The sequence below is a fragment of the Streptomyces sp. NPDC001020 genome (genome assembly GCF_053599115.1).
Window position 1 is genome coordinate 57,672 of sequence record NZ_JBSFLQ010000029.1, and the last position, 47,047, is coordinate 104,718.

Annotated in this window: 40 protein-coding genes and 1 other RNA gene; 35 read left to right on the forward strand and 6 right to left on the reverse strand. The window is 70.7% G+C overall.

What is annotated here, in order from left to right:
- Positions 1-341: 341 nt before the first annotated feature.
- The 4 genes from ACWDEX_RS25420 (at position 342) to ACWDEX_RS25435 (ending at position 5,746) form a co-directional block, all read left to right on the forward strand.
- A complete protein-coding gene (locus ACWDEX_RS25420) occupies positions 342-2,030 on the forward strand; it encodes a protein kinase domain-containing protein (RefSeq protein ID WP_450466266.1) in 1,689 nt (562 codons plus the stop codon).
- Between the two features lie 214 nt (positions 2,031-2,244).
- Positions 2,245-3,477 (forward strand): serine/threonine-protein kinase, encoded by a 1,233-nt coding sequence (locus ACWDEX_RS25425; protein WP_450466267.1) that lies wholly within the window; start codon positions 2,245-2,247, stop codon positions 3,475-3,477.
- A gap of 117 nt (positions 3,478-3,594) precedes the next feature.
- Entirely contained in the window at positions 3,595-4,701 is a 1,107-nt protein-coding gene (gene prfB, locus ACWDEX_RS25430; protein WP_450466268.1) for a peptide chain release factor 2, read from the forward strand.
- 328 nt (positions 4,702-5,029) lie between these two features.
- Positions 5,030-5,746 (forward strand): hypothetical protein, encoded by a 717-nt coding sequence (locus ACWDEX_RS25435; protein WP_450466269.1) that lies wholly within the window; start codon positions 5,030-5,032, stop codon positions 5,744-5,746.
- A gap of 95 nt (positions 5,747-5,841) precedes the next feature.
- Here the strand turns inward: ACWDEX_RS25435 and ACWDEX_RS25440 are convergent, their stop codons facing one another.
- On the reverse strand, positions 5,842-6,033 hold the full coding sequence (locus tag ACWDEX_RS25440; RefSeq protein WP_450466271.1) for a hypothetical protein: 192 nt from the start codon (positions 6,031-6,033) through the stop codon (positions 5,842-5,844).
- 310 nt (positions 6,034-6,343) lie between these two features.
- On the opposite strand from ACWDEX_RS25440, the gene ftsE reads away from it, so the two are divergent.
- The 14 genes from ftsE (at position 6,344) to ACWDEX_RS25510 (ending at position 22,663) form a co-directional block, all read left to right on the forward strand.
- The gene (gene ftsE, locus ACWDEX_RS25445) at positions 6,344-7,033 is read left to right on the forward strand and encodes a cell division ATP-binding protein FtsE (RefSeq protein ID WP_450466272.1); all 690 of its coding nucleotides are present in this window, start codon (positions 6,344-6,346) and stop codon (positions 7,031-7,033) included.
- Between the two features lie 28 nt (positions 7,034-7,061).
- A complete protein-coding gene (gene ftsX / locus ACWDEX_RS25450; RefSeq protein ID WP_450466274.1) occupies positions 7,062-7,979 on the forward strand; it encodes a permease-like cell division protein FtsX in 918 nt (305 codons plus the stop codon).
- Between the two features lie 67 nt (positions 7,980-8,046).
- Positions 8,047-9,210, forward strand: coding sequence for a S41 family peptidase (locus ACWDEX_RS25455; protein ID WP_450466276.1), 1,164 nt, complete (start codon positions 8,047-8,049; stop codon positions 9,208-9,210).
- Between the two features lie 77 nt (positions 9,211-9,287).
- A complete protein-coding gene (gene smpB / locus ACWDEX_RS25460; protein ID WP_450466277.1) occupies positions 9,288-9,767 on the forward strand; it encodes an SsrA-binding protein SmpB in 480 nt (159 codons plus the stop codon).
- A gap of 104 nt (positions 9,768-9,871) precedes the next feature.
- Positions 9,872-10,270, forward strand: a transfer-messenger RNA (tmRNA) gene (gene ssrA / locus ACWDEX_RS25465).
- An 858-nt stretch (positions 10,271-11,128) separates the two neighbouring features.
- Positions 11,129-11,956, forward strand: coding sequence for a hypothetical protein (locus tag ACWDEX_RS25470; RefSeq protein ID WP_450466279.1), 828 nt, complete (start codon positions 11,129-11,131; stop codon positions 11,954-11,956).
- A 71-nt stretch (positions 11,957-12,027) separates the two neighbouring features.
- Positions 12,028-14,154, forward strand: coding sequence for a glycosyltransferase (locus tag ACWDEX_RS25475; protein ID WP_450466324.1), 2,127 nt, complete (start codon positions 12,028-12,030; stop codon positions 14,152-14,154).
- Positions 14,151-15,416, forward strand: a complete 1,266-nt coding sequence (locus tag ACWDEX_RS25480) for an acyltransferase family protein (protein ID WP_450466281.1) — start codon at positions 14,151-14,153, stop codon at positions 15,414-15,416. The genes ACWDEX_RS25475 and ACWDEX_RS25480 overlap by 4 nt, the downstream gene beginning before the upstream one ends.
- 127 nt (positions 15,417-15,543) lie before the next feature.
- A complete protein-coding gene (locus tag ACWDEX_RS25485) occupies positions 15,544-16,131 on the forward strand; it encodes a CGNR zinc finger domain-containing protein (protein WP_450466283.1) in 588 nt (195 codons plus the stop codon).
- A gap of 176 nt (positions 16,132-16,307) precedes the next feature.
- Complete coding sequence (locus ACWDEX_RS25490) at positions 16,308-16,844, forward strand: sigma-70 family RNA polymerase sigma factor (protein ID WP_450466284.1); 537 nt, start codon at positions 16,308-16,310, stop codon at positions 16,842-16,844.
- On the forward strand, positions 16,841-17,650 hold the full coding sequence (locus tag ACWDEX_RS25495; RefSeq protein WP_450466285.1) for a zf-HC2 domain-containing protein: 810 nt from the start codon (positions 16,841-16,843) through the stop codon (positions 17,648-17,650). Before ACWDEX_RS25490 ends, ACWDEX_RS25495 begins: the two co-directional genes overlap by 4 nt.
- A 151-nt stretch (positions 17,651-17,801) precedes the next feature.
- Entirely contained in the window at positions 17,802-20,111 is a 2,310-nt protein-coding gene (locus tag ACWDEX_RS25500; RefSeq protein WP_450466287.1) for a HelD family protein, read from the forward strand.
- Positions 20,112-20,509: 398 nt separating this feature from the next.
- The gene (locus tag ACWDEX_RS25505) at positions 20,510-21,931 is read left to right on the forward strand and encodes a malic enzyme-like NAD(P)-binding protein (RefSeq protein WP_450466288.1); all 1,422 of its coding nucleotides are present in this window, start codon (positions 20,510-20,512) and stop codon (positions 21,929-21,931) included.
- Positions 21,932-22,381: 450 nt separating this feature from the next.
- A complete protein-coding gene (locus tag ACWDEX_RS25510) occupies positions 22,382-22,663 on the forward strand; it encodes an HU family DNA-binding protein (protein ID WP_007382399.1) in 282 nt (93 codons plus the stop codon).
- A gap of 166 nt (positions 22,664-22,829) precedes the next feature.
- Here ACWDEX_RS25510 and murA read toward each other — a convergent pair whose 3' ends face one another.
- A complete protein-coding gene (murA, locus tag ACWDEX_RS25515) occupies positions 22,830-24,170 on the reverse strand; it encodes a UDP-N-acetylglucosamine 1-carboxyvinyltransferase (RefSeq protein ID WP_450466289.1) in 1,341 nt (446 codons plus the stop codon).
- A gap of 260 nt (positions 24,171-24,430) precedes the next feature.
- On the opposite strand from murA, the gene ACWDEX_RS25520 reads away from it, so the two are divergent.
- The 13 genes from ACWDEX_RS25520 to ACWDEX_RS25580 all read left to right on the forward strand — a co-directional run bounded on the left by ACWDEX_RS25520 (position 24,431) and on the right by ACWDEX_RS25580 (position 39,507).
- Positions 24,431-25,003, forward strand: a complete 573-nt coding sequence (locus ACWDEX_RS25520; protein WP_450466325.1) for a YqgE/AlgH family protein — start codon at positions 24,431-24,433, stop codon at positions 25,001-25,003.
- 30 nt (positions 25,004-25,033) lie between these two features.
- A complete protein-coding gene (locus ACWDEX_RS25525; RefSeq protein WP_450466290.1) occupies positions 25,034-25,318 on the forward strand; it encodes a DUF3039 domain-containing protein in 285 nt (94 codons plus the stop codon).
- A gap of 562 nt (positions 25,319-25,880) precedes the next feature.
- Positions 25,881-27,506 (forward strand): beta-N-acetylhexosaminidase, encoded by a 1,626-nt coding sequence (locus tag ACWDEX_RS25530; protein WP_450466291.1) that lies wholly within the window; start codon positions 25,881-25,883, stop codon positions 27,504-27,506.
- A 283-nt stretch (positions 27,507-27,789) separates the two neighbouring features.
- Positions 27,790-28,680 carry an FAD binding domain-containing protein gene (locus ACWDEX_RS25535; RefSeq protein WP_450466292.1) on the forward strand — a complete coding sequence of 297 codons (891 nt, stop codon included), beginning with the start codon at positions 27,790-27,792 and terminating at the stop codon, positions 28,678-28,680.
- Positions 28,677-30,182, forward strand: coding sequence for a 2Fe-2S iron-sulfur cluster-binding protein (locus tag ACWDEX_RS25540; protein ID WP_450466293.1), 1,506 nt, complete (start codon positions 28,677-28,679; stop codon positions 30,180-30,182). Before ACWDEX_RS25535 ends, ACWDEX_RS25540 begins: the two co-directional genes overlap by 4 nt.
- The gene (locus ACWDEX_RS25545; protein WP_450466294.1) at positions 30,179-32,485 is read left to right on the forward strand and encodes a molybdopterin cofactor-binding domain-containing protein; all 2,307 of its coding nucleotides are present in this window, start codon (positions 30,179-30,181) and stop codon (positions 32,483-32,485) included. Before ACWDEX_RS25540 ends, ACWDEX_RS25545 begins: the two co-directional genes overlap by 4 nt.
- Positions 32,486-32,642: 157 nt before the next feature.
- Entirely contained in the window at positions 32,643-34,121 is a 1,479-nt protein-coding gene (locus tag ACWDEX_RS25550) for an MFS transporter (protein ID WP_450466296.1), read from the forward strand.
- Between the two features lie 41 nt (positions 34,122-34,162).
- Positions 34,163-34,363, forward strand: a complete 201-nt coding sequence (locus ACWDEX_RS25555; RefSeq protein WP_450466297.1) for a ribbon-helix-helix protein, CopG family — start codon at positions 34,163-34,165, stop codon at positions 34,361-34,363.
- The gene (locus ACWDEX_RS25560) at positions 34,360-34,749 is read left to right on the forward strand and encodes a type II toxin-antitoxin system death-on-curing family toxin (RefSeq protein WP_450466298.1); all 390 of its coding nucleotides are present in this window, start codon (positions 34,360-34,362) and stop codon (positions 34,747-34,749) included. The genes ACWDEX_RS25555 and ACWDEX_RS25560 overlap by 4 nt, the downstream gene beginning before the upstream one ends.
- Positions 34,750-34,864: 115 nt before the next feature.
- Positions 34,865-36,655, forward strand: a complete 1,791-nt coding sequence (locus ACWDEX_RS25565; RefSeq protein WP_450466299.1) for a DEAD/DEAH box helicase — start codon at positions 34,865-34,867, stop codon at positions 36,653-36,655.
- Between the two features lie 402 nt (positions 36,656-37,057).
- Positions 37,058-37,699 carry an IclR family transcriptional regulator gene (locus ACWDEX_RS25570; protein ID WP_450466300.1) on the forward strand — a complete coding sequence of 214 codons (642 nt, stop codon included), beginning with the start codon at positions 37,058-37,060 and terminating at the stop codon, positions 37,697-37,699.
- Between the two features lie 78 nt (positions 37,700-37,777).
- Positions 37,778-38,656, forward strand: coding sequence for a chorismate synthase (locus ACWDEX_RS25575; RefSeq protein WP_450466302.1), 879 nt, complete (start codon positions 37,778-37,780; stop codon positions 38,654-38,656).
- 59 nt (positions 38,657-38,715) lie between these two features.
- Entirely contained in the window at positions 38,716-39,507 is a 792-nt protein-coding gene (locus ACWDEX_RS25580; protein ID WP_450466303.1) for a S16 family serine protease, read from the forward strand.
- A 24-nt stretch (positions 39,508-39,531) separates the two neighbouring features.
- Here the strand turns inward: ACWDEX_RS25580 and ACWDEX_RS25585 are convergent, their stop codons facing one another.
- From ACWDEX_RS25585 to ACWDEX_RS25595, 3 genes are all read right to left on the reverse strand, one after another.
- Positions 39,532-39,714, reverse strand: coding sequence for a hypothetical protein (locus ACWDEX_RS25585; RefSeq protein ID WP_450466304.1), 183 nt, complete (start codon positions 39,712-39,714; stop codon positions 39,532-39,534).
- A 12-nt stretch (positions 39,715-39,726) separates the two neighbouring features.
- Positions 39,727-40,311 carry an ArsR/SmtB family transcription factor gene (locus ACWDEX_RS25590; protein WP_450466305.1) on the reverse strand — a complete coding sequence of 195 codons (585 nt, stop codon included), beginning with the start codon at positions 40,309-40,311 and terminating at the stop codon, positions 39,727-39,729.
- 95 nt (positions 40,312-40,406) lie between these two features.
- Positions 40,407-40,886 (reverse strand): Lrp/AsnC family transcriptional regulator, encoded by a 480-nt coding sequence (locus tag ACWDEX_RS25595; protein ID WP_450466306.1) that lies wholly within the window; start codon positions 40,884-40,886, stop codon positions 40,407-40,409.
- Between the two features lie 122 nt (positions 40,887-41,008).
- On the opposite strand from ACWDEX_RS25595, the gene hppD reads away from it, so the two are divergent.
- From hppD to ACWDEX_RS25615, 4 genes are all read left to right on the forward strand, one after another.
- Positions 41,009-42,154 carry a 4-hydroxyphenylpyruvate dioxygenase gene (gene hppD / locus ACWDEX_RS25600; protein WP_450466307.1) on the forward strand — a complete coding sequence of 382 codons (1,146 nt, stop codon included), beginning with the start codon at positions 41,009-41,011 and terminating at the stop codon, positions 42,152-42,154.
- Positions 42,155-42,254: 100 nt separating this feature from the next.
- A complete protein-coding gene (locus ACWDEX_RS25605) occupies positions 42,255-43,661 on the forward strand; it encodes an FAD-binding oxidoreductase (RefSeq protein WP_450466308.1) in 1,407 nt (468 codons plus the stop codon).
- A gap of 157 nt (positions 43,662-43,818) precedes the next feature.
- A complete protein-coding gene (locus ACWDEX_RS25610; RefSeq protein ID WP_450466310.1) occupies positions 43,819-45,306 on the forward strand; it encodes an RDD family protein in 1,488 nt (495 codons plus the stop codon).
- A gap of 324 nt (positions 45,307-45,630) precedes the next feature.
- Positions 45,631-46,278 (forward strand): RDD family protein, encoded by a 648-nt coding sequence (locus ACWDEX_RS25615; protein ID WP_450466326.1) that lies wholly within the window; start codon positions 45,631-45,633, stop codon positions 46,276-46,278.
- A 54-nt stretch (positions 46,279-46,332) separates the two neighbouring features.
- Here the strand turns inward: ACWDEX_RS25615 and ACWDEX_RS25620 are convergent, their stop codons facing one another.
- A complete protein-coding gene (locus ACWDEX_RS25620) occupies positions 46,333-46,623 on the reverse strand; it encodes a hypothetical protein (protein ID WP_450466312.1) in 291 nt (96 codons plus the stop codon).
- Positions 46,624-47,047 lie beyond the last annotated feature (424 nt).

Here is a 47,047-nt window from a genome sequence, read left to right on the forward strand (position 1 = left end):
CATCGGCCAGTACGGGATGCATCCTCGCACCTGCCACCGACAACCCGCCCGTCGCCCACCGGCAAATGATCTTGATTGGTCGGCTCTGCCCGCAAAAATGCCCGGCCGGTGCCCGGGGGGTGCCCTCTTGGGATCGCTCACGGCGAGATCATTCGCGCGCCGACCGGGCAACCAAGTGCGCCGAAGAAGACGTCTTTCCGTCGAACGCGTACGCGGGAATGACGTGCGTGGACCACAGGCCGTCGGCAGCCCGGTGCCAGGTGCCGCGGCACTACAGTGGGTCGGAACACCCGTTGCCGGGTGGACGGGATCAGACACGCAAGCAGCAGGGAGCGCATGACGTGCGGCCGGTAGGCAGCAAGTACCTGCTCGAGGAGCCGCTCGGACGCGGCGCCACGGGCACCGTCTGGCGAGCCCGCCAGAGGGAGGCCGCGGGCGCCGAGGCGGCCGTCGCCGGCGAGCCCGGCGAGACCGTGGCGATCAAGGTCCTCAAAGAGGAGCTGGCGAACGACGCGGACATCGTGATGCGGTTCATGCGGGAGCGGTCCGTCCTGCTCCGCCTGACCCATCCGAACATCGTGCGGGTGCGGGACCTGGTGGTCGAGGGCGATCTGCTGGCGCTGGTCATGGACCTTGTCGACGGCCCCGACCTGCACCGCTACCTCCGTGAGAACGGCCCCTTCACGCCCGTCGCGGCCGCCCTGCTCACCGCGCAGATCGCCGACGCGCTGGCCGCGAGTCACACCGACGGCGTCGTACACCGCGACCTGAAGCCCGCCAACGTCCTGCTCATGCAGAACGACGGCGAGATGCACCCGATGCTGACCGACTTCGGCATCGCCCGACTGGCCGACTCACCGGGCCTCACCCGCCAGCACGAGTTCGTGGGCACGCCCGCCTATGTCGCCCCGGAGTCCGCCGAGGGCCGTCCGCAGACCTCCGCCGTCGACGTCTACGGCGCGGGCATCCTGCTGTACGAGCTGGTCACCGGGCGTCCGCCGTTCGCCGGCGAGTCGGCCCTCGAGGTGCTCCACCAGCACCTGAGCGCCGAGCCGCGCCGTCCGTCCACGGTCCCCGAGCCGCTGTGGACGGTTATAGAGGGGTGCCTGCGCAAGAACCCCGCCGAGCGGCCCAGCGCCGAGAACCTGGCGCGTGCGCTGCGGGTGGTCGCCGAGGGCGTCGGCGTGCATGCGAACCCCGCGCAGATCGCCGCCGCGGAGGGCGTGGCCGCGCTGCTCGCGCCGGATCCGGACCCGGCCACGGTCCCCGGTTCCCCCGACGCCGAGCCCACGCAGGTGCTGCCGCAGGGGGCGGCCTCGTACGACCCGAACGGGGCGACCAGCGTCCTGCCGCACACCTCGGCGGGTCCCACGGGCGCGGCGGACCCCACCACCGTCCTGCCGAGCACCGGCGCGGCCGACCCCACCACCGTCCTGCCGAGCACCGGCGCGGCCGACCCGACGGCCGTCATGCCGCCGATGCCACAGGGGCAGCCGGACGGGCAGCCCCAGCAGGAGGGACCGCACCCCTGGCAGAACCAGTTGCGCGCGGCCCGGGACCGCAACGAACAGACGCAGGTCCAGTCGTACCTCGACCCCGGCGAGGACCCGCTGCGGCGCCGCCCGCAGCGGCAGGTCGCCCGCCCGCAGCAGCAGCGTCCGCAGCCCCGGCAGCAACAGCCTCAGCAGTACGCGCCCCAGCCTCAGCAGTACGCGCCCCAGCCTCAGCAGTACGCGCCTCAGCGCCAGCAGTACGCTCCCGCCCCGCAGCGGCCCCAGCAGCCGGCCCCGCGTCCGGCGCGCGAGCCCAGGCCGCCGCGGCAGCGCAGCGCCAATCCGATGAAGATCCCGGGACTCGGCTGCCTGAAGGGGTGCCTGTTCACGATCGTCATCCTGTTCGTCGCCGGGTGGCTGGTCTGGGAGTTCAGCCCGCTTCAGGGCTGGATCGGCACGTCGAAGTCCTACTGGCACCAGCTCAGCGACTGGTTCTCCACCGTGACCGGGTGGCTCCGGGACCTGGGCGGCTCCTGAGCCGCGGAGCGTGCTCGCCGTGACCCAAGAACGCTCTGAGCTTGGGGATTTGTCGACATCCGCAGGGTGATTTCCGCCTCCGCGGTGAAGGTTGGGGCTCCGGACGCGTAGTTTTGTCGACCGGGGGCCGGAGTTCACGGCGTCAGCCGCCGAGGGTACGGCCCCTGTTGCAACGGCGCAGCGTCGGCACCACGCGTCCCCAGTAGGAGCAGTCTTGGCACGGAAGATCGGCAGCCGGTACACAGCGAACCAGATCCTGGGGCGGGGGAGCGCCGGCACGGTGTGGCTGGGCGAGGGGCCGGAGGGGCCCGTCGCCATCAAGCTGCTGCGTGAGGACCTCGCATCCGACCAGGAGCTCGTGGGCCGCTTCGTCCAGGAGCGCACGGCGCTGCTGGGGCTCGACCACCCGAACGTGGTGTCGGTACGGGACCTGGTGGTCGACGGGAACGACCTGGCCCTGGTCATGGACCTGGTCCGGGGCACGGATCTACGCACCCGGCTGGAGCGCGAGCGGCGACTGGCGCCCGAGGCGGCGGTGGCGATCGTGGCGGACGTGGCGGACGGGCTGGCGGCGGCGCACGCGGCCGGGGTCGTGCATCGCGATGTGAAGCCGGAGAACGTGCTCCTCGACATGCAGGGGCCGCTGGGTCCGGGCGGCGCGCACCCGGCGCTGCTGACGGACTTCGGTGTGGCGAAGCTCATCGACTCGCCCCGGCGGACCAAGACGACGAAGATCATCGGCACCCCGGACTACCTGGCCCCGGAGATCGTGGAGGGCCTGCCGCCGAGGGCGGCGGTGGACATCTACGCGCTGGCGACGGTCCTGTACGAGCTGCTGGCGGGCTTCACACCGTTCGGCGGCGGGCACCCGGGCGCGGTACTGCGCCGCCATGTCACGGAGACCGTGGTCCCGCTCCCCGGCATCCCGGAGGAGCTGTGGCAGCTGCTCGTGCAGTGCCTGGCGAAGGCGCCGGCGTCGCGGCTGCGGGCGTCGGAGCTGGCGTCGCGGCTGCGGGAGCAGCTGCCGATACTGGCGGGGATGCCGCCGCTGGATGTGGACGAGCCGGACGCGGCGCCGGAGGAGGAGCCCTACGAGTCGGCCGTACCGGGGGAGCCGGAGGCGGAGCGGGTGCGCCGGGGGGCGGTGCCGCTGGTGCCCGGGGCGAAAACGGACTCCAACCGGGACACGCACACGTCGATGCGAGTGCCCGGGCCGGACGAGCTGGCCGGCGGCGCCCGCGGCACGGCCCGTGCGCCCCGGGCCGCGGGCGCCCCGCGCCCCGGCTCGGCTCGCCACCGGCTACAGGCCCGCCGCCGCCGGATCGCGTTGGGCGCGGCGGCGGTGGCACTGCTGGCGGCGCTCGGCGTGGGCGGCTGGCTGGCGGCGTCCGGCGACGACGGTGAGCAGCCGCCCGCCACCCGGAACTCGGCCCCCGCGTCCCCCTGAGTCCGGCCCGGCGCCCCTCTGCCAGGGCCGGGCCCGGCGACATCCCACCGCCGGGCACCCTCTGTAACCGACGGTTACCCGGCATGGGCTCTCCGGTGGAGCCGTTACGCTGGATGCGTGGCAGTCGTCGATGTATCCGAAGAGCTCAAGTCCCTCTCCTCGACCATGGAGTCGATCGAGGCCGTTCTGGACCTCGACAAGATGAGGGCAGACATCGCCGTGCTCGAGGAGCAGGCGGCCGCGCCGTCCCTCTGGGACAACCCGGACGAGGCGCAGAAGATCACCAGCAAGCTCTCCCACCTCCAGGCCGAGGTGCGGAAGGCCGAGGCCCTGCGCGGCCGGATCGACGACCTCGGTGTGCTCTTCGAGCTCGCCGAGGCCGAGGACGACCCGGACACCCGCACCGAGGCCGAGGCGGAGCTGGTCGAGGTGAGGAAGCTGCTGGACGAGATGGAGGTCCGCACGCTCCTGTCCGGCGAGTACGACGCCCGTGAGGCGCTCGTCAACATCCGTGCCGAGGCCGGCGGCGTCGACGCCGCGGACTTCGCCGAGAAGCTCCAGCGCATGTATCTGCGCTGGGCCGAGCAGCACGGCTACAAGACCGAGGTCTACGAGACGTCGTACGCCGAAGAGGCGGGCATCAAGTCCACGACCTTCGCGGTCCAGGCGCCCTACGCCTACGGCACCCTCTCCGTCGAGCAGGGCACCCACCGGCTCGTCCGTATCTCCCCGTACGACAACCAGGGGCGGCGCCAGACCTCCTTCGCCGGGGTCGAGGTCCTTCCCGTCGTAGAGCAGTCCGACCACGTCGACATCGACGAGTCCGACATCCGGGTCGACGTGTTCCGCTCCTCCGGCCCCGGCGGCCAGGGCGTCAACACGACCGACTCCGCGGTGCGGATCACCCACTTCCCCACCGGCATCGTCGTCACCTGCCAGAACGAGCGGTCCCAGATCCAGAACAGGGCCAGCGCGATGAACGTCCTCCAGGCCAAGCTCCTGGAGCGGCGTCGGCAGGAGGAGCAGGCCAAGATGAACGCCCTGAAGGGTGACGGCGGCAACTCCTGGGGCAACCAGATGCGTTCGTATGTCCTGCACCCCTACCAGTTGGTCAAGGACCTGCGGACCGAGTACGAAGTCGGCAACCCCGAGGCCGTGTTCAACGGTGAGATCGACGGCTTCGTCGAGGCCGGAATTCGCTGGCGCAAGCAGCAGGAGAAGTAACACCGGTGGGCCGGCCGCGGCGTCGCCGCCGGAACACGGTGCTTTGTCGACAAGGCAACTACCCCTCGCTCGGGGGTAGTTGCCTTGCTTGTCGTTGGGTGTCTGGGTTTTACATCACACTCACGCACCAGCTCCTGCCTCAAATGATCATTTACGGGACATCGCGCCCGCAACGTCCTTGACGCTGCTGTGAAAAGTCGGAAGGGTAAAGCGCGGCATGCGCATCTCTGGGGTGCATGTGAACCGGGGGGTCCGAGCACAGCCGCCCCCGACGCCGCGGCCCCGGGCGCTGCTCCATTGACGATCAGCTACTGGGGGTAGCAGGCAGATGACCAAGAAGACGCGGATCCGTATCGCGCGGATCGCCGCCGGTGCGGTGATCGCCGCCGGTGCTTCGCTGACTGCCGCGGGTGCCGCCTCGGCGCTCGACATCACTGTCGGCGCGCACGCCGACAAGGACGGCGTGGGTATCGGCGCGGGCGAAGGCGAGGGCGAGGGAACGCCAGACCCTGAGCCCACCGAGAGCGAGACCGGCATCCCGACGACCGAGCCGACCGAGCCGACGACGGAGCCGACTCAGCCGACGACGGAGCCGACTCAGCCGACGACGGAGCCGACCGAGCCGACGACGGAGCCGACTCAGCCGACGGCGGAGCCGACCGACGATGGCGGCAACGGCAACGGCAACGGGAACGGGAACGGCAACGGGAACGGGAACGGCAACGGGAACGGGAACGGCAACGGCAACGGAAACGGGAACGGCAACGGAAACGGCCAGGGCAACGGCAACGGCGACAACACCAACCCGGACGGCGGCAACAGCCCGGTCCAGCAGGGCAAGGGCTCCTCGGGCCTGACCGACACCGGTGCGGGCAACGGCAACTCCGACCCCTCCGCCCAGGGCGAGGGCGGCAAGGAACTGGCCGAGACCGGTGCCGGACAGACCGCGTTCCTGCTGATCGGTGCCGCCACGATGATCGCCGGCGGTATCGGCTTCCGGGTGCTGCCGCGCCTGGCGAACGGCCGCGGCGGGGCCGCTGCCTGAACCACAGGCATGACAAGCACGTGAGAAGGGCCCGGGGCGGATGCCCCGGGCCCTTCCCGTACGTCTTCTGCGTCCTCCGCGGCGGCCCCGGCGTCCTACGCTGTCTGGTGCGCCAGCAGCGCCACCGCCGCGATCAGCACGGCCACAAGCACGATCAGTGCCGTCGGGTTCAGCCCTGACCAGGGGCTTTCCTGCTGGAGTCGCTCCCGGCTGGCGCGACAGACGGGGCAGCGGCCCTCATTTACGGGCGCCGCGCAGTTCGCGCACACCAATCGGTCGTACGTCATGCGCCTCGCCCTCCTCATACCACTTCCACCCACACAACGTTTCCGGGAACGCAACCGTTCCCCACCCCACTGTGCCAGGTTCCGCGAGTCGCTGCGCGGGCTCGGCGGGCCAAAGGCTCCGGGAGGGGCGGTCCGGTGCGCTCGCAAGGCAAATCGGTGCAACGCGACGGCCCGCGCTTCTTTCCGAGACGCACCCCCCGCTGGGTACAAAAACGCACAACTCCTGCGCAACCCCGACTGGCGACTGCGCTCCCGCACCCGCTTCGCGTATGGTCACGCACACCTACCCCCAACGGCCCGTGGTGCATCCGTGATCCGATTCGACAATGTCTCCAAGGTCTACCCCAAACAGAGCCGCCCTGCCCTCAGGGAGGTCTCCCTCGAAGTGGAGAAGGGCGAGTTCGTCTTCCTCGTGGGGTCCTCCGGCTCCGGAAAGTCCACCTTCCTGCGGCTGATACTCCGCGAGGAGCGCGCCAGTCATGGCCAGGTGCACGTTCTGGGTAAGGACCTCGCCCGTATCTCCAACTGGAAGGTGCCGCACATGCGCCGCCAGCTGGGGACCGTGTTCCAGGACTTCCGTCTCCTGCCGAACAAGACGGTCGCCGAGAACGTGGCCTTCGCACAGGAGGTCATCGGCAAGTCCCGCGGTGAGATCCGCAAGTCCGTGCCCCAGGTGCTCGACCTCGTCGGGCTCGGCGGCAAGGAGGACCGCAGACCCGGCGAGCTGTCCGGTGGTGAACAGCAGCGCGTCGCCATCGCGCGGGCCTTCGTCAACCGGCCCAAGCTGCTGATCGCCGACGAGCCCACCGGTAACCTCGACCCGCAGACCTCGGTCGGCATCATGAAGCTGCTCGACCGGATCAACCGGACGGGCACGACCGTGGTGATGGCGACCCACGACCAGAACATCGTGGACCAGATGCGCAAGCGCGTCATCGAGCTGGAGAAGGGCCGCCTCGTCCGTGACCAGGCGCGCGGCGTCTACGGCTACCAGCACTGAATTCCACGGAAAGGCTTGAACAGACGCCATGCGCGCGCAGTTCGTTCTGTCGGAGATCGGTGTCGGTCTCCGCCGCAATCTGACGATGACCTTCGCCGTCATCGTCTCGGTGGCCCTCTCCCTCGCCCTGTTCGGTGGTTCGCTCCTGATGAGCGACCAGGTGAACCAGATGAAGGGCTACTGGTACGACAAGGTCAACGTCTCGATCTTCCTCTGCAACAAGAGCGACGCCGAGTCCGACCCCAACTGCGCCAAGGGCGCGGTCACTGAGGAGCAGAAGAAGCAGATCCAGGACGACCTGGGCAAGATGTCGGTCGTCGACAAGGTGACCTACGAGTCCCAGGACGACGCCTACAAGCACTACAAGCAGCAGTTCGGCGACTCCCCGCTGGCCAGTTCGCTCACCCCGGACCAGATGCAGGAGTCGTACCGCATCAAACTGAAGGACCCGGAGAAGTACCAGGTCGTCGCGACAGCCTTCAACGGCCGTGGCGGCGTGCAGTCCGTGCAGGACCAGAAGGGCATCCTCGACAACCTCTTCGGACTGCTCAACGGCATGAACTGGGCCGCCCGCGCGGTCATGGCGATGATGCTGGTCGTGGCACTGATGCTGATCGTCAACACGGTGCGCGTCTCGGCGTTCAGCCGTCGTCGTGAGACTGGCATCATGCGCCTCGTCGGTGCGTCCGGCTTCTACATCCAGGCGCCGTTCATCATGGAGGCCGCGGTCGCCGGCCTCATCGGCGGCATGGTGGCCTGCGGATTCCTGCTGATCACGCGGTACTTCATCATCGACCACGGCCTGGACCTGTCCCATAAGCTGAACTTGATCAACTTCATCGGCTGGGACGCCGTCCTGACGAAGCTGCCGCTCATACTCGCCACGAGCCTGCTGATGCCGGCACTGGCCGCGTTCTTCGCATTGCGCAAGTACCTGAAGGTGTGACGCATGCCAACAGGGCCGGACGGGCAACAGCCCGTCCGGCCCTGTGCGTTGTCCTAGACTCACCGGCATGTCCGGCCACGACCTGTTCTGTCAGCCCCGCCGCGCCCGTCACAGGGCGGCGCTGGCGCTGGTCTTCGCGAGCGTCCTCGTCACCGGCGCCGCGGCCGGCTCGTTCGACGCGTCCGCGCGGAAGAACATCTCCGCGGAGCCGACGATCCCGGCCGGTCACGAAGAGGGCGTCACCGAGGCGGCCGCGCGGGCGATGGCCGACGGCAAGTCCCCCATGGAGGCCGCGGAACGCGCTGTCAGCCGCAGCGGCGACCGTTGGGCGGCCGTCTACTCCCGGGGCGAGTACGAGGAGTTCGAGGAAGCCCTCGACGGCCAGTACACCGGGGTGGGACTGTCGGCCCGGCAGCAGCGTGACGGCCGGATCGAGGTGACCGAGGTGCAGTCCGGCTCGCCCGCGTCCGACGCCGGGATCCAGGCGGGCGACCATCTGCGCAGCGTCGACGGCGAGGACGTCGTAGGCATGCCCGTCCCCGAGGTCGTCTCCTTGCTGCGCGGCGACGCCGAAGGCGCGGACACCGGCACCCGGGTCCGGATCGGCCTGCAGCGCGGCACCCGCACCTGGAGCGAGGTACTGCGCCGGGCCCGGCTGTCCACGGACCCGGTGACCGTGCACCGGCTCGCCGGCGGCGCCGCCGTGATCAGGGTCGCCGCCTTCACCAAGGGCTCCGGTGACCGGGTGCGCGAGGTGGTCGCCGCCGTGCCGAGGGGTGACGGGATCATCCTGGACCTGCGCGGCAACTCCGGCGGTCTGGTCGCCGAAGCCGTCACCGCCGCGTCGGCCTTCCTCGACGGGGGGCTCGTGGCGACGTACGACGTCGACGGCGAGCAGCGGTCCCTGCACGCCGCTCCCGGCGGGGACACCGGCAGAGCCGTGGTCGTGCTCGTCGACAGTGGCACGATGAGCGCGGCCGAACTGCTCACCGGTGCCCTCCAGGACCGCGGCAGGGCCGTCGTCCTGGGCACCCGAACCTTCGGCAAGGGCTCGGTCCAGATGCCGAGCAGCCTCCCGGACGGCGCCGTCGCCGAACTGACCGTCGGGCACTACCGCACCCCCTCGGGCCACAGCGTCGACGGTCACGGCATCACCCCGGACCTTCAGGTCGACGACGACGTCCTGGCGCGGGCCGAGACGGTGCTCAGCGGCCTGGGCGGCGCCTCCTAGGAGACCGCCGACCGCCTCGCGGTCTCCGATAATCGGCTTCCCGTACACCCCCTCTCCAGTGCGAAAATGGCGGCACTATGGCTAAGGAAAAAGGGCGCAAGCTGATCGCGCAGAACAAGAAGGCGCGGCACGACTACCTCATCATCGACACCTACGAGGCAGGGCTGGTCCTCATGGGGACCGAGGTGAAGTCGCTGCGTCAGGGGCGAGCCTCGCTGGTCGACGGCTTCGTGCAACTGGACGGTCACGAAGCGTGGCTGCACAACGTGCACGTACCCGAGTACAGCCAGGGCACCTGGACCAACCACAGCGCCCGCCGCAAGCGGAAGCTGCTGTTGCACCGCGAGGAGATCGACAAGCTGGAGTCCAAGTCGCAGGAGACGGGCCACACGATCGTGCCCCTCGCCCTGTACTTCAAGGACGGCCGCGCCAAGATCGAGATCGCGCTGGCGAAGGGCAAGAAGGAGTACGACAAGCGGCAGACACTCCGCGAGAAGCAGGACCGTCGCGAGGCGGACCGGGCGATCTCGGCGGCCCGCCGCAGGCAGCGCGCCTGACGGAGGGAATACGCTGGCACCCGCGTACGTTGGTCACGTACGATGGCATCGCACCTCACAGAGGGTGCGGTCCCTCCCCGGAGGGCTGTTTGAAAAATCAACATGGGGATGATCGGTTTCGACAGCGGTTGTCGAAGCAGGGGAAGCGTGTCGAGGAAGCGGCCATGATCTCGTAAACCACAGGCCGAAACAAATAATCGCCAACACCAAGCGCGATTCCTCCCAGCAGGCCTTCGCCCTCGCTGCCTGATAGGCAGCGCGAGCGAGCCTCCTACTAAAGGGAGTGTCAGCCCGGGGCTGTTCCCGACCCGGATCCTGGCATCAGCTAGGGGACTAAACCTTGATCCCGGTCACGGGGTGAAGAGGGAAATCAAACAGTGACTGAGCCCGTCGGAGACTTGTCCGCGTGATCTCCGGGGCTGAGAAAATCGAAGCGGACTGCACACGGAGAAGCCCTGGTTCCGCACCGTTGGACGCGGGTTCGATTCCCGCCATCTCCACGATCGGGGAGGTTTCCGGACCTCTCAACCCATGTCGACAAAGGCCCCGCTGCTTTCGAGCAGCGGGGCCTTTGTCGTTCCCGCGCGGGCCGGCACCAGGCGCCTGATGTCACGGCTACGGGTGGCGTACGGCGGCCTTGCGTACGCTTCCGTGCCCGGAGAGTGCGAAGTCATTGCCGGTTCGGTGAGTTTCGAACATTAATGCGAAGTGTGAAGTAGCTGGCATATAGCGGTAGTTGCGGAGATACGATCAATGTCCGCGCTGAACGCGCCCTCCTTCCGCAGAACGCTCCGGGCCCCATGCCTTCGGGGTCCGGTCCGAGCCTGAAAACGGTAGTCGCCGGGAACTCGGCAGCCTCAGCGGTGCGCCGCTGGGTCAGGGTCATCGTGGCGACCAACGTGAGGTCGGTCGCTGTGCCCGCGAGAGCAGGGCGGCGCATCCCGGAATCGATGTGCTTCGACGGGCGTCGGCCAAAGCCACGGCTGTGGAGCATGCCCGACGGGGATGGATTCCGGCCATCGACGCGGACCTCATGAAGCCCGGACGCAAATGCCACGAAGATCCATAAACAAGACATGTGAACACGAGTCACCCACATGCGCTACATTCCTAACACGAGCAAGGTCGGGTAGGGGGCGCTCGGACCAGGTGGGGGCCTGGCCCGGCCGACAGGTGCTCGAAGTCGTCAGCAGCGCACCCGGTACTGTCCCGTGGGGGGATGTGCGCACGTGAAAAAATGGCGGGAAGACGCCCAACCCGAACGGCCCGGAGCTGTACCCGCGACCCGAGAGGTCGCGGTCGGAGGGCGAGACACACAGGTCTTGCCGGAAGCCGGAGGAGCCGAGGTCCTGCGCTCAGGTGTGGACTTACCGGATGCGGCCGAGATCGAGGTTCTGCCGAGATCGGTCGACACCCCCGCTCCCCGGGACCCCTGGGGTGCCTCCGCCGACCTCGGGAACACCCATGACCCGCACGAGGTGACCGTCCAACTCGAAGCCGTCGTAGGGCAGTCGGGGATCGGTCTCGGTCAGGCCCGCAACGGTGGTGCAGGCACAGGGGACGGCGCCGACGGGCCCGTCTTCGTCGACGCGTCGGGCCGCCGCAGCCGCCGGTTCCGCCGGATCGGCATGGCCGTCGCCGTCGCCTGCGCGGTGTACGCCGCCGTCATCGTGGCCACACTCATGTCGGGCAACTCCAACGCGCCCTGGCTGCCGGTCCCGGGCCAGCGCGACGACGCGCCGGCCAGCCGGGTCGACGCCTCGCCGCTGCCGCCGGACCCGCCGGACCCCGCGCAGCCGTCCGCACCGGGCAGGGCCGCTCCGCGGACGGGTGCCTCGGCGAGCGACGGTACGGCGCCGTCACCGCGCGCCGGCGCCGATGTGCCCAGCGCGTCCACGAGCCCCGATCGGCCGGGCACGTCCGCCGACCCCAAGCCGTCCGCGACCCAGACAACCAAGAAGCCGGGGTCTGGAGGGACCGTGCCGAGCCGGCGCCCGTCGGCATCCGCCTCTCCCACACCCGACCCCAGCCCCACGGGCGGCGTCGAGCCGACGGGTGACCCGTCGCCGACCCCACCAGGTGGCAGCCCCGACCCGACCACCGGCACGGTGGCCGACGGCCCGAACACCCCGATGCCCGTCACCGGGGGACCGTCCTCGCCATCCTCGCCCCCGGCGCGCGTGCTGTGACGGCGTCCCGCACCCGCCGTCCCCGGGCCACCGCGACCGGAGCCCCCGGCGGCTCCCGGCGTCGCCGCTCCATGCGCCTGCTGCTGCCCATGCTCGTCCTGGTCGCCCTCATGGTCATGCTGATGCTGCGCGGCTTCGTGCACAGCGAGATCATGGCCGACCACCGCGTCCAGCCCGAGGCCTCCGCCGACCAGGTGCCGGAGAAGATCCTGAAAGGCGGCCCGGTCATCGACACCCGCGGCGGACGCGCCACCAGTCTGCGCGTGCCCGACCGCCGCCTGGTCCTCACCTTCGACGACGGCCCCGATCCGACCTGGACCCCGAAGGTCCTGGACGTGCTCAAGAAACACCACGCCCACGCGGTCTTCTTCGTCACCGGCACCATGGCCTCGCGCTACCCGGACCTCGTCGACCGCATGGTGCGGGAGGGACACGAAGTCGGCCTGCACACCTTCAACCACCCCGACCTCTCCTACCAGTCCGACCGGCGCATCGACTGGCAACTGTCCACGAACCAGCTCGCGATCAGCGGCGCGGCCGGTATCCGCACGTCCCTCTTCCGGCCGCCGTACTCCTCCTTCGCCGACGCCATGGACGACAAGTCCTGGCCGGTGACCGAGTACATCGGTACCCACGGCTACATCACCGTCGTCAACGACACCGACAGCGAGGACTGGAAGAAGCCCGGCGTCGACGAGATCATCCGCCGCGCCACACCGCGCCACGGCAAGGGCGCGATCGTCCTGATGCACGACTCGGGCGGCGACCGCCACCAGACCGTGCAGGCGCTGGACCGGTTCCTGCCCGGACTCCAGGGCCAGGGCTACGAGTTCCAGAACCTCACCGAGGCGCTCGGCGCGCCCAGCGCACTCACCCCGGTCACCGGCCCCGACCTGTGGAAGGGCAAGGCCTGGATCTTCCTGGTCCGGGCCTCGGACGGCATCACCGGCGCCCTGGTCGTCTGCCTCGCCGTGATCGGGACCCTGGTCATCGGCCGCTTCGTCCTGATGCTGCTCCTGTCCGGCGCCCACGCGCGCAGAGTGCGGCGCCGCGGCTTCAGCTGGGGACCACCGGTCACCGAACCGGTCTCGGTACTGGTGCCGGCGTTCAACGAGGCCAAGTGCATCGAGAACACGGTCCGTTCACTGATGGCGAGCGAACACCCCATCGAGGTGATCGTCATCGACGACGGCTCGACGGACGGCACGGCCCGCATCGTGGAGGCCATGGACCTGCCGGGTGTCCGGGTGATACGCCAGCACAACGCGGGCAAGCCCGCCGCGCTCAACCGGGGCCTGGCGAACGCCCGTTACGACCTGATCGTGATGATGGACGGCGACACGGTCTTCGAACCGGCGACCGTCCGTGAACTCGTCCAGCCCTTCGGTGACCCGCGGGTCGGCGCCGTCGCCGGCAACGCCAAGGTCGGCAACCGGGACGCCATGATCGGTGCCTGGCAGCACATCGAGTACGTGATGGGCTTCAACCTCGACCGCCGTATGTACGACATCCTGCGCTGCATGCCGACGATCCCCGGCGCGGTCGGGGCCTTCCGGCGCTCGGCCCTGGAGCGGGTCGGCGGCATGAGCGAGGACACGCTCGCCGAGGACACCGACATCACCATGGCGATGCACCGCGACGGCTGGCGGGTGGTGTACGCGGAGAAGGCCCGCGCCTGGACGGAGGCCCCGGAGTCGGTCCAGCAGTTGTGGTCCCAGCGCTACCGCTGGTCGTACGGCACGATGCAGGCGATCTGGAAGCACCGTCGCGCGCTCGTGGAACGCGGCCCCTCGGGCCGCTTCGGCCGGGTCGGACTGCCCCTGGTGTCGCTGTTCATGGTGCTGGCCCCACTGCTGGCGCCCCTCATCGACATCTTCCTGCTGTACGGCGTGGTCTTCGGTCCCACGCAGAAGACGATCGTGGCGTGGCTGGGCGTCCTGGCGATCCAGGCGTTCTGCGCGGCCTACGCCTTCCGACTCGACCGCGAGCGCATGACCCATCTCATCTCGCTGCCCCTGCAGCAGATCCTCTACCGCCAACTCATGTACGTTGTACTGCTTCAGTCCTGGATCACGGCACTGACCGGCGGCCGACTGCGCTGGCAGAAGCTGCGGCGCACGGGTGTCGTCGAGGCGCCCGGCGGCCCGGCGTCGCACCAGCGGACGCGTAACGGCAGTGATCGGAGGCCTGTGGCATGACCCATGGATACACGACCGGCACGGGCCCGGGACCGGAGCAGACGCCCTCGCTCGATATCCCGCAGCAGCGGACGGCGCAGCCGGCGCCCGCCGCGCGGAAACCGGGCAGGGACCGCTATCTGGATCTCCTGCGCTCGATCGCCCTGGTCCGCGTGGTCGCCTACCACCTGTTCGGCTGGGCGTGGCTGTCGGTGCTGTTCCCGTCGATGGGCGTGATGTTCGCGCTCGCCGGATCGCTGATGGCACGTTCCCTCGAACGCCCGGCGCTGAGCGTGATCAAGAGCCGGGTGCGCAGGCTGCTGCCTCCGCTGTGGGCCTTCGGCGCCCTGGTGCTGGCCATGTTGTTCGGGGACGGCTGGAATCCGGTGAAGGACCCGGACAACGGCGGCACCTGGGGACTGGTCAAGCTGATCGACTACGTCATCCCGATCGGCGCCCCGCCGTACCCCTGGCATGCCGGCACCATGTCCGGCCTCCTGGATGACACCTGGGCGGACCAGGCGGCGGGCCCTCTGTGGTACCTGCGCGCCTACCTCTGGTTCGTGGTGGCCTCCCCCCTGCTCCTGTGGGCGTTCCGCCGGGCCCCGTGGCCGACGCTGCTGGCACCGCTGGGGCTGACGGCGATCGTCGGCACCGGTCTGGTGTCCATCCCCGGTGAAACGGGCAACGCGGTCACGGACTTCGCCGTCTACGGCAGTTGCTGGGTCCTGGGATTCGCCCACCACGAGGGCATGTTGGCGAAGGTCCCGCGCTACGCCGCCGTCTCCTGCTCGGCGCTCGTGATGGCCTTCGGCCTGTGGTGGGCGTCGGGTCATCTGGGCCCCGACGGCTGGGACCTCAACGACATCCCGCTGGCGCAGGCGACCTGGTCCTTCGGATTCGTGGTGATCCTTCTCCAGTACTCCCCGTCGTGGCGGGAACTACCGGGCTCCCTGCGCAGGTGGGACAAGCTGATCACGCTGTCCAACAACCGCGCGGTCACGATCTACCTGTGGCACAACCTGCTGATCATGGCCACGGTCCCGATCATCGACCAGGCGTACAACCTGCCGTTCATGCAGAGCGATCGCGCATCGTCCGCGCTCGACTCGACGTACATGATGTGGATGTTCTTCCTGGTCTGGCCGTTGATCGGCCTGGCGATCGTCGCCTTCGGCTGGATCGAGGACTTCGCGGCGAAGCGGAGTCCGCGGCTGTGGCCGAACGGCTCGAAACGGGGCCGCTCCAAGGCCCGAGACGGGGTGCACGTGACCCAGGGCTGACGCACGGGGCCTTCCGCAGGGGTGTGGGGGCGGGCACTGTAGGGATACGAATCCCTTAGCGCCACCCTTTCGTGGACCTCACCGGCCGTCGCTCTCGCGGCGGCAACTCCAAGGCGGTGACAGGAACATGGCATTGGGCTCCCCCACGGCCCCTTACGATTTCCGATTCGACTCCGGGCGGATCTGCCTGGACTTGCTGGCGACTGCGCATCCGGGAGAACGGCTCGACTCATTGGACCGGCTGCGGGCATGGATCACCGGGGCCGCGCTGGTCCCGGCGGGCACGCCGCTGTCCGGCGTGGACCCGGGATGGCTGCCGGCCTTCCGTGAACTACGCGGGCACATCGGGCAGTTGGTGCACGGAGAACTGGAAGGACGCCCCGCGGACGCCGCGTTGACGCGGGTCAACGCGGTGGCACGGGGCGCGCCTCCCGCACCCTGCGCGGTCCGTGGCGCGGACGGCGGGCTGATACGGCGCATGCGCCCGCTGCCGGGGCACGAGGAACTGCTGGCCGTGGTGGCCCGCGACGCGATCGAGTTGCTGACGGATCCCGTGGCCCGGTCCGGTCTGCGGCAGTGCGAGGGCGACAACTGCCCCCTCGTCTACCTGGACACGTCCCGCGGCGGGCGCCGCCGCTGGTGCTCCAGCGAGGTGTGCGGCAACCGAGAGCGGGTGGCCCGCCACCGGCGTCGGGCGGCACTGGCCCGAGCCTGAGAGCCCTTGACTGACGCTCCCGGCCCGAGAATTCACGGTCGCGCTTTGAACACGGCGGACTCCCTGTGCGTACCCGGATGTGACCGACCGACTGGGGTGACCCCCGGACACCGGAGGTAGGGGTGCGCAAGGATTCCGCCGTGGCTGACGGACACAGGCCAAGGGCCCGACATCGCATGACCTCGTCCTCGGCGGCCTCGTCGAGCGGGCCCGACGAGGAGCTGATGCGCGCCCTGTACCAGGAACACGCGGGCCCCTTGCTCGCCTACGTGCTGCGGCTGGTCGCCGGCGACCGGCAGCGCGCCGAGGACGTCGTGCAGGAGACGCTCATCCGTGCCTGGAAGAACGCCGACCGGCTCGACCGAGCGACCGGTTCGGTACGCCCCTGGCTGGTGACGGTCGCCCGGCGCATCGTCATCGACGGCCACCGCAGTCGGCAGGCCCGGCCTCAGGAGGTCGACCCGTCGCCGCTGGAGGTCATACCCGCGGAGGACGAGATCGACAAGGCGTTATGGCTGATGACACTGTCGGACGCGCTGGACGACCTGACGCCGGCTCACCGGGAGGCCCTGGTCGAGACGTACTTCAAAGGGCGTACGGTCAACGAGGCGGCCCAGACGCTCGGTATCCCCAGCGGAACGGTGCGCTCCAGGGTGTTCTACGCCCTGCGGTCGATGAAGCTCGCGCTGGAGGAGCGGGGGGTGACGGCATGAGCGATACGCACGGAGGATTCGGCACCGGTGGCCCGGGAGCCGTACGGGGTCCACAGGGCCAGGGCGGCATCCACGAGACCGTCGGCGCCTACGCCCTCGGCATCCTGGACGACGCCGAGGCGACGGCCTTCGAGGCGCACCTCGCCACCTGCGACTGGTGCGCCCGGCAACTCGACGACCTCGCGGGCACGGAGCCGATGCTGGCCGCGCTCGCGGACCTGCCCGGCAACCAGGGCAGCCCGGCCGTCGGCGAGTCCCTGTCCGCGAAGCCCGGCCCACAGTTGGTCGAGCGGCTGGTCGGCGAGGTCTCCGAGCGGCGCGCCCGAAAGCGCAGGCGCGGCTTCTACCTCGTGGCGGCCGCGGCCGCGCTGATCATCGGCGGTCCGCTCACCGTACTGGCGGTGAACGGCGGCGGCAGCGGCGGCACCGACCCGATGGCCGCCGGCCCCGCCAAGGAGGCCTTCCAGGTCATGACCGACAAACACGCGGCGACCGACCCCAACACCAAGGTCAACGCCGTCGTCGCGATGGAGGCCAGGGACTGGGGCACCCACGCCGTTCTCCAGCTGAAGAACGTCAAGGGCCCGCTCAAGTGCTCCCTGATCGCGGTCGGCAAGAACGGCGAGCGGGAGACGGTCACCTCCTGGGCCGTCCCGAAGTGGGGCTACGGACTCCCGAACACCACCAGCGAAGAGGCGAAGAGCCCCCTCTACGTACATGGCGCTGCCGCCTTCACCCCGAACCAGATCGACCACTTCGAGGTCATGACGTTCGACGGGAAACGGCTGGTGGAAGTGAACGCGTAGGCGTTCGCCGACCTGCCCGGGCACCTTCCTCGGCATACGGACGGACATGTCGCACTCCGACGTGTGCCGGGGCCCGGACACACGTGCGTAGCCTCCCCGGGCTCCCTTCGCGTACGGTAGACGGCTGCCCAGCACGTAAGAAGGGGGCCCGGTGGCCGCTCAGGTTCAACAGGAAACCGCGCTCGGCCCGGTCGGCAAGTCCGCGCAGGACTCGCTCCGCGACCGGGAGATCAGCGTCGAACAGGAACACCTGGACCGGGTGTACCGGCGCCTCGAGGAGAAGATCCACGAGGCGGAGTTCCTGCTGAGCGACGCGGCCAAGCGCGGCCAGGTCGGTACCCCCGGGGCGCTCGCCGAGCGCGACGCGCAGGTCTTCCGGGCGGGCATCCACCTCAACCGGCTCAACAACGAGTTCGAGGACTTCCTCTTCGGCCGGATCGACCTGCTGCTCGGCAAGGACGGCAAAAAGGGTCCCGACGGTGCGTACACGGCCGTCGAGCCCGCCGAGGGCGCGGTGCGCCCCGACAACACCGCCGACATCGCCGAGACCCTGCACATCGGTCGCATCGGCGTCCTCGACGAGGACTACGCGCCGCTGGTCATCGACTGGCGTGCGCCCGCCGCGGCCCCCTTCTACCGCTCCACGCCGGTCGACCCCGGGCGAGTCGTCCGCCGCCGGGTCATCCGCTCCAAGGGGCGCAGGGTCCTCGGTGTCGAGGACGACCTGATGCGCCCCGAGCTGAAGGCGACCCTCGACGGCCGCGAGCTGCCGGTGATCGGCGACGGCGCCCTGATGGCCGCCCTCGGCCAGGCGCGCACCCACACCATGCGCGACATCGTGGCGTCGATCCAGGCCGAGCAGGACCTCGTGATCCGCGCCCCCGCCGCCTCCGTGACCTACGTCGAGGGCGGCCCCGGCACCGGCAAGACGGCCGTGGCCCTGCACCGGGCCGCATACCTCCTCTACCAGGACCGGCGCAGATACGCGGGCGGCATCCTGATCGTCTCGCCCACCCCGCTGCTGGTGGCGTACACGGAGGGCGTGCTGCCGTCCCTCGGCGAGGAAGGGCAGGTCGCCATCCGCGCCGTCGGCTCGCTCGTCGACGGCGCCCAGGCCACCCTGTACGACTCCCCGTCGGTGGCCCGCGCCAAGGGCTCGTACCGCATGCTCAAGGTGGTACGGAAGGCGGCGCGCGGAGCCCTGGAGCGCAGCGGCACGCCGACCCGGCTCAGGGTCGTCGCCTTCGGCCGCCGCCTCGAACTGGAGGCCGGCGAACTGGAGCGCATCCGGCGCACCGCCCTGAGCGGCACCGCCCCGGTGAACCTGCTGCGCCCGCGCGCCCGCAAGCTGCTCCTGGACGCCCTGTGGACGCAGTCCGGCGCGGCCGGCCGGCACTCCGACCCCGAACTGGCCGCCGAGCTGCGCTCCTCCTTCGACGAGGACGTCACCTCCGAGGACTCCTTCCTCACGTTCCTGGACGCCTGGTGGCCAGAGCTGACCCCGCGGGCCGTCCTGGACGCGATGGCCGACGAGAAGCGGCTGGGCCGTTGGGCCCGGCGGATCTTCACTCCCGGCGAGGTGCGCAGGGTCGCGCGTTCCCTGAAGCGGGACGGGCTGTCCGTGCACGACGTGGCCGTGCTGGACGAACTCCAGGCTGTCCTCGGTCTGCCCGCCCGCCCGAAGAAGAAGCGTGAGCTGGACCCGCTCGACCAGCTGACCGGGCTCGAGGAGCTGATGCCCGTACGCGAGGAGTCGCAGCGTGAGCGCGCCGAGCGGCTCGCCCAGGAGCGGACCGAGTACGCGCATGTGATCGTCGACGAGGCGCAGGACCTCACGCCGATGCAGTGGCGGATGATCGGGCGCCGCGGCCGGCACGCCACCTGGACGGTGGTCGGCGACCCGGCCCAGTCGTCCTGGTCCGACCCGGACGAGGCGGCCGAGGCACGCGACGAGGCCCTGGGCACGCGTCCGCGCCGCCGTTTCACGCTCACGGTCAACTACCGCAACCCCGCCGAGATCGCCGAGCTGGCGTCGAAGGTGCTGGCGCTCGCCATGCCCGGCTCTCAGGCCCCCTCCGCCGTCCGCTCCACGGGCGTCGAGCCGCGCTTCTCGGTCGTGGCGGACACGCTGGGCAAGACCGTCCGCGAGGAGGCCGCCAGGCTGCTCGATCTGGTGGACGGCACGGTCGGGGTCGTCGTCGCGATGAACCGGCGCGAGGAGGCGAGCCGCTGGCTGGCCGGCCTCGGTGACCGGGTCGTGGCGCTCGGCAGCCTGGAGGCCAAGGGCCTGGAGTACGACGCGACGATCGTCGTCTCGCCCGCGGAGATCGCCGACGAGAGCCCCGCGGGCCTGCGGGTGCTGTACGTGGCGCTGACTCGGGCGACACAGCAGTTGACGGTCGTCTCGGGCGAGCGGGACGAGCCGGACGCGGCCGGGGTGCCGGACCTGCTGCGGGACTGATCCGTACTGTGCCGGGAGGATGAACTCCCGGCACGGGAATGGCCTTGCGGCATCTGTTTGTTAGCCTGGAGGTGGCACCGGCCCGATCCAAGCCCCCGGGCCCAACCTTTGTCGCTTCGAGCGACCACTTGCCGCGAGGCGAGCATGGCGGGTCGGTGTCACTGAAGCCATTACCGAACGTCCGAGGTCCGCGTCATCTGTGACGCGGACCTCTTGCGTTGCTGCCGTGTCCTCTGCTGTCGCGCGGTTTGTTCTCGTATGGTGGAAGTCGCTTTCCGAAAGCGCGTGGTCAATGGCGAACACAACGTTCGCAATCCGGCGCGGTTACCACGTACTCCTCGGTAGGTGCGACGATCGGACCACAATCCGCGACACGGTGAAAGCAGAGGAAGTCGGCCATGGCAACGGCGCCCAGCGTCTCCTACTCGATGACGGTCCGGCTGGAGGTGCCCGCGAGCGGAACCGCGGTCTCCCAGCTCACCACGGCCGTGGAGTCCTCCGGAGGCTCGGTGACCGGTCTCGACGTCACCGCGTCCGGCCACGAGAAGCTTCGTATCGACGTCACCATCGCCGCCACCTCGACCGCCCACGCGCAGGAGATCGTCGAGAAGCTCCGCGGCATCGAGGGCGTCACCCTGGGCAAGGTCTCGGACCGTACGTTCCTCATGCACCTCGGCGGCAAGATCGAGATGCAGTCCAAGCACCCCATCCGCAACCGTGACGACCTTTCCATGGTCTACACGCCGGGTGTGGCACGCGTGTGCATGGCGATCGCGGAGAACCCCGAGGACGCCCGTCGTCTGACGATCAAGCGCAACTCCGTTGCGGTCGTGACGGACGGTTCCGCGGTGCTCGGCCTCGGTAACATCGGCCCGAAGGCCGCGCTGCCCGTCATGGAGGGCAAGGCGGCCCTCTTCAAGCGCTTCGCCGGCATCGACGCCTGGCCGATCTGCCTCGACACCCAGGACACCGACGCCATCGTCGAGATCGTCAAGGCGATCGCCCCCGGCTTCGCGGGCATCAACCTGGAGGACATCTCCGCCCCCCGCTGCTTCGAGATCGAGGCGCGGCTGCGCGAGGCCCTGGACATCCCCGTCTTCCACGACGACCAGCACGGCACCGCGATCGTGGTCCTCGCCGCCCTCACCAACGCACTGCGTGTGGTCGGCAAGGCGATCGACGGCGTGCGCGTCGTCATGTCGGGCGCCGGCGCGGCCGGTACGGCCATCCTCAAGCTGCTGCTCGCGGCGGGCGTGAAGAACGCCGTCGTCGCCGACATCCACGGCGTCGTCCACGCCGGGCGCGAGGACCTGGTGGACGCCGCCGCGGACTCGCCGCTGCGCTGGATCGCCGACAACACCAACCCCGAGGGCCTCAGCGGCACGCTGAAGGAGGCCACGCGTGGCGCCGACGTCTTCATCGGCGTCTCCGCCCCGAACGTGCTCGACGGCGCCGACGTCGCCGCCATGGCCGAGGGCGCGATCGTGTTCGCGCTCGCGAACCCCGACCCCGAGGTCGACCCCGCGATCGCCCGTCAGACGGCGGCCGTCGTGGCCACCGGCCGTTCCGACTTCCCGAACCAGATCAACAACGTCCTGGTCTTCCCGGGTGTCTTCCGCGGTTTGCTGGACGCGCAGTCCCGCACGGTCAACACGGACATGATGCTGGCCGCCGCGAGTGCCCTCGCGGGTGTGGTGAGCGAGGACGAGCTGAACCCGAACTACATCATTCCGAGCGTCTTCAACGACAAGGTCGCGGGCGCGGTCGCCGGAGCGGTGCGCGCCGCGGCGAAGGCGGCGACAGAGCCGGTCACCCGGTAAGGACCACCGGCGGCGCCCCTGCCTGGCCGCCGCCCCCAGGGCCCCGGCTGCGTTCTGTGACCATTGCCACGGTGGCCTGGCCCGGCGCGTCGCGGCGCCCGGGACACCGGGCCGCCCTAGGGTGGCGGCCAGGCTCGGACCCCATAAGCCCTGCGGTCCGTGGCCACGGGTGGACGGAGCGTCACCAAACATGAGGCAGTGGCGCTCTCCGTGTGACTCCCACGGGTGTTCTCGTGACTCCCACGGGTGTTCTCACGGGCTGCTGCGGGTGCCGGATTGGCTTTCCCGCCGCAGGTGGGGGCAGGATGCGTCTTCGGGCGCGAGGGTCTGACGACGGACCCGGGTCCGGGACCTCATCGAGGACCCTGGCAGCATCGGCTTCGCCGTGCCCCTCATGCGGCTCCGCCGCGTGGCACGCCTCAACGGCAAGAAGAACACGGGAGTAACAACATGAACCGCAGTGAGCTGGTGGCCGCGCTGGCCGACCGCGCCGAGGTGACCCGCAAGGACGCCGACGCCGTGCTGGCCGCGTTCGCCGAGACCGTCGGCGAGATCGTCGCCAAGGGCGACGAGAAGGTCACCATCCCCGGCTTCCTGACCTTCGAGCGCACCCACCGTGCCGCTCGCACCGCGCGCAACCCGCAGACCGGCGACCCCATCCAGATCCCGGCCGGCTACAGCGTGAAGGTCTCCGCGGGCTCCAAGCTCAAGGAAGCCGCGAAGGGCAAGTGATCTTGCCGTCGTACGCCACGCGACGGCGTACGAGGCCGTACCCGGCACGGGAACGGCGTAACGAGGCCCGGTGACGCCCCTCTGGACGGCGTACGGGCCAGGTAAGGCCAAAGGGGCGGTCACCCGAATCGGGTGACCGCCCCTCGCGTGCGTACGGCGACCGCCGTCAGCCGAGTGCCTTGTTGGGCAGTTCGACCTTCGCCCCCAGCTCCACCAGCTTCTCCATGAAGTTCTCGTAGCCGCGGTTGATCAGGTCTATGCCGTGGACACGGGACGTGCCCTGTGCCGCCAGTGCCGCGATCAGGTACGAGAAGCCGCCGCGGAGGTCGGGGATGACCAGGTCCGCCCCCTGGAGCCTGGTCGGGCCGGAAACGACGGCGGAGTGGAGGAAATTGCGCTGCCCGAAGCGGCAGTCGGAGCCGCCGAGGCACTCGCGGTAGAGCTGGATGTGCGCGCCCATCTGGTTGAGCGCGGAAGTGAAGCCGAGGCGGGACTCGTAGACCGTCTCGTGGATGATCGACAGGCCCGTGGCCTGCGTCAGGGCGACCACCAGCGGCTGCTGCCAGTCCGTCTGGAAGCCCGGGTGCACGTCCGTCTCCAGCGCGATGGACTTCAGCTCGCCGCCGGGGTGCCAGAAGCGGATGCCCTCGTCGTCGATCTCGAACGCGCCACCCACCTTCCGGTAGGTGTTCAGGAACGTCATCATCGACCGCTGCTGGGCGCCGCGGACGTAGATGTTGCCCTCGGTCGCCAGCGCGGCGGACGCCCAGGAGGCCGCCTCCAGGCGGTCCGGGAGGGCGCGGTGGGTGTAGCCGCCCAGCTTGTCCACACCGGTGATGCGGATCGTGCGGTCGGTGTCCATCGCGATGATCGCGCCCATCTTCTGCAGAACGCAGATGAGGTCCTCGATCTCCGGTTCCACGGCCGCGTTCGACAGCTCGGTGACGCCCTCGGCCAGCACCGCCGTCAGCAGCACCTGCTCCGTCGCGCCGACGGACGGGTACGGCAGCCGGATCTTCGTGCCGCGCAGGCCCTTGGGGGCCTCGAGGTACTGGCCGTCCGCGCGCTTCTCGATGACCGCGCCGAACTGCCGCAGCACGTCGAAGTGGAAGTCGATCGGCCGGCCGCCGATGTCGCAGCCGCCGAGACCGGGGATGGAGGCGTGGCCGAGCCGGTGCAGCAGCGGGCCGCAGAACAGGATCGGGATCCGGGACGAACCGGCGTGGGCGTCGATGTCGGCGACGTTGGCGCTCTCGACGTGCGTCGGATCGAGCACCAGCTCGCCCGGCTCCTCGCCCGGACGTACCGTCACGCCGTGCAGTTGCAGCAGGCCGCGTACGACGCGCACATCGCGGATGTCGGGGACATTGCGCAGCCTGCTCGGCTCACTGCCCAGCAGAGCGGCGACCATGGCCTTCGGTACGAGGTTCTTCGCACCTCGGACACGGATTTCGCCCTCCAGCGGGGTTCCGCCGTGGACAAGCAGGACATCGTCGTTGACGGTCATGAATCTCGCGTTCCGTGGAGTTGGGCAGGGGGGCCGAAGACGTAAGCGTAATAGCCGCCTACCCGCCTCCCGTCAGCCCGGTGGGCCCGGGAACGTCATGGCTTTGCCACAACACGAACCGTTCGCGATCGGACACATGTGGTTACCGTCGCAGCGCCCGCGAAAACCCCTGCCGAGCCGCCCTGTGGCTCATAGCCGCATTCACCCGCGTACCCCGATTGCCTCCCCATTCGGAGGCAAGATGCGGGATCATGTCTGCCATGACCGAGGTGTCCTCGCTCACGGGGCGGCTGCTCGTGGCCACGCCCGCCCTGGCGGACCCGAACTTCGACCGCGCTGTGGTGCTCCTTCTCGACCACGACGAGGAGGGCTCGCTCGGTGTGGTCCTCAATCGCCCCACGCCCGTGGACGTGGGCGATGTCCTGGAGGGGTGGGCGGAGCTCGCGGGTGAGCCCGGCGTCGTCTTCCAGGGCGGACCGGTCTCGCTGGACTCGGCGCTCGGTGTCGCGGTAATTCCCGGCGGCGGTTCCGGAGAGGGCGCCCCACTCGGCTGGCGGCGGGTCCACGGAGCGATCGGCCTGGTCGATCTCGAGGCCCCACCCGAACTTCTCGCCCAGGCGCTGGGCTCGCTGCGCATCTTCGCCGGGTACGCCGGCTGGGGGCCCGGCCAGTTGGAGGACGAGCTGGTGGAGGGAGCGTGGTACGTCGTCGAGTCGGAGCCCGGCGACGTGTCGTCCCCGGTGCCGGAGCGGCTGTGGCGGGAGGTGCTGCGCCGTCAGCGCAGCGAGTTGGCGATGGTGGCGACTTACCCCGACGATCCTTCGCTCAATTGATGCCCGCGACCTTTCAGTACCCTTGGCGGTATGAGCACTCTTGAGCCCGAGCGCGGTACTGGTACGGGGACCCTCGTAGAGCCGACGCCACAGGTGTCGCACGGCGACGGCGACCACGAGCGCTTCGCCCACTACGTCCAGAAGGACAAGATCATGGCGAGCGCCCTGGACGGCACGCCCGTCGTGGCGCTGTGCGGCAAGGTGTGGGTCCCGGGGCGCGATCCGAAGAAGTACCCCGTGTGCCCCATGTGCAAGGAGATCTACGAGTCCATGAGTGGCGGGGACGAGGGCAAGGGCAAGGGCGGCGACAAGTAGCCGACCGGCCCGCCGCGCGACGACCGCTGGGCCCCCGGGACGTGTTACGACGCGTCCCGGGGGTTTTTGCGTCTCCTTCAGGTGCCCGCTCGTCGCGGCGGGTGCGTCGGCTGGTCATGAGAGTGGTCGGAGCCCTCTTGCCGACAGGTTCACATGGTCCATACCATCCGAATGCGTTGTGCAGGGCACAGTCATTGCACATCTGCAACGTCTTCGGGGGATGCTCCATGAAGCTGCTCGTCGCCGGATTCCTTCCCGCGCGCGTTCGGGCGGTGGGAATTCCCCCGTCGCTCCCTTGCGGCCTTCTCGTGGGGGGTCGTGCGGCCGGCGTCTGGGCGCTGATCGCGTTTCTCACGGCGTCGGCCGTGACGCGATTCCGCTTCCGTTTCCGGACCACCTTGTCGATTCATGTTTCCGAGGGTCCGGACGGGGCCCGTGGAATCTCCGCCGATTCCCTTCTTGTGGGGCCGTTCCCGGACGCTGGGGGACGCGTACGTCGACGGGGTGGGGCGCGCGTGATTTCCAGGACCGGGCGAAGCGGTGAAGGACCGAAAGGACTGACATGACGGACCTGATTCCCGAGCCCGGAGTTGTGACCGCATCCGGACCCGGTTTCTTCGACGTGACTCCCGCCACCGGGCTGGTCGCGGGCGACGGCACGGAACGGACCGAACGCTGGCTGCGCGCCACGCTGGGCGCGGCCACCGGCCTGCCCCTTCCGGCAGGTGAGGCGGACGACGGCGCCATCCGCCTCGCCATCGACCCGACAACCATCGGTGACCTGGGCGAAGAGGGCTACCGCATCACGGTCGCGCCGGCCGGCGTGCAACTGGTGGGCGGCGGTCCCGCGGGCCTCTTCTGGGGCGCGCAGACGCTACGGCAACTGCTCGGCCCCGACGCCTTCCGGCGTGCGCCCCTCCCGGGCCGGCAGTGGCGACTGCCACTGATTCGCATCGAGGACACACCCCGTTTCCGCTGGCGCGGTCTCATGCTCGATGTCGCCCGGCACTTCATGCCCAAGGAAGGAGTCCTGCGCCAACTGGATCTGATGGCCGCCCACAAACTCAACGTCTTCCACTTCCACCTCACCGACGACCAGGGCTGGCGCCTGGAGATCAGGCGGTACCCGAAGCTCACCGAGGTCGGATCCTGGCGGGCGCGCACGAAATTCGGGCACCGGGCCTCGCCGCTGTGGGAGGAGAAGCCGCACGGCGGTTTCTACACACAGGACGACATCCGCGAGATCGTCGCCTACGCGGCCGAGCGGCATATCACCGTGGTCCCCGAGATCGACATCCCCGGGCACAGCCAGGCGGCCATCGCCGCGTATCCGGAACTCGGCAACTCCGACGTCGTCGACACCGCCTCCCTCACGGTCTGGGACGACTGGGGCATCTCCCCGAACGTACTCGCCCCCACCGACAACACCCTGCGGTTCTACGAAGGGGTGTTCGAGGAAGTCCTGGAACTGTTCCCCTCGGCCTTCGTTCACGTCGGCGGCGACGAATGCGCCAAGGACCAGTGGCGGCGGTCCCCGGCCGCCCAGGCGCGCATCAGGGAACTGGGGCTCGCCGACGAGGACGAACTCCAGTCCTGGTTCATCCGGCACTTCGACGCGTGGCTCACCGCCCGCGGCCGTCGGCTCATCGGCTGGGACGAGATCCTTCAGGGCGGTCTGGCGCAGGGTGCGGCGGTGTCCTCCTGGCGCGGATACGAGGGTGGCATCACGGCCGCGCGGGCGGGACACGACGTCGTCATGTGCCCGGAGCAGCAGGTGTACCTGAACTTCCGTGAGGACGGCGGTGAGGACGAGCCGGTGCCCATCGGGTATGTGCGCACCCTGGAGGACGTCTACCGCTTCGAGCCGGTTCCGCCGCAGCTCACCGGGGACCTGGCGCGGCACGTACTCGGTACCCAGGCCAACGTCTGGACCGAGGTGATGGAGGATCACGGCCGCGTGGACTATCAGATGTTCCCCCGGCTCGCGGCCTTCGCCGAGGTCGCCTGGAGTGCCCTGCCCGCCCCCGCGGACCGTGACTTCATGGGCTTCGAACGACGGATGGCCGCCCATTACCGCCGACTTGACGCCCTGGGCGTCGCCTACCGGCCGCCCACGGGACCGCGACCGTGGCAGCGGCGGCCCGGCGTGCTCGGACGCCCGATCGAGGGTGCGCCCCCGAACGTGTGAGGCGGGAGCCGAGGTGCCTGCCGGGGTTCCGGCTGCCTGGAAACGTGACCTCACATGGGGAAAAGCCGTGCAAGGAACGCCGGGAAGCCTGAAGTCGCCTTCCAAGTCGAAGTCGCCGCAAAGCGGACCATCCCCCAGGTGAGGGGGGCGAATGTCTCCTAGCGGACCCCCACGTCGAGGGTGCGGGAGGATGTGCCAAAGTTGCCACGTCCGCCCTGTCAGCACGTACCGTACGGCAACACAGGTGGGGACCAGGTGGGGTAGCGGGAAGGGGCAGCCGGTTTTGACCACGCAGGCACCGCGGGCGGCGCAGGCCGTGACCCTGCCCGCCTCGCTGGAGGAGGCCGTGGCGGCGCTCGCTGCCATGCCGGCCGCCGTTCCCGTGGCGGGCGGCACCGACCTCATGGCCGCAGTCAACTCCGGTCAGTTGCGGCCTGCCGCGCTGGTCGGGCTCGGCCGTATCAGCGAGATCCGCGGCTGGCAGTACCAGGACGGCCACGCACTGCTCGGCGCCGGCCTCACCCACGCCCGCATGGGTCGCCCCGACTTCGCCGCGCTCATCCCCGCCCTCGCGGCGGCGGCACGCGCGGCCGGACCTCCGCACATCCGCAACGCGGGCACCCTCGGCGGCAACATCGTCTCGGCCGCGCCCACCGGAGACGCGCTTCCGGTGCTGGCCGCCCTGGAGGCCACGCTGGTCATCGCGGGCCCCGGCGGCGCCCGCCGGGAGATCCCGGTCTCGCACCTGCTCGCGGGCATGGAGATGTTGCGCGCCGGTGAACTCGTCGGCTACGTACGCGTTCCGCTGCTGCACGCCCCCCAGGTCTTCCTGAAGGCGACCGGACGCACCGGCCCGGGGCGCGCGATCGCGTCCGTGGCGCTCGTCCTCGACCCGGCCCGGCGCGGGGTGCGCTGTGCGGTCGGCGCCATAGCGCCGATGCCGCTGCGGCCTCTGGAGGCCGAGCAGTGGGTCGCCCAGTTCATCGACTGGGACAACCGCGCGATCGACCCCGAGGTGCTCGCCGCCTTCGGGCAGTACGTCGCCACGGCCTGCATCCCTGATCCGGACCCGGCTCAGGACGGCACCGCACAACAGCTTCCGCCCGCCGTACTGCACCTGCGGCGCACCGTCGCCGCGCTGGCCCGACGAGCACTGGGGAGGGCACTGTCGTGACCGACGACCAGCACCGGGAAGGCGTCGCCCAGGAGGGCGCGCACGGCTCCTGGGAGCGGCTGCCCCAGGGGGACTACGACGACGGAGCCACGGCCTTCGTCCAGCTTCCCGAGGGCGGTATAGACGCCCTCCTCGCCTCCGACAGTCCGCTGGCCGCGCCGGGCCATGGCTTCGTGCCCCCGTCGTTCACCCCGGCCGCCGACGCCGGCACCGACCCGGCGGCCGACGGCGCCTGGACCCCGCCCGCCGGGAACGTCCAGTGGCCCGACGCGAACACCGCCCACCGGCAGGGGGCGGACGACCGGTTCACCTACGACCCCGGCGCGACCGGACAGTGGACCTTCGAGGAGGCCACGCCCGCGGGGCAGGAGCCCCCCGCCGGTCATGACGTCACCGGACAGTGGTCGATCCCCGTGGCGGACGGCGATCTGCCGGACGAATCGGGCGAGTTCACCACGTCGTCGCTGGTCGACCAGTGGGGCGGCACCTCGCCCGTCACCCTGCCGGGCGGCGCGCCCGCGCCCTGGGCGACGGACGCGGCCGGACAGCCGTGGGCGGACGCCACGGGGGAGGCGGCCGCGCAGACGCCCGCCGAGGTCCCGGAGCCGTCCGGCGGGCCGTACGAGGACACGCCGGCCGGTGGCGCTCCCCAGGCACCCCCGGCTGACCATGAGCCGTCCGAGCCCGAGCCCGCCGCCCCGGCCGACGCCGAGGAGACGCAGGCACTTGCACCGGCCGTCGCTGATCCCGTACCCGCCCCGGACCCCGCACCGGCCGCCGCCGATCCCGGCCCGGCACCGGAGGCGGACGCGAACGAGCCGGAGCCCGAGCGGGATCCCGGGTCCGAGCAGGCTCCCGCCCCCGGGCCCGTGCTCGACGAACACCCCCTGGCGTCGTACGTTCTGCGGGTCAACGGAGCCGACCGACCCGTCACCGACGCGTGGATCGGCGAGTCGCTGCTGTACGTGCTGCGCGAGCGGCTCGGCCTCGCCGGGGCCAAGGACGGCTGCTCGCAGGGCGAGTGCGGGGCCTGCAACGTCCAGGTCGACGGCCGGCTCGTCGCCTCCTGCCTGGTGCCCGCTGTCACCGCCGCGGGCAGCGAGGTGCGTACGGTCGAGGGCCTCGCCGTCGACGGACAGCCCTCGGACGTGCAACGGGCGCTTGCCGAGTGCGGCGCCGTGCAGTGCGGTTTCTGCATCCCCGGGATGGCGATGACCGTGCACGACCTGCTGGCGGGCAACCCCGCGCCCACCGAACGGGAGACCCGCCAGGCACTGTGCGGCAACCTGTGCCGTTGCTCCGGCTACCGGGGGGTGCTCGACGCGGTGCGCGAGGTCGTCGCCGAACGCCGGGCGCACACCGAGGACGAGCCGGAGCGGAACGCCGACGAGGCCCGCATCCCGCACCAGGCGGCCCCTGGGGCGGGCGGTGTCCACCCCGCCGCGTTCGACGACGCGGCCCTGAACGAGCACCCGTACGGCCAGGACGGAGGCCAGGCGTGAGCCACGAAGCCGCCACCGCGAGCACCGCAGCGGCCGTACCCGCCCCCGAGCCGCTGCCGCACGGCCTCGGCACCTCCCTGCCGTCCGCCGATGCCCGCGCCAAGACCGAGGGAACCTTCCCGTACACGGCCGACCTGTGGGCCGAGGGCCTGCTGTGGGCCGCCGTGCTGCGCTCGCCGCACCCGCACGCGCGCATCGTGTCCATCGACACCGGACACGCGCGCGAGATGCCTGGCGTCCGGGCCGTCGTCACCCATGAGGACGTGCCCGGCAGCCCGCTCCACGGCCGCGGCACCGCCGACCGCCCGGTGTTCGCCTCCGACGTCGTACGCCACCACGGGGAACCGATCGCCGCCGTCGCCGCCGACCACCCCGACACCGCGCGCATGGCCGCCGCCGCTGTCATCGTCGAGTACGAGGTGCTCGACCCGGTGACCGACCCGGAACAGGCCTTCGAGGCCGAACCGCTGCACCCCGACGGCAATCTGATCCGTCACATCCCGCTGCGCCACGGCGATCCGGACGCGGTCGGCGACATCGTCGTCGAGGGCCTGTACCGCATCGGCCGCCAGGACCCCGCCCCGATCGGCGCGGAGGCCGGTCTCGCCGTGCCCCGGCCGGACGGCGGGGTCGAGCTGTACCTCGCCTCCACCGACCCGCACACCGACCGCGACCGGGCCGCCGAGGTCTACGGCCTGGAGCCCGAGCGGGTGAAGATCGTCGTCACCGGGGTGCCCGGCGCCACCGCCGACCGGGAGGACCAGGGCTTCCAGCTCCCGCTCGGACTGCTCGCCCTGCGGACGGGATGCCCGGTCAAGCTGGCCGTGACGCGCGAGGAGTCCTTCCTGGGGCACGTCCACCGCCACCCCACCCTCCTGCGCTACCGCCATCACGCGGACGCCGAGGGCAGTCTGGTGAAGGTCGAGGCGCAGATCCTGCTGGACGCGGGCGCGTACGCGGACACCTCCTCGGAGGCGCTCGCCGCCGCGGTGTCCTTCGCCTGCGGCCCGTACGTCGTCCCGAACGCCTTCATCGAGGGCTGGGCCGTCCGCACCAACAACCCGCCCTCGGGCCATGTGCGGGGCGAGGGCGCGATGCAGGTGTGCGCGGCGTACGAGGCCCAGATGGACAAGCTCGCCAAGAAGCTGGGCCTGGACCCGGCGGAGCTACGGCTGCGCAATGTCATGGCGACCGGTGACGTCCTGCCGACGGGCCAGACGGTGACCTGCCCGGCACCGGTGGCCGAACTGCTCGAGGCCGTACGGGACCACCCGCTGCCCCCGCTGCCCAAGGACACTCCCGAGGAGGAGTGGCTGCTGCCGGGCGGGCTCGAGGGCGCGGGCGAACCGGGCGCCGTACGCCGCGGTGTCGGCTACGGCCTCGGCATGGTCCACATGCTCGGCGCGGAGGGTACGGACGAGGTTTCCACCGCCACCGTGAAGGTCCAGGACGGTGTGGCCACGGTGCTGTGCGCGGCCGTCGAGACGGGGCAGGGCTTCACGACGCTGGCCCGGCAGATCGTCCAGGACACGCTCGGTATCGACGAGGTGCACGTGGCCCCGGTCGACACGGACCTGCCGTCGGCGGGCGCGGGCTGCCGCAGCCGCCACACCTGGGTGTCGGGCGGCGCGGTGGAACGCGCGGCGAAGATGGTCCGCGCGCAACTGCTGCAACCACTCGCACACAAGTTCGGCATGTCGACCGAGCTGCTGCAGATCACCGACGGCAAGATCACCTCGTACGACGGCGTGCTGTCGACCACGGTCACCGAGGCGCTGGACGGCAAGGAGCTGTGGGCCACGGCGCAGTGCCGCCCGCACCCGACCGAACCGCTGAACGAGACGGGTCAGGGCGACGCCTTCGTGGGGCTCGCGTTCTGCGCGATCCGCGCCGTGGTGGACGTGGACGTCGAGATCGGTTCGGTACGGGTCGTGGAGGTGGCGCTGGCGCAGGACGTGGGCCGGGTGCTGAACCCGGCGCAGCTCGCCGCGCGCGTGGAGGCCGGCGTCACCCAGGGCGTGGGCATCGCGCTCACGGAGAACCTGCGCACGGCACGCGGCCTGGTCCGCCATCCCGACCTGACGGGCTACTCCCTCCCGACGGCCCTGGACGTGCCCGACATCCGGATCGTCAAGCTGGTGGAGGAACGGGACGTGGTCGCGCCCTTCGGGGCGAAGGCGGTCAGCGCGGTGCCCGTGGTGACCTCCCCGGCGGCGATCGCGTCGGCGGTACGCGCGGCGACGGGCCGCCCGGTCAACCGCCTGCCGATCCGTCCGCAGGCGGCGGTGGTGACGACCCAGTAGGCGCCGGGGGAGTCGAGACGACCACGGCACCGCGTGGGGACTGTCGACACCGTTCACCATGACGCCGGGTACGGCGAGGGGCGTAGGACCAAGGTCCTCACTGGTCACCGTCCCCCGACAGGAGCCAATGCGGGCTGGACGCCTTACTCTGACCGGCATGGCTGCCCTCGAACCACGCGACAGCGACAGCGATGTCGCCGACGCCCTTCCCGTCCCCGTCGACGGCCTCGCCGACGACCGAACCGGAGTCCTGAGCCGTCCCTACCGTGCGCTGAGCATCGGTGTCGTCACGGTCGTCCTGCTCATCGCCTTCGAGGCGACGGCGGTCGGCACGGCGATGCCGGTGGCCGCTCGGGAGCTGGACGGGGTGTCGCTGTACGCCTTCGCGTTCTCCGGGTTCTTCACGACGAGCCTGTTCGGCATGGTGCTCGCCGGGCAGTGGTCGGACCAGAGGGGCCCGCTGGGTGCGGTGACCGCGGGGATCGCCTCGTTCGCGGCCGGGCTGGTGCTGGCCGGGACGGCGGGCACGATGTGGGTGTTCATCGCGGGGCGGGCCGTGCAGGGTTTCGGCGGCGGGCTGGTGATCGTCGCGCTGTACGTCGTCGTCAGCCGGGCCTACCCCGAGCGGCTGCGCCCGGCGATCATGGCGGCGTTCGCGGCGGCCTGGGTCGTCCCGTCGATCGTCGGCCCCCTCGCCGCGGGTGCGGTGACCGAGCACTTCGGCTGGCGCTGGGTGTTCCTCAGTATCCCGGTGCTCGTGGTGTTCCCGCTGGCGACCGCCCTGCCGCAGATACGGCGGCGGGCGTCAGGACCGGTGGGGGAGGGCACCCGGGAGGGTGCCCGGCAGGGCTCCTTCGACCGGCGGCGCATCCGGCTCGCCCTCGGCATCTCGCTCGGCGCCGGGCTGCTGGAGTACGCCGCGCAGGACCTGCGGTGGCTGTCCTTGTTGCCCGGGGTTGCGGGTGCCGCGCTGCTGGTACCGGCCGTACGGGGGCTGCTGCCGCACGGCACCTACCGGGCGGCGCGCGGGCTGCCGTCCGTGGTGCTGCTGCGTGGGGTCGCGGCGGGTTCGTTCATCGTCGCGGAGTCCTTCGTGCCGCTGATGCTCGTCACCCAGCGCGGGCTCTCCCCGACGCTGGCCGGGTTCTCGCTCGCGGCGGGCGGGCTGACCTGGGCACTGGGTTCGTGGGTGCAGTCCCGGCCGCGCCTGGCGCCCCACCGGGAGCGGCTGATGACGTTCGGCATGGTGCTCGTGACCGCGGCCATCGTCGCCGCGCCCAGCGTGCTCATCCACTCCGTCCCGGTGTGGACCCTCGCCGTCGCCTGGGCGTTCGGCTGCCTCGGCATGGGCCTGGTCATCGCCTCCACCAGCGTGCTGCTGCTCCAGCTGTCCGCCCCCGAGGAGGCCGGTAACAACTCCGCGGCCCTGCAGATCTCCGACGCCCTCTCCAACGTCCTCCTCCTGGCGGCGGGCGGCGCGGCCTTCGTCGCGCTGGGCGGCGGCACGGTGGCCCACACGACGGTGAAGGCCGCCGGCTCCACTCATCCGGCCGCGTTCGCGGCGGTGTTCCTGGCGATGGCGGGGGTGGCGCTGGTGGGGGTCTGGGTGACGCGGCGGGTACTGGTTCGTTCCTGAGTGGTACCACTGTGACCCCACCCGGGCGGTACCGTTTGGGTATGGCTATGAATCTTCGTCTGCGTGACGACCAGACCGAAGCACTGAAGCGGCGCGCCGAGGAGGAGGGCGTCAGCATGCACGCCATCGTGCTCAGGGCCGTGGACGACTATCTGGCCAGGACGGCTCACGAGGCCCTGGTCCGGAAGGCCGCCAAGGAACAGACCGCCAAGTGGGCCGAACTGCTGGAGCGGCTCAAGTGACGTGCATCTATCTGTCGGCCGAGGATGTCCTGGCCATCGCCGAGCAGGCGGTGGACGACCAGGACATCGTCGTGCGGGACGCCGGTCTGCTGGGGTCGGCCGTCCACCGGCCCTCGGCCTCGATGGTCGGGCAGGAGGCGTACACCGACCTGTTCGGCAAGGCGGCGGCACTCCTGCAGTCGCTGATCGTCGACCGTTCCTTCGCCGACGGGAACAAGCGGGTGGCCTGGGCGTCCTGTGCCGTCTTTCTGGCCCTCAACAACGTGCAACTGCGCCCCGCCATCGACGCGGCCGAGCGACTGGTCACCGACGTGGCGACGGGCGCCCTGGACGAGGTCGAGGTGATCAGCGAGGCGCTGCGGCAGCTCGCCGAACAAGACGTGTGACCTGAGTCCCATCCCCGAGCGACCCCGCGCCGTTCGCACCGGGGCACCACCGGGCCGCCGGTAGGGTGGCCCGGTTGTCATACGTAGCCGAGCCCAGCACGACGAACCGGAGACCGTGACTACTACAGCCTCCACTTCCCACCACCTCTCTCCCGCCTTCCCCGGCCGCGCCCCCTGGGGCACCGCCAGCAAGCTGCGCGCCTGGCAGCAGGGCGCGATGGAGAAGTACATCCAGGAGCAGCCCCGGGACTTCCTGGCGGTCGCCACCCCCGGCGCCGGCAAGACGACCTTCGCGCTGACGCTCGCGTCCTGGCTGCTGCACCACCACGTGGTGCAGCAGGTGACCGTGGTCGCGCCGACCGAGCATCTGAAGAAGCAGTGGGCGGAGGCGGCCGCCCGGGTCGGGATCAAGCTCGATCCCGAGTACAGCGCGGGGCCGCTCGGCCGGGAGTACCACGGCGTCGCCGTCACCTACGCGGGCGTCGGCGTCCGGCCCATGCTGCACCGCAACCGCGTCGAGCAGCGCAAGACCCTGGTCATCCTGGACGAGATTCACCACGCCGGTGACTCCAAGTCCTGGGGCGAGGCCTGTCTTGAGGCGTTCGAGCCCGCGACCCGCCGGCTCGCCCTCACCGGTACGCCGTTCCGGTCCGACACCAATCCCATCCCGTTCGTGGCCTACGAGGAGGGGAACGACGGGATCCGGCGGTCCGCCGCCGACTACACCTACGGGTACGGGTCCGCGCTCGCCGACAACGTCGTGCGGCCCGTCATCTTCCTCTCCTACAGCGGCAACATGCGCTGGCGCACCAAGGCGGGCGACGAGATCGCCGCCCGGCTCGGCGAGCCCATGACCAAGGACGCCGTCAGCCAGGCCTGGCGCACCGCCCTCGATCCGCGGGGCGACTGGATGCCGAGCGTGCTGCGCGCCGCCGACCAGCGGCTGACCGAGGTCCGCAGGGCCATCCCGGACGCGGGCGCCCTCGTCATCGCCAGCGACCAGGAGTCGGCCCGCGCCTACGCCAAACTCATCCGCGAGATCACCGGGCACAAGGCGACCCTCGTCCTGTCCGACGACACGGGCGCCTCCGACCGCATCGACGAGTTCAGCGGCAGCACCGACCGCTGGATGGTCGCGGTGCGCATGGTGTCCGAGGGCGTCGACGTGCCCCGGCTTGCCGTCGGGGTGTACGCGACGACCATCTCCACCCCGCTGTTCTTCGCCCAGGCCGTCGGCCGCTTCGTACGGTCCCGGCGGCGCGGCGAGACCGCGTCCGTCTTCCTGCCCACCGTCCCCGACCTGCTGACCTTCGCCAACGAGATGGAGGTCGAGCGCGACCACGTCCTGGACAAGCCGAAGAAGGACGGCGAGGAGGACCCCTACGCGGAGGAGGACAAGCTCCTCCAGGAGGCCGAGAAGCAGCAGGACGAGGACACCGGCGAGCAGGACATGCTGCCGTTCGAGGCGCTGGAGTCCGACGCCGTCTTCGACCGGGTCATGTACAACGGCGCCGAGTTCGGCATGCAGGCCCACCCAGGCAGCGACGAGGAGCAGGACTACCTCGGTATCCCGGGCCTGTTGGAGCCGGATCAGGTGCAGTTGCTGTTGCAGAAGCGGCAGGCCCGGCAGATCGCGCACAGCCGCAAGAAGCCCGACGCGGACGCCGACCTGCTCGAACTGCCCGCCGAGCGGCGGCCGGTGGTCACCCACAAGGAACTGCTGGAGCTGCGCAAGCAGCTCAACACGATGGTCGGCGCGTACGTCCACCAGAGCGGCAAGCCGCACGGTGTCATCCACACCGAACTGCGCCGCGTGTGCGGCGGCCCGCCGAGCGCCGAGTGCACCGCCGGCCAGCTGCGCCAGCGGATCGCCAAGGTCCAGGAGTGGGCCACGCGTATGCGGTGACGCCGGGTGCCGTGCCCGAGCCGGTGCCGGGTTATGGCGGGACGCTTCCGCCCTTCGGGGGCGGGGCGTCGCCGCGTCCCCGGAGGAGGTGCGCGATGCTACGGCCCGCGCCCCTTTTCCGGGGGCGCGCCCCCGAACATATCCGCGCAAAACGAAGTAGTCCGTACCGGCCGCTGACCGGATTCTGGACGGAGCCTTTCGCTGAGCGAACCGGCTCGCTACTGTCACGCTACGCACACGCCCCGTGGCAGCGTCGCCGCGGAGCGCAGCCGTGCAGCGACTCAGTCCGGGACCCACCCGGGCCGTCAGCCGATCGGTGGCCTCTGGCGCGTCGCCGACGTGACCCGGCGGCGTATCCGCCGTGAGGAGGCAGCCGACCTCACCACTGAAGGAGTGGGTGTCGTGGCCGCGGAGACCTCCCAGACACTCGATCGGGGCCTCAGGGTTCTCAAGCTGCTCGCCGACACCGACCACGGACTGACCGTCACCGAGTTGTCCACCAAACTCGGCGTGAACCGGACCGTGGTGTACCGGTTGCTCGCCACCCTGGAGCAGCACTCCCTCGTCCGTCGCGATCTGGGTGGCCGAGCCCGGGTCGGGCTCGGTGTGCTGCGCCTGGGCCGCCAGATGCATCCACTGATACGGGAGGCCGCCCTGCCCGCGCTGCGGGCGCTCGCCGAGGACCTCGGGGCGACCGCGCACCTCACGCTGGTCGACGGGGCGGAGGCACTGGCCGTCGCCGTGGTCGAACCGACGTGGACCGACTATCACGTGGCCTACCGCGCCGGGTTCCGGCATCCGCTCGACCGGGGGGCCGCAGGCCGTGCGATCCTCGCGGCCCGCCGGCAGTCGGTCACCGAGCCCGGATACATGTTCACCCACGGGGAGTTGGAGACGGGCGCCAGTGGGGCGGCGGCGCCGCTGCTGGGGGTGACGGGGGTCGAGGGCAGCGTCGGCGTGGTGATGCTCTCGGACTCGGTACCGGACAAGGTGGGGCCGCGGGTGATGGACGCGGCGCGGGAGGTGGCCGAGGCGCTGCGCTGACCGCCCCGCGGTCACCCGTACTCAATTCCGTTCGCACGCCCCCTACTTCGGCCCGCCGTGGCGGGGCAGACTCGACCCATGACAGCAGAGACGGCCCTGTCCTCCGTCCGGGAACGGGCGGCGCGGCTCGCGGACGAGGCCGCCCGCGCCGCGGGCGTGCGCCTGCGTACCGTGGGCGACGTCACCGGCATCGCCGCCGTGGCCGACTTCTTCAGCGACGTCTGGCGGACCCCGCGGCAGGCCCCGCCCCTGCCCGCGGAGGAACTGCACAGCCTGGTGCACGCCGGCGGGGCCGTGCACGCCGCGTACACCGCCGACGGGGACCGGCTCGCCGGGGCCTGCGTCGCCGTCTTCGGACCGCCCGCCGCCGCGGACGCGTACTCCCTGGTGGCGGCGGCCGACCACGGTGTCGGGTACGCCGTGAAGCAGGCGCAGCGCGTCTGGGCCCTGGAGCACGGCGCCCGCACCCTGCGCTGGACCTTCGATCCGCTGGTGGGGCGCAACGCCCGCTTCAACCTGGCCAAGTTGGGTGCGACCGCCACGGAGTACCTGATCGACTTCTACGGTCCGATGGCCGACGGTGTGAACGACGGCGACGAGAGCGACCGGCTGACCGTGAGCTGGGACCTGACGGCGTTCCGGCGGCCGTACGGGAGCGACGATCGCGTCGCCGCGCCCCGGGCTCCCGACTCCGCTGGAGAAGCGAAGACCCCCACGGCCCCCGACGGCGGTCCGCTCGCCCGGCGTGCCCGCGACGGACGCCATCTGTGGTGCCGCGTTCCCGGCGACATCGTCGCCCTGCGTGCCGCCGACCCGGCCCTCGCCCTTCGCTGGCGGCGCGCCGTCCGGGGCGTCCTCGCGGAGGCCTTCGCCGAGGGGTTCCGGGCGACGGGCATGTCCCGGGACGGCTGGTACACGCTCACGCGCCCCGGTGAAAACCCGGCTCCCTCCCGGTAGGGCCCGTACAGGACTGACCGGCGCCTGGCCCGAGGGCACCCTCGCGTTAGATTGATCCCGTGCTCTCTCGCCTCTCGCGCCCCAAGGCCGTCGCCCTCTGCGCCCTGCCCGTCGTGGCCCTGCTCGCCACGGCGGCGTCCGCGCCGCTGCCGTTCTCCGTGGCCCAGCCCGGCACGACGGCCAACGTCCTCGGCGAGAACAAGGGAACCCCCGTGATCACGATCAGCGGGGCGCCCACTCGCACGACCCGAGGCCAGTTGCGGATGACGACGATCGTGGCGACGGGCCCCGACGTGAACGTCTCCCTCGGCGATGTGATCGACGGCTGGTTCCGCACGGACCGTGCGGTGATGCCGCGCGACGCGGTCTACCCGAGCGGCAACAACGTCAAGGAGATCGAGCGGCACAACATGGCGCAGATGAAGCAGTCCCAGGACGCGGCGACCCGGGCGGCGCTGAAGTACCTGGACCTCAGTGACAAGGACGTCAAGGTCACCCTGAAACTGGCGGACGTCGGCGGCCCCAGCGCGGGCCTGCTGTTCACGCTCGGCATCATCGACAAGCTGCACGGCGACGGCGCCGGCGGCGACCTCACGGGCGGCCGCACCGTAGCCGGCACTGGCACCATCGACGCGTCCGGCCGCGTGGGCCCGGTCGGCGGGGTGGCCCTCAAGACACAGGCCGCGCACCGCGACGGCGCGAGTGTCTTCCTGGTCCCGAAGGCGGAGTGCTCCGACGCGAAGGCGGAACTGCCGAAGGGGCTGCGCCTGGTCCCGGTGACCACGTTGAAGGGCGCGGTCGACGCCCTGGTGGCCCTGGAGAAGGGGAAGGGTCCGGTACCGAGCTGCTAGCGCCCGGGCACTAGTGCCGCGGCACTAGCAGGCGACCGGCCGAGGTGCGGTGGCGATCCGCAACCCGACCTCGACGAGGGTCCAGCCGAAGCGTATGCGCAGGTCGCGGGGTTGTTTGGCCTCGTCGGCGAGGCGATGGGCGACGGCCTGGGCGCGGAGGTCGGCGGCGTGGGTGTGGTGCAGGGCGAGCTGGGTCTCGGGGTGCATCGGTGGTGCCTTTCAGTCCGTGGTGATCGGGAAGGCGTGCGTGTGGAGCCGTACCTGTGCGGCCTGCGGGTCGTTCTCCACGGCGGCCAGATCGCGGTACTCGTCGACGAGGGCGTGCATCTTCAGAATGAGTTCGCGGGTGAGCTCCGGCGTCAGCCGTAGCGTCGCGCTGCTCATGTCGAAGGTGTGGCTCCATTCCTCCGGCCAGGCCTGGCGGTTGCCCAGCCAGGTCGACAGATCGCGGGTCTGCTTGGTCGCGACCTCGTGGAAATAGAGGTCGGTGGCACCGCGCACCTCCGGGTTCTCGTCCTGGAGCAGGGACTCGTCGAAACTCAGACCCCGGTGGACCGCCTTCCACCACCGTTCCCGGCCCTTGCCGTGTTCCGGCGCGTCCTCCACGAAGCCGTGCGCGGCGAGCTGGCGCAGGTGGTAGCTGGTCGCTCCGCTCGACTCCCCGAGTTTCTGGGCCAGTTGGGAGGCGGTGGCAGGCCCGCCGAAGCGCAGGGCGTCGAGCAGCCGCATCCGCAGTGGGTGTGCGAGTCCGCGCAGCGAGCGGGCGTCGAGACTGCGGACCTGTGAGTCCTGGGGCTCGTTCATGGGTACAAAGATAGTGTTGCAAAGGATCTGTTGCAACAACTTCTTTGCAACCAACTCTTTGGACCAGTCGGTCCGTTGGTGCCACGGCGTCCCGACTACGCCCTCTCCGGGTCCTGTGCCGCCTGCTCCACCAGCGGGATGATCCGCAGCGGGACGGCGTTCTCCATGACGATCGCCGTGGAGGCCCGGACGATGCCGTCGAAACCGACGACCCGGTCGATCACGCGTTGGAGGTCCGCGTTCGACCGGGCGACCAGCCGGCACAGCATGTCCCCGGTGCCGGTGGTGGTGTGCAGTTCGAGCACCTCCGGGACGGTCGCCAGATGGGCCCGTACGTCCGCCCCCTGCCCCTGCCGGATCTGCAGCGTCGCGAACGCCGTGACCGGATAGCCGAGTGCCGTCGGGTCCACCTGCGGCCCGAAACCGCGGATCACCCCCTTCGACTGAAGCCGGTCCAGGCGTGCCTGCGCGGTGCCGCGCGCCACCCCGAGCCGCCTGGACATCTCCAGCACTCCGATCCGCGGCTCCTGCGCCAACAGCACGATGAGCCGGGCGTCCAGATGATCGATCGCCATACCGCGCTCCTTGATGGTCATCCTGTACAGATCGCCCGCTGATTCGGGCACTCGGCTGAACGGATTGTCCAGCCGATGTGCAAACTATTGCGCACCTTGCGGACCCGGGCGAGGCTGCCGTTATGACGCAGACCACACAGCAGACCCCCGGTACCGCGCGTGAGGCAGACCCCTTCCCGGTCAAGGGAATGGACGCCGTCGTCTTCGCCGTGGGCAACGCCAAGCAGGCGGCGCACTACTACTCCACCGCCTTCGGCATGCAGCTGGTCGCCTACCGCGGTCCGGAGAACGGCAGCCGCGAGACCGCGAGTTACGTGCTGGAGAACGGCTCCGCCCGTTTCGTCTTCACCTCGGTCATCAAGCCCGCCACCGACTGGGGCAACTTCCTCACCGAGCACGTGGCCGAGCACGGCGACGGCGTGATCGACCTCGCCATCGAGGTCCCGGACGCGCGCGCCGCGTTCGCCTACGCGGTCGAGCACGGCGCCCGTCCGGTCACCGAGCCGTACGAGCTGAAGGACGAGCACGGCGTCGTCGTCCTGGCCGCGATCGCCACGTACGGGAAGACCCGCCACACCCTGGTCGAGCGCACCGGCTACGACGGTCCCTACCTGCCCGGCTACGTCGCCGCCGACCCGATCGTCGCCCCGCCCGCGCGCCGCACCTTCCAGGCGATCGACCACTGCGTCGGCAACGTCGAGCTCGGCCGCATGAACGAGTGGGTCGGCTTCTACAACAAGGTCATGGGCTTCACGAACATGAAGGAGTTCGTGGGCGACGACATCGCGACCGAGTACAGCGCGCTGATGTCCAAGGTCGTCGCCGACGGGACGCTCAAGGTCAAGTTTCCGATCAACGAGCCCGCCGTCGCCAAGAAGAAGTCGCAGATCGACGAGTACCTGGAGTTCTACGGCGGCGCGGGCGTCCAGCACATCGCGCTCAACTCGAACGACATCGTCGAGACGGTACGGACGATGCGGGCGGCCGGAGTGGAGTTCCTCGACACCCCGGACTCGTACTACGACACCCTCGGCGAATGGGTCGGCGACACCCGCGTCCCCATCGACACCCTGCGCGAACTGAAGATCCTCGCCGACCGCGACGAGGACGGCTATCTGCTGCAGATCTTCACCAAGCCGGTCCAGGACCGTCCGACGGTCTTCTTCGAGATCATCGAGCGCCATGGCTCCATGGGCTTCGGCAAGGGCAACTTCAAGGCCCTGTTCGAGGCGATCGAGCGGGAGCAGGACAAGCGCGGCAACCTGTAGCGCACTCTGTGGGTTCAGGGCGGTGCGGTGACCTGACCGCACCGCCCGGCGGGCGCCTCGCGGTGACGGGGTTCACATCCCCGCGCCCGGGTGCGACGCTTTGATCATGAGCCGTATCGAAGCCCCGCGCGACGAAACCACCGGCGCTCTCCTCGACCGCCTCCGCTCCGGTCTGCCCGCCGAGGCCGTCCTCACCGACCCCGACATCACAGCCTCGTACGCGAACGACATGGCGAGCTTCTGCGCGGCCGGCACCCCGGCCGTGGTCGTGCTGCCACGCACCGTCGAACAGGTCCAGCACGTCATGCGGACCGCCACCGAGTTGCGTGTGCCGGTCGTCCCGCAGGGCGCCCGCACCGGCCTGTCGGGCGCGGCCAACGCCTCCGACGGCTGCATCGTGCTCTCGCTGACGAAGATGGACCGGATCCTGGAGATCAACCCGGTCGACCGCGTCGCAGTCGTCGAACCCGGCGTCATCAACGCCACGCTCTCCCGCGCGGTGAACGAACACGGCCTCTACTACCCGCCGGACCCCTCCAGTTGGGAGACGTGCACCATCGGCGGCAACATCGGCACGGCCTCCGGCGGACTGTGCTGCGTCAAGTACGGGGTGACGGCCGAGTACGTCCTCGGCCTCGACGTGGTCCTCGCCGACGGCCGCCTGATGTCCACCGGCCGCCGTACGGCCAAGGGCGTCGCCGGCTACGACCTCACCCGGCTCTTCGTCGGTTCCGAGGGCTCGCTCGGCATCGTCGTACGCGCGATCCTCGCGCTCAAGCCGCAGCCGCCCCGGCAACTGGTCCTCGCGGCCGAGTTCGCCTCCGCGGCGGCCGCCTGCGAGGCCGTGTGCCGGATCATGGACGGGGGGCATGTGCCGTCCCTTCTCGAACTGATGGACCGCACGACGGTCAAGGCCGTCAACGAGCTGGCGCACATGGGCCTGCCCGAGTCCACCGAGGCGCTCCTGCTCGCCGCCTTCGACACCGCGGACCCGGCGGCGGATCTCGCCGCCGTCGGCGCGTTGTGCGAGGCCGCGGGCGCCACCCAAGTGGTACCGGCCGACGACGCGGCCGAGTCCGAACTCCTCCTCCAGGCGCGGCGGTTGTCGCTGCCCGCGCTGGAGGCGAAGGCGGGCACGACGATGATCGACGACGTGTGCGTGCCACGCTCGAAGCTCGGCGAGATGATCGAGGGCGTCGAACGCATCGCGGAGAAGTACCGGCTCACCATCGGCGTCTGCTCCCACGCCGGCGACGGCAACACCCACCCGGTCGTCTGCTTCGACGCGCAGGACCCCGACGAGTCCCGGCGCGCCCGAGAGTCCTTCGACGAGATCATGGGCCTCGGTCTGGAACTGGGCGGCACGATCACCGGCGAGCACGGCGTGGGCGTCCTGAAGAAGGAGTGGCTGGCGCGCGAGATCGGCCCGGTGGGCGTGGAGATGCAGCGCGGGGTCAAACAGGTCTTCGACCCGCTGGGCATCCTCAATCCGGGCAAGCTCTTCTGATCCGTCACGGCTCGTTCGGCGTCCTTCGGGCGGGGGCGGTGCGTGCGCGGTGTCGCCCGGAAAGGGGTGGGTGCGGGCGGACTGCCCATGGCGGGCGCGCGGGTCTGATAGATGTGGAGGCCAACACAACCCCCCGAGCAGATACGGGACGACGGACATGAGCGCCCCTACTCCGGCACCCGGTGACGACAGGCCCCGCGAGGGGTACTACCCGGACCCGTCCATTCCTGGATATGTCCGGTACTGGAACGGCGCCGCCTGGGTGCCGGGCACAAGTCGGCCGGCGCCCAGCGACGGCCGACCGCTGTCCCCGCCGCCCGGTGCCCAGCCCGCGCAGCCCTCGGTGGAGGAGACCGGTCCGCACTTCTTCGACGAGGACCCGGTCGACGAGCCCGGCCGGGCGAACCCGGCCGAGGCCCCGCACGACAGTCGCCCGGAGCCCGCCTCGGCCTGGGCTGCCGAGCGCTCCCGGCAGTCCGGCTTCGGCGGCGACCAGGACCACCGGGTGGCCTGGGGCGCACCCCAGGGCGTCGACCCGCGGCTCCCCCTCGCCGGCGGCTCCGACGGCACCGCGCCGCGTAGAGACGACCCCGCGACGGCCCCACCCGCCGACTCCGCGGCCGGGACCGGCGCTTCCCCGTCCTCGGACGGCACGTTCGTGTTCCGCCGGCCGAGGCTCGGCGAGGGGGCCGGCACCAGGGGCCCCGTCTCCTCCGAGGGCACCATGAAGTTCCGTGCGCTCTCCCCGCGCACGGGGGAGCAGGTCGGGAGCACGGAGGCGGCCGGTTCCGGTACGGGACAGCCCGCCGCCGCGCTTACGACGAGCCCCCCGGCCGCGGCCCACCCGGCGCCGGGCCTGGCACCCGAGGCACCGGACCCCGCCCCGCGGCGGACCACCCCAGCGCCGGCGCAGCCGTCCGTCCCCGCGACAGGACTGCCCCCGCAGCAGCCCGCGCCCGGCGTCCCCCATCAGTCGGCCGCTCCCGGCCCCGCCCAGCCGCCCGCCGCCACACCCGGGGCCACGGGTCCCGGCGGCGGCCAGGCCTCCTGGGCGCAGCAGGTGCAGCACCTCGCGAGTCCCGGTACCGACGGCGACCGGCCCGTCGCACCGTGGAAGCCGCCCGTGGAGGATCCGTTCCAGGCGGCCGCCCGCGCACAGGCGGCGGCCCGTCCCGCGGGCCTGGGCAAGCGGCTGGTCGCCCGGCTGCTCGACACCCTGGTCCTGGCGGCGGTCACGGGCGTGGCGGCCGTACCGCTGGGTACCAAGGCGATCGACCATGTCAACGCCGAGATCGACGCGGCCAAACTGTCCGGGCAGACCGTCACGGTGTGGTTGCTCGACGGCACGACCTCGGTCTACCTCGCCATCGTGCTCGCCGTGCTCCTCGGCTTCGGCGTCCTCTACGAGGTGCTGCCCACCGCCCGGTGGGGCCGCACGCTCGGCAAGAAGCTGTGCGGCCTTCAGGTGCGGGACATCGAGGGCCACGAGCCGCCGGGCTTCGGCCGGGCGCTGCGCCGCTGGCTCGTCTACAGCGTCCCCGGCCTGCTGATCGTCGGCGTCGTCGGTGTTCTGTGGTGCCTGTTCGACCGCCCCTGGCGCCAGTGCTGGCACGACAAGGTGGCACACACGTTCGTGGCGGACTGACCCGGACGGACGTGTACGGATGCGGAGCCGGAGGGTTCGCGGTCGACTCGGGCCATGAGCACCGAACCGCCGCCCCCCGGCTCAGAGGGCCACCCGGACGACGACCCGTCCAGAAGACGGCAGCCCTCGCCGTTCGAGGGCGACACATCCGGTTCCGCCCAGGGCCCGTCACACGGCGATGAGCCTCCGCCCGGTGGTGAGCCTCCCTATGGGAGCCGGCCTCCGCGCGCCGGTGGGCCGCCCGGTGGTGACCAGCCTCCGCCTGGTGGATGGCCGCCCCACGGGAGTGAGCCTCCTCCCGGCGGCGAGCCCTCACCCGGTGGGCTGCCGCCCTATGGCGCGCCTCCGCCGGGTGGTCAGCCTCCGTACGGCGCGCCTCCGCCGGGTGGTCAGCCTCCGTACGGCGCGCCTCCGCCGGGTGGTCAGCCTCCGTACGGCGCGCCTCCGCCCGGTGGTCAGCCCCCGTACGGCGCGCCTCCCCCTGGTGCCGGTGGCCCGTACAACGGCAGGGACCCCCTCGCCGGAATGCCCCCGCTGGCCGACAGCGGCAAGCGCGTGCTCGCTCGGCTCATCGACATGGTCATCGTCGGGGTGGTCGTCTGGCTGCTGTCCATGACGTTCCGCACCGCTGACTACAGCGTCAACTCCGACACGCTCCAGACCGGCAAGTCCATCGGGCAGTCGGTGATCGCCGCCATCCTCTACATCGGCTACGACACCTTCATGATCAGCAGGTCGGGACAGACGTTCGGCAAGAAGCTGCTGAAGATGCGGGTGGCCAACCTTGCCGACGGCTCCACCCCCTCTCTGCAGACCTCGCTGATCCGCGCGGCGGTGCTGTGGCTCCCGTTCGCGTTCTGCTGCGCCTGCGTCTGGACCATCATCTGCGGCGGCTGGAGCTTCTTCGACAAGCCCTACAAGCAGGGCCTGCACGACAAGGCGGCCAAGACGGTGGAGGTCAGCACGCAGTGACGGGGCGCTGAGCGCCAGGGCGGTGGTGTGGACGCGACCCGCCGGGCCCGTGCGTCAGGGGCCCGCCGGTTCACTTACGGACTCGGCGCGGGAGGCGGACCCGACGGACGCCCTCGGGCGCCCGGCCGCGGCGGGCGTCTCGTCGGCGGACCGCCCGGCTGCGGCCGGCACGGACTTCGGCAAGGGGACCGTCATGGCGACGAGCAGCCCGAGCGCGAGCGCGGCAAGGGCGATCACGGCGATGCCGAGGCCCGAACTCGTCTGTGACAGCAGCAGCATGGCGAGGGTGGAGAAGATCACGGTGCAGGAACCGTAGGCGAGCTGTGCGGCAGTCGGACGAGGCATGGCCATTCCTCGGGGTGGGGTGGCCTCCTCCCCGTGCCTCACGCCATGGGGGAGGAAGCGGGCAACTATGGGGTATGTCGTACGCAAGTGACCTGGCTGCGAATCGTGGGGTGACAACGGTGTCGGCAGGGCAATCCATCGCCATTCCAACGGTTCGCCTGTCGACTCTATTCGCCTGCATGCCCGAGCGGAACAGGTGGTAAGCGTGACCTAACCCACGGTGCCGATGCATGGGGGGCGCATGGAGTCATGCAGTCCACCGACCGGACGTATGCGCGCGCCGGTTGACAGGTGATTATGCCGCTCGTTCAAGCGGACCTCCGTTACCCCTAGACGAGTCTTTCCGAATGCCTGCGGGCATGAGGCGAGGGTGGTCAAGATCCGTTTGTGACGACGAACATGACCACCCTCGTGACCGCACTGT

Excerpts from the sequence above, each read along its gene's own strand:
- ACWDEX_RS25435 (WP_450466269.1), top strand. The coding sequence starts at position 5,030 with ATGACCAAGAAGACGCGGATCCGTATCGCGCGGATCGCCGCCGGTGCG.
- ACWDEX_RS25440 (WP_450466271.1), bottom strand. The coding sequence starts at position 6,033 with ATGACGTACGACCGATTGGTGTGCGCGAACTGCGCGGCGCCCGTAAAT.
- ftsX (WP_450466274.1), top strand. The coding sequence starts at position 7,062 with ATGCGCGCGCAGTTCGTTCTGTCGGAGATCGGTGTCGGTCTCCGCCGC.
- ACWDEX_RS25455 (WP_450466276.1), top strand. The coding sequence starts at position 8,047 with ATGTCCGGCCACGACCTGTTCTGTCAGCCCCGCCGCGCCCGTCACAGG.
- smpB (WP_450466277.1), top strand. The coding sequence starts at position 9,288 with ATGGCTAAGGAAAAAGGGCGCAAGCTGATCGCGCAGAACAAGAAGGCG.
- ACWDEX_RS25475 (WP_450466324.1), top strand. The coding sequence starts at position 12,028 with ATGCGCCTGCTGCTGCCCATGCTCGTCCTGGTCGCCCTCATGGTCATG.
- ACWDEX_RS25480 (WP_450466281.1), top strand. The coding sequence starts at position 14,151 with ATGACCCATGGATACACGACCGGCACGGGCCCGGGACCGGAGCAGACG.
- ACWDEX_RS25485 (WP_450466283.1), top strand. The coding sequence starts at position 15,544 with ATGGCATTGGGCTCCCCCACGGCCCCTTACGATTTCCGATTCGACTCC.
- ACWDEX_RS25490 (WP_450466284.1), top strand. The coding sequence starts at position 16,308 with ATGACCTCGTCCTCGGCGGCCTCGTCGAGCGGGCCCGACGAGGAGCTG.
- ACWDEX_RS25495 (WP_450466285.1), top strand. The coding sequence starts at position 16,841 with ATGAGCGATACGCACGGAGGATTCGGCACCGGTGGCCCGGGAGCCGTA.
- ACWDEX_RS25505 (WP_450466288.1), top strand. The coding sequence starts at position 20,510 with ATGGCAACGGCGCCCAGCGTCTCCTACTCGATGACGGTCCGGCTGGAG.
- ACWDEX_RS25510 (WP_007382399.1), top strand. The coding sequence starts at position 22,382 with ATGAACCGCAGTGAGCTGGTGGCCGCGCTGGCCGACCGCGCCGAGGTG.
- murA (WP_450466289.1), bottom strand. The coding sequence starts at position 24,170 with ATGACCGTCAACGACGATGTCCTGCTTGTCCACGGCGGAACCCCGCTG.
- ACWDEX_RS25520 (WP_450466325.1), top strand. The coding sequence starts at position 24,431 with ATGACCGAGGTGTCCTCGCTCACGGGGCGGCTGCTCGTGGCCACGCCC.
- ACWDEX_RS25525 (WP_450466290.1), top strand. The coding sequence starts at position 25,034 with ATGAGCACTCTTGAGCCCGAGCGCGGTACTGGTACGGGGACCCTCGTA.
- ACWDEX_RS25530 (WP_450466291.1), top strand. The coding sequence starts at position 25,881 with ATGACGGACCTGATTCCCGAGCCCGGAGTTGTGACCGCATCCGGACCC.
- ACWDEX_RS25550 (WP_450466296.1), top strand. The coding sequence starts at position 32,643 with ATGGCTGCCCTCGAACCACGCGACAGCGACAGCGATGTCGCCGACGCC.
- ACWDEX_RS25555 (WP_450466297.1), top strand. The coding sequence starts at position 34,163 with ATGGCTATGAATCTTCGTCTGCGTGACGACCAGACCGAAGCACTGAAG.
- ACWDEX_RS25575 (WP_450466302.1), top strand. The coding sequence starts at position 37,778 with ATGACAGCAGAGACGGCCCTGTCCTCCGTCCGGGAACGGGCGGCGCGG.
- ACWDEX_RS25585 (WP_450466304.1), bottom strand. The coding sequence starts at position 39,714 with ATGCACCCCGAGACCCAGCTCGCCCTGCACCACACCCACGCCGCCGAC.
- ACWDEX_RS25590 (WP_450466305.1), bottom strand. The coding sequence starts at position 40,311 with ATGAACGAGCCCCAGGACTCACAGGTCCGCAGTCTCGACGCCCGCTCG.
- ACWDEX_RS25595 (WP_450466306.1), bottom strand. The coding sequence starts at position 40,886 with ATGGCGATCGATCATCTGGACGCCCGGCTCATCGTGCTGTTGGCGCAG.
- hppD (WP_450466307.1), top strand. The coding sequence starts at position 41,009 with ATGACGCAGACCACACAGCAGACCCCCGGTACCGCGCGTGAGGCAGAC.
- ACWDEX_RS25610 (WP_450466310.1), top strand. The coding sequence starts at position 43,819 with ATGAGCGCCCCTACTCCGGCACCCGGTGACGACAGGCCCCGCGAGGGG.
- ACWDEX_RS25620 (WP_450466312.1), bottom strand. The coding sequence starts at position 46,623 with ATGCCTCGTCCGACTGCCGCACAGCTCGCCTACGGTTCCTGCACCGTG.